Genomic DNA, 49,573 nt, shown 5'->3' on the forward strand with positions numbered 1-49,573 from the left:
CTGCTGCACCCGCCGCCCCGGCCGCAGCGCCAGGCCCGGCCAAGGAAACAGCGGCCATTTCGGGGCTGGCCAGCCTCGGCAACCCGCCACCGGAATACCCGTCCATCGCCTTGCGGCGTAACTGGGAAGGCTCGGTAGGGCTGCGGATCAAGGTGCTGCCTAACGGCCGCGCAGGCTCGGTAGAGGTCATCAAGTCCAGCGGCAAACAAGCGCTGGATGACGCCGCCGTCGCCGCTGTACGTAACTGGAAGTTTGTCCCGGCCAAACGCGGGGACACGCCCATAGAAGGGTTCGCCACCCAGACCATTGCTTTCAAATTGCCGGAATAACCCCGCCGGGTTCCGACACTTATTAATTAGCGCGTTATTTAACCGCAGTGCGAGGTATAGCCATGAACGAGTCTCTGTCTTCCATGATTGTCCCTGGGGTACTTTGGGCCTTGGTGCTTTTTTCGGTGGTGAGTTGGGCCTTGCTGCTCATCAAGTCATCGCAATACCTGCGTCAGAAAGCCCAGAACAACCAGTTCACCAAGGCCTTCTGGGCCGCCCCCGACCTGCTCACCGCCGCCGAACACGCCAGCCAGTACCCCGGCGCCCTGGCCCGCATCGCCAACAGCGGCTTTGAAGCCATGATTGTCGATGACACACCACGTACCACCCAGCAACTGGCCAACACCATCAACCGCGCCGATCGCCTGGAGCGCAACCTGCGCCAGCAAATCCAGAAAGAACGCCGCGCCCTGGAAAGCGGCCAGGCGATTCTCGCCAGTATCGGCAGCACCGCGCCCTTCATCGGCCTGTTCGGGACCGTCTGGGGGATTATGGAAGCTTTGCAAAGCATCGGCGCCAGCGGTTCCGCCAGCCTGGAAACCGTGGCCGGGCCCATCGGCCACGCCCTGATTGCCACCGGCGTGGGGATTGCCGTGGCCGTGCCTGCGGTGCTGATTTACAACTTCTTCCTGCGTCGCCTGAAAATGGCCTCGGCCACCATGGATGACTTTGCCCATGACTTCGACGCCCTCGCCCAGCGCAGCGCTTTCGCCATCGACCGCCAACCTATTTCCACCAAGCGCACCGCTGTGCGGGAGGCAAGCTGATGTCTTTCTCAACTCAAGACAGCGATGAAGTACTCAGTGAAATGAACGTCACCCCGCTGGTGGACGTGATGCTGGTACTGCTGGTGGTGTTCATCGTGACCACGCCGATGATGACCAATGCCATCAAGATCAACCTGCCCAAGACCGACGCCGTGGCCACCGAGAAAAAGAAAGACCCGGTGGTGGTCAGCGTGGATCAGGACGGCAAGTTCTTCCTGGCCAAGAACGAAGTGGCCCCCGAGCTGCTGGAAAAAAGCCTGCAGGACGTCAAGGCCCAGGACCCGGAAGTACGGGTTCAGCTCCAGGCTGACGAAGGCGTCAATTACGGGCAAGTGGCCAAGGCCATGGCCTCGATTGAGCGCTCGGGCATCACCAAGATTTCGGTGATGACTGCTCGGTAACGCTCACCTCTGCAGCCGCTGCTGAAGGTTGCGATAAGGGCCGAGGGACCTTCAAGCGGGTCGCTTCGCAACCCATCGCAGCCTGCGGCAGCGGCCACAGAGACCGACTTCCCGCTGTAACCATGCCGCGCGCGAACGCTGTCAGTCCGCGCAGGGGAGCGGCTTGCTTGAAAAAAGTGTTTTGCCACGGGTCGACACAACCCAACTGGAGTCATGAGGGCTCACAAGGCCATTCCAATAATCGTCTGAAAAAGTCGGAAATAACCATGCAGATGAAGAGTTCAGGTTTCACCCTCAAACCGCTCGTTGCAAGCTTGCAGCGCCATCGTTTTGTGCCGCTGTATCTGGTTGCTCTGGGGATGAGCGCAGGCCAGTTGCAGGCAGCAGAAGCCACCGTGTCCGACGATGCGGGCAGTGCCGTCAGCAGCGCCGCCGTGAGCGCCGATGCAACGGCCGCCCCCGCCCCTACCACGCAGCTGGACCGTGTTGAAGTGACCGGCTCGGCGATCCGCCGGGTTGACGCAGAAACCGCCGTGCCCATCACCATTCTGCGCGCCGATCAACTGCGCAACGAAGGTGTGACCACCACTGCAGAAGTCATGCAGCGGGTCACGGGCAACCAGTCCATTCGTAACTCGGCCAGTTCTGTAGGGGCAGGCACAGGCGGCTCAAGCTTTGCCGACATGCGCGGTATAGGTGCCAACAAAACCCTGGTGCTGCTTAACGGACGCCGTTTGGGCAACAACGCAATTGATGGCTCGGCCGTTGACCTGAACACCATCCCTTTCGCCGCGATTGACCGGGTTGAAGTCCTGCGTGACGGCGCATCGGCTTTGTACGGCACCGATGCGATTGGCGGGGTCATCAACTTCATCACTAAAAAATCCATGACCGACGGCACTCTCTCACTGGGCGGTGAAGGCGCTGACGCAAGCGGTGGCGGCACCTCAAAAGACATAAGCGCCAGTTGGGGCTATGGTGACCTGGACAAAGACCGATTCAACGTCATGGGTGTTGTCGGATACAACAAACAGGACGCTCTGCGGGCCAAGGACCGAACCTTCGCCACCAGCTACGCCCCGGGTCGTGGCCTGGATCAGACCTCGGGCACCTCCTACCCGTCCAACTACAGCCAGGGTGGCGTCAGCACTAACCCATTGTCAGCGGGTAACTGTAATGGTCCCGACCTGGTGGCACGCCAGGGCGTTTGCCGCTTTGATACACGTAATTACATCGACCTGCTGCCAGCGACTGAAAAGACCTCATTCTTTGGTAAAGCCACTGGCAAAATCACTGACGACGACAACGTCAATCTCGAATACTTCTTTGCACGCAACAATAACGCGACACAGGTCGGCCCTGCACCGCTGACGGGCATGACCATGGACCCGTCGTCCCCCTACTTCCCAGGTAATGGGATCACCCCGGCGTCAAGTAACCCCAACTTCGATCCGACCCAGCCAATCGACTTTAACTGGCGTGAAACCGCCGCCGGTGCGCGCGCCTCTAAAGACCAGAACACCAGCCAGCGTCTGGTGCTGAGCTTCGACGGCATCGCCAAGGGCTGGGATTACAACGTCGGCGCCTCGTACAACCAGAACAAGGTCATCTCCAGTGTCACTGGGGGATATGTCAGCGACGCCGCCATGATTGACGGCATCGCCGACGGCATCATCAACCCGTTCGGCCCGCAAAGTGCTGCTGGCCAGGCATTGATTGACGCCAATCGTTATCACGGCCAGTACTCGTCATCAGTAGGCCGGGTAACTGGAATTGACGGACGCATGAGCCGCGAAATCGGAGACTGGTTCGGTGCCGGTTCTTCAGGTCTGGCTATCGGTGGTGAATTCCGTCAGGAGAACTTCCATCAGAGCTATGAGCAATACGCAGCAGACATCTCCAGCCTGGGCGTCGACCCGGACGGCAGTGTCAAGGGTGATCGAACCGTGAAGGCGGTGTACACCGAGCTGAACGTACCGGTGCTGGACAGCCTTGAACTGTCGGCGGCCGTGCGTCACGACAAATACAGCGATTTTGGCAGCACCACCAACCCGAAATACTCGTTCCGTTATCAGCCGATCAAAGAACTGGTGGTGCGTGGCGCGTACAGCGAAGGTTTCCGCGCTCCGTCGCTGTATGAGCTGTACAACCCGCAATACACCACATTCACCCAGGGCTACTACAACGACCCGAAACTGTGTACCGGTGGCGTTGTACAACCTGGCGGCAATGCCGGTCGCGACTGCGGCCAGCAGTTCCATAACCGTACCGGTGGCAACACTGACCTGTCCCCAGAGAAGGCACGCAACCTCACCTTGGGTTTTGTCTACCAGCCGGTGCGCAACCTGTCGATGGGCCTGGATTTCTGGTGGATCCACATCGCCAACCAGATCGCCGAGTTCCCGGAATCCACCGTCTTTGATGACCCGAATGCGTATGCCGATCGCTATATCCGCAATGCTGACGGTTCGCTCAACTACGTTCAAACCGGCCTGGCCAACCTGGGCGCAGTAAAAACCAGCGGTGTTGACGTCACACTCGACTACAAGTTTCCGAACACTCCGTATGGCCAGTTCGGCCTGGGCCTGCAAGGCACCTACGTGTCGCGATATGACTACCAGACCACCATCGGCGGCGACTACACCGACAACGTCGGTGCATTTGAAGGTACTGGCATGATCGCGCGCTGGAAACACGTGCTGAGCGGTACCTGGAACCTGGGCCCTTACCGTGCTTCGTTGGTCAACCGCTTCACCAGCGGCTACAACGACTACGACACCGATACTCACTCGCGCGTAGCCTCTTACGCTCTGTGGGATATCTCGGGGGGCTACACCTTCAACAAAACCGTGGACCTGGATGTAGGGGTCAAAAACATGTTTGACCGCAACCCGCCGTTCTCCAATCAGGCTTACAACTTCCAGAGCGGTTACGACCCTCGTTACGCCGACCCGATGGGCCGTACCTTCTTCGCCCGTGCGACTTACCACTTCTAAGTGATAGCCCCCCTGTAGGAGCGAGCTTGCCTCGCGATCTTTTGACCTTCAATAAAGATCGCGAGACTCGCTCCTGCAGGGCTCCACACGCGGTACAAGGAAACCCCATCATGTCTTCACTCTTCCTGCCCCTGCTTCGCTCACTGCTGGTACCTGCGCTGTCATGCCTGTGCCTGAGTGTGAGCGCCGCGCCCAGCAAGGCGCTGACGGTGTACGGCGAAGCAGCCAAATACCCGGACAACTTCCAGCACTTCGATTACGTCAATCCCGGCGCGCCCAAAGGCGGCTCGCTGAGCCGGGCCTCGATGGAAATCGGCCAGTTCAACTACATCGTCCCTTACATCGACCAAGGCACCGGCGTTGCACAGGTCGATGACTGGTTGTACGCGCCCCTGGCGTTCCGTTCTCTGGACGAGCCTTACACGGTCTACGGCCTGATTGCGCAAAAGATGGAACGTGACCCGGACGGCCTCTGGGTGCGCTTTTACCTGAACCCCAAGGCCCGCTTTGCCGATGACACCCCCATCACCGCGCAAGACGTCGCCTTCACCTACAACACCCTGATGACCAAGGGCAGCCTGGGCTACCGCATGGTCTATGGCGAGGTCAAAGACGTGGTCATCGAAGGCCCGTTGCAAATCCGTTTCGACTTCAAGAACAACCAGAACCGTACTCTGGCCCTCGACCTGGCCAGCCTGCGGATCATGCCCGAACACTGGTGGAAGACCCGTGACTTCGCCACTGGCGGCGGCTTCGAACCCCCGCTGGGCAGCGGCCCGTATGCGGTGTCGCACGTCGACCCCGGCCGCAGCATCACCTTTGAGCGCAACAAAAACTGGTGGGCCAAAGACTTGCCGGTGAGCAAGGGCATGTACAACTTCGACCGCCTGACGGTGAACTTTTACAGCGACACCGACATCGCCCGGCAACTGCTCAAGGCCGGTGCGTTTGACTACAACCGCGAGTTCTCGGCCACCGGTTTCAGCATTGGCTACGACAGCCCGGCGCTGACCGACGGGCGCCTGCAACGCGGGGTGTTTGCCAAAGACAAACCGGGTGCTGCGCAAGGGTTTGCCTTCAACCTGCAAAACCCGTTTTTTCAGGACCGCCGCGTTCGTCAGGCGTTGAGCCTGCTGTGGGACTTTGAGTGGACCAACAAGCAGATGATGCGCAACTTCTATGTGCGCCAGCAGAGCTACTTCCCGAAGAGTGAAATGGCCGCCACCGCACTGCCCGATGCCCGCGAGCTGGAAATTCTCGAACCGCTGCGCGGCAAGATCCCCGACGAGGTGTTCACCCAGGTCTATCAGGCGCCGAAAACCGATGGCAGCGGCTACATCCGCGACAAACAGCTGCAAGCCCTGGCATTGCTCAAACAAGCCGGCTGGACACCCAAAGACAACAAACTGGTCAACGCCAAGGGAGAGCAACTGAGCTTCACCTTTCTCGACGGCCAGGGCGGCTTCGACCGCATGATCATGCCGTACAAGCGCACCCTGGCGCAGATCGGCATCAACATGGACATCCGCAAGATCGACTCTGCGCAGTACATCAACCGCCTCAACGCCCGTGACTACGACATGATCGTGGTGGGCTTCCCGCGCAGCGGCCAGCCCATCGTCTCGCCGGGCCGCGAAATGTACGACATGTACGGTTCCAGCAGCGCCACCCAGCCCGGCGCGTCCAACGCCTTTGTGCTGCGTGACCCGGCCGTCGACACCCTGCTGGACGGGCTGGTGCAAGCAAACAGCCGCGAGGAGATGGTGCATTACGCCCGCGCCCTCGATCGGGTCTTGCAGTGGGGTTATTACATGATCCCCAACTACTACTCCATCGGCACCCCGACCGTGTACCAGAACCGCTTCGGTCGCCCGGCGCTAGAGCCCAAGTACGACGAGGGCTTGAACACCTGGTGGGAAGTCAGCAAAACCGCGCAAAGCAACGCGCAGTTCAACAAGGCCAACGCGCCTGCTTCCAACACTCCGGCAGAGAATCATTAAGATGTGGCATTACATCAGTCGTCGCTTATTGCTCATCATCCCCACCCTGCTGTGCATTCTGGTGGTCAACTTTTTGATCGTGCAGGCCGCTCCCGGTGGCCCGGTGGATCAGGCCATTGCCCGCTTGCAGGGGTTCAGTGGTGCCTCCGTCGGCGGCGGTGGCGGCGAAATGGCCGCCCACAGCGCAGGCGCCAGCCGTAGCAGCCGCGGCCTTGACCCGGCCCTTATCGAAGAAATCACCAAACATTATGGCTTCGACAAACCGATGCACGAGCGCTTGTGGCTGATGCTCAAGAACTACGCGCAACTGGATTTCGGCAGCAGTTTTTTTCGCGGTTCCACGGTCACCGACCTGATCCTGCAAAAGCTCCCGGTGACGATTTCGCTGGGGTTCTGGGCCACGTTCATCACCTACCTGGTGTCGATCCCGCTGGGCATTCGCAAGGCCATTCACAACGGCAGTGCCTTTGACATGTGGACCAGCACCGCGATCATCGTCGGCTACGCCATGCCCGCGTTCCTGTTCGCCATTTTACTGATCGTGGTCTTCGCCGGGGGCAGTTACCTGAGCTGGTTCCCGATTCAGGGGCTGGTCTCGGACAACTTCGACAGCCTCAGCTTTTTCGGCAAGATCGCCGACTACCTGTGGCACATGGTGCTGCCGGTGAGCGCGCTGGTGATCGGCGGCTTTGCGACCCTGACCATCCTCACCAAAAACAGCTTTTTAAATGAAATCAGCCGCCAGTACGTGGTCACCGCACGGGCCAAGGGCTTGACCGAAAAACGCGTGCTCTACGGCCATGTGCTGCGCAACGCCATGTTGCTGGTGGTGGCCGGGATTCCCCAGGCGTTGATCGAGGTGTTTTTCGCCGGCTCCTTGCTGATCGAAACCATCTTCAACCTCGACGGCATTGGCCGTATGAGCTACGAAGCCGCGGTGTCACGCGACTATCCCGTGGTGTTCGGCACGCTGTTTTTGTTCACCCTGTTCGGGCTGCTGATCAAACTGATCGGCGATATTTGCTACACCCTGCTCGACCCCCGTATCGACTTCTCGGCGAGGAATGCCTGATGTTTACCCTCTCTCCTCTGGGCCGTCGACGCCTCGCCCACTTCAAGGCCAACCGCCGTGGCTGGTGGTCGCTGTGGTTATTTGTCGGCCTGTTTGTGCTGTGCCTGGGCGGCGAATTGATCGCCAACGACAAACCGCTGGCCGTGCACTACAAAGACCATTGGTACTTTCCGATTGTGTCGCACTACAGCGAAACCGACTTTGGCGGCGAGCTGCCTTTTGAGCCGGACTACAGCAGCGATTACGTACGCAAGTTGATCACCGACCAGGGCGGCTGGATGCTATTTGCGCCCATTCCGTTCAGCTACGACACGGTCAACTACGACCTCAAAGAACCGGCGCCCAGCCCCCCGAGCACCACCAACTGGCTAGGCACTGACGAACAGGCCCGTGACGTGCTGGCCCGGGTGATTTTTGGCGCACGAATTTCGATTCTGTTTGCCTTGATCCTCACCGCCGTCAGCGCCTTGATCGGCATTACCGCCGGTGCCTTGCAGGGCTTTTATGGCGGCCTGGTGGACCTCATCGGCCAGCGGCTGCAAGAAGTCTGGGCCGGGCTGCCGGTGCTGTACTTGCTGATCATTTTGTCGGGCTTTGTGGCACCGAGTTTTTGGTGGCTGCTGGGCATCATGGCGCTGTTCAGTTGGTTGGCCCTGGTCGACGTGGTACGCGCCGAATTTTTGCGCGGGCGCAACCTGGAATACGTCAAAGCCGCACGGGCGCTGGGGCTGACCAATGGCGCGCTGATGCGTCGGCACATTCTGCCCAACGCCATGACCTCGACCCTGACGTACATTCCGTTCATTTTGACCGGCGCGATTGCCACCCTCACCGCTCTGGATTTTCTCGGATTCGGCATGCCGCCCGGCACCGCCTCGCTGGGTGAACTGATCGGTCAGGCAAAGCGCAATCTGCAAGCCCCGTGGCTGGGCCTGACCGCGTTCTGCGTACTGGCACTGATTTTGTCGTTACTGGTGTTTATCGGTGAAGCCTGCCGTGACGCGTTTGATCCCCGGAGTTGAGATGAACGACACATTGATTGAAATACGTGACCTGCGCGTCGGCTTTGCCGGGCGTGAAGTGGTGCACGGCATCAACCTGGATATTCACCGGGGTGAGTGCCTGGCGCTGGTGGGCGAATCGGGCTCGGGCAAGTCGGTGACGGCGCACTCGATCCTGCGCCTGTTGCCGGGCAAGAGTGTGGAAACCCAAGGCAGCATCCGCTACAACGGCACCGACCTGGTAAACGCCAGCGACAGCCAGTTGCGCAGCCTGCGCGGCAATCGCATCGCGATGATTTTCCAGGAGCCGATGACCTCGCTCAACCCGCTGCACACGGTTGAAAAGCAAATCAGCGAAGTGCTGATCACCCACAAAGGCCTGAAAAAACGTGCCGCCCGTGAACGCACCCTGGAACTGCTGACCCTGGTGGGCATTCGCGACCCGCACAAACGCCTTAATGCGTATCCGCATCAGCTGTCTGGCGGCCAGCGCCAACGGGTGATGATCGCCATGGCGCTGGCCAACGAGCCTGAACTGTTGATCGCCGACGAGCCGACCACCGCACTGGACGTCACCGTGCAGCAGAAGATTCTGGAACTGCTGATCGACCTGCAACAGCGTCTGGGCATGTCGTTGCTGCTGATCAGCCACGACCTCAACCTGGTACGCAAAATCGCCCAGCGCGTGTGCGTGATGCGCGGCGGTGAAATTGTCGAGCAGGCCACCTGCGAGGATCTGTTTAAAGCCCCGCAACACCCTTACAGCCGCATGCTGATCGAGGCCGAACCCAGCGGCAGCCCGGTGCCCTGCGATTACCGGCACAACCTGCTGGAAGTCGACGACTTGAAAGTCTGGTTTCCCCTGCCCAAGCCCCTGTTCAGCCGCGAGCGGCATTACGTAAAGGCCGTGGACGGGGTCAGTTTTGAGCTGAAAAAAGGCAAGACCCTGGGCATTGTTGGTGAGTCCGGTTCGGGCAAATCCACCTTGGGCCAGGCGATCTTGCGGTTAGTGGAGTCCGAGGGCGACATCCGGTTTGGCAACAAACAGCTCAACCTGCTTAATCAGGACCTGCTTCGGCCGTTGCGTCGCCAAATGCAGGTGGTGTTCCAGGACCCCTTCGGCAGCTTGAGCCCGCGAATGTCGGTGCAGCAGATCATCAGCGAAGGCTTGCTGGCTCACGGCATCGGCACCGAACAAGAGCGTGAAGCCGCGGTGATTCGCGTGCTGCAAGAGGTGGGGCTCGACCCGGAGAGCCGCCACCGCTACCCGCATGAGTTCTCGGGCGGCCAGCGCCAGCGCATCTCTATCGCCCGGGCGCTGATCATGGAACCGGCCCTGATCCTGCTCGACGAACCGACCTCGGCACTGGACCGCACCGTGCAAAAACAAGTGGTGGATTTACTCCGTGACTTGCAGGCCCGGCACGGTCTGACCTACCTGTTTATCAGCCACGATCTGGCGGTGGTGCATGCCCTGGCCCACGACATGATCGTGATCAAGGACGGCAAAGTGGTGGAACAAGGTGACGCGCAAACCCTGTTCGGCAACCCGCAACACCCGTACACCCGTGAGCTGCTTCAAGCCAGCAGCGTGACGGTTTGAACCGGCTGTAGGAGCGAGCTTGCCTCGCGATCTTTTGATCTTTTAAAAGATCGCGAGGCAAACTTGCTCCTACAGACATATAAACAAATGGAATATTTAAATCGTTTTATATTCTTTTTTAAAAGCACATTTTCCTGCAAGACTCTCGTCATAAATCTTCTAACTCATGATGAGAACGAAATGAAAAAACTCACTGCCCTCACCGCGCTGACATTGGCTGTTTTGTCGGGCCTGGCCCACGCTGATCGTCTGGATGACATCAAAAAGTCCGGCGTACTGCGCGTGGCTTCGTTTGACAGCAACCCGCCATTCGGTTTTGTGGACGCTAAAAGCAAGCAAATCGAAGGTCTGGACGTGGACTACGCCAAGGCCATCGCCGACAAACTGGGCGTGAAACTGCAGCTGCAACCGACCAATCCGGCCAACCGCGTACCGCTGTTGCTCTCTAACAAGGTCGACCTGGTACTGGCCAACTTCACCATCACCCCTGAGCGCGCCGAACAGGTGAACTTCAGCATTCCGTACTTCGCCTCGGGCCAGCAATTTATCGTCAAAAAAGGCACCCTCAAATCCGAGCAAGACCTGAACAAATGGCGCGTTGGCGTCGACAAAGGCACGGTCAACGAAGGCGTGCTGCGCGAGAAATTCCCGGGCGCCAAAGTGATTGCCTACGATGACACCCCGTTCGCCTTCACCGCCCTGCGCAATGGCAACGTCCAGGCGATTACCCAGGACGGCCCAAAACTGATCGGCTTGCTGGCCAATGTGCCGGACAAAGACAAGTACGAAGTCCCGCCATTCACCATTTCCAATGACCTGATCGGCGTGGGCATTCCAAAAGGTGAACAGGCCCTGACCGACGTGGTCAACCAAACCCTGACCGAGCTTGAAGCCAAAGGCCAGGCGCAAAAAATTTATGACACCTGGTTCGGCCCGAACACCAAAACCCCGCTGACCCGCCTGTACAAAATCGGCGACAAGAGCTAAGTCGCGCTAGCAACACTGAATAACCCGTCACGGACAACCGGACGGGTTTGTTTGTTTCTGGATGGACGCTGTTTATGTTCGGTGAACTGCTTGCCCCGCAATACCTGCATTGGCTGTTCGATGGTTTTGTTCTCACCCTGATCCTATCGCTGTTGACCTGCCTGGTAGCCACCGGGCTGGGGTTTTTGCTGTGCCTGGCGAGGATCTCGCCCTCGCGCCTCTGGTCATGGCCCGCACGGGCATACCTGGCGCTATTTCGTAACACGCCGCTGCTGGTGCAGCTGTTTTTCTGGTACTTCGGGGTTACGGCGATGCTGCCCGAAGGCTTGGTGGTATGGCTAAACCAGCCGCGCAGTCTCGACCTGGGTCTGTTCGAGCTTGAATGGCCGTCCTTTGAGTTTCTCGCCGGTTTCTGGGGCCTGATGCTCTACACCGCGGCGTTTATTTGCGAGGAGTTCCGCGCAGGCGTCAGTTCGGTGCGCCTTGAGCAACGTGCCGCCGGGTTGGCGCTGGGCTTCAAACCGGCGCAAGTGTGGCGCTACATCGTCTTCCCGCAAGCTCTGCGCACCGCACTGGGGCCCCTGCTGGGGCAATACATGAATGCCCTGAAAAACTCGTCGCTGACCATGGCCATCGGCTTGGCGGAACTGTCTTATGCATCGCGTCAGGTCGAAACCGAAACCTTCAAGACCTTCCAGGCCTTCGGTTTCGCCACACTGCTGTATGTATTGAGCATCGCCCTGCTTGAAGTCATCGGGCAGTTGATTGCGCGCAGCAAGTGGTATCGGCAGGGAGTGCTCTAAGCCATGGACTTTTCGGTGATTAGCGACAACCTGTCGTACTTCTTGATCGGCGCCTACCCCAACGGCCCGCTGGGCGGGGCTGCATTGACGCTGGTGCTGAGCCTGTTTTCGGGAGTGATTTCGGCCATCTTGGGCCTGGTGCTGGGCATTGCCCTGGTGATGATTCGCTCCAGAGTGCGCTGGGTATTGCTCGGCGTATTGGGGTTTTTGCGAGCCATTCCGGTGCTGATGCTGATTTTCTGGAGCTACTTTCTGCTGCCGATTGTGTTCAATGTCGATGTACCGGCATTGGCCACCGTGGTCTGCGCCCTGTCGTTGATTGGCGGCGCCTACCTTGCGCATTCGGTGTACGCGGGCATCAGCAGTTTACCGGCGGGGCAATGGGCGGCGGGCAAAGCGTTGGGGCTGGGCACATGGCAAGTGTTGCGCTTGATCATCCTGCCGCAGGCATTGCCGATGATGCTGCCGTCGTTCCTCAACCAATGGATTTCACTGATCAAGGACACGTCGCTGGCGTACGTGATTGGCGTGGGTGAGTTGTCGTTTGTAGCGACCCAGGTCAGCAACCGGGTGATGGTGCACCCAACCGAGATCTACCTGTTTGTCGCGCTGGTGTACTTCGTGTTTTGCAGCAGCCTGGACCTGATTGCCAACCGGCTGATCAAGCCCAAGGCCCAGCCCCGATAACTGTTGTTACAACGTGCCATAACTATGTACCGCAGGCAAACGGCCAATAAGCGTTCCAATAGGTCATCGAAAGGTTTTGCCGGCCGAATTTCTCACAGCATGAAGCTGGATAGGCCGGCTGTAATAAAAGGAGTTTTACCTTGAACATGATCGACAACAACAATGACGCGCCAACGGTCGGTGGCAAAGCAGGCGCTGGCGCCTACAACGCTCAGGTGCGCGACTTTCTCAATGAACGACTCAAGCAGCACGGGACCGACTGCGAGCAACTCTACATCACCACGGTTCACAGTGCGAACGGGCCCAAAGTGACGTTCAGTCAAGACTTGCTTGCACTGGGCAATGACACCCTGGAGTGGGAGACCGTGCAAGCCTATGCCAAAGGTCTGGTGGGAATTTTCAGCAAGCAGTGGACATTCGAAGACGGGCACATATTCAGCAAACTGAGCGTCTCTGATGTTGAAGCGCTCATGCACGAATTGCTGGCAGAAGCCCGGAACAAATGGTTTGCCTGATCTAGACGCCTAGCGCTGCACAAATCCCTGTAGGAGCGAGCTTGCCTCGCGATCTTTTGATCGTTAAAAGATCGCGAGGCAAGCTCGCTCCTATCAAACATAAAATAAGTGATTGATTTTAAAGGCTTTGTAGGAGCGAGCTTGCTCGCGATCTTTTGATCTTGATCTAAAAGGCCCCATTAAACCACGCTGGCCGAACGCAGGTTTTGCGCAGTGGGTAACCCGGCAGGACGCCGGGTTAGCCGCGACACGGCCATGGATGGCCGATCGCGGCGGGCCTACGGAGCAAGGCCTGTGGTGAGGGCATGCCGAGCCAAAGCGAGGCACCGAGGGGTAGGGGCAAAAGCGTTTTGGTTACTTTGCCGCTTTTGCAAAGTGACGCGGCGTAAGGCCGGAACCCTAAGTGGCCGTTGCCGCAGCAACGGATATGTACTCAAGTCAAGAGCCCCCTCACCCTAGCCCTCTCCCGAAGGAGAGGGAACCGATTGGGGGATGCTGAAGATACTCGGCGGCCTGTTTGCTGCGCGACAGCGCGGCGTCGAAGACGGGGCGGCCCCTCCTGCAGCGTGATCTAATCGCACCACTCAGGTGCAAATGGGTGAGTGCGATAAAACTCACTCATTTTGAGCCGATCACGATTAAACCAGTCGTTGATCCAGTACTGGTATTGCTGCTGAATGCTAAGCACGTGCCAAGGGGTGCTCAGGGACTCAACCACAGCATGCGCGGCCATCATGCCCGTCATCAGTGCCTTAACTACGCCGTGCCCGGATGAAGGGTCCAGCACGAAAGCAGAATCACCCGCGATAAAAAAACCGTCGCCACAGGCCTGCTGGCAGAGACGCCACGTGACATCAGCACCGCGAACGGGGCCACTGGCACGCAACGGTTTGAAAACCGCTGGCGGGACAGCCTGATGGTGGCCCGCGTTGGTAAAACACAGGCGCGTCCAGTGGTAGAAATCGCTGCGAATCTTGGCCATCCAGTACCAGCCAAACGGATCAGCTTCTATCCCGCACACCTCAGCGCCTTCAGGCAAGTCGCCCGTTGCATAGCCATAGTGGGCGAGCAACCGGGGGGAATAGGTGCGCCAGGGCAAGCCCAGTTGGCGCGACAGCCAGCCATTGCCACCGCTGGCATCTATAACCCATGCCGCCAGCCTGTCACCTTGCGCCGTGCTGACGCCGCAAACCTGCTGCCGCTCACGAAGCACGCCCAGTACTCGACACGGCTGCACCACCTCAACGCCCAACCCGGCGGCACGGACCAGGAGCAAGCTGTCGAGTGTCTCGCGCGGGATTTGATACCCCAACGCCGGCCCGCTGGCGCTCTCACCAAACGCGCTAAACAACCGCTCGCCCGCCTATTTCACGGCATGGCCCGGGTGACGCAAAAAGCCGCCCTGGTTGATTGCTTGCGCGATGCCAAGTTGGTCCAGCACGGCTTCAACCCCGGGCGGCAACGTTTCTCCAGGACGAGTGCGAGGGAAAGCCGCTTGCTCCAGCAATGTCACCCGCAACCCGCGCTGCGCACATAAAATGGCGGCAGCCGTACCGGCCGGGCCGGCGCCAACAATGACCACATCCGGATCAGCCACGCGGTGTTATCAGCCACGGTTGGTCGTTGCGCTTTATCAGCAAGGACTCATCACCGATATAAAGCTCAACCAGTTCGAGTACCTCTATGTGCCGCTTGGTGTAATCGGCGGGGATCGATATGGTGCCGTAGCGGTAAATCCGAAAGAAAAACACCTGCTCCTGCAGCGTGGACCATGCTTTTAGATAGGCTCTTGGCAGCGACCAATCAACACTATTGACCGGCATGAAGGACAACACTGACCATTTGCCCTGCTCAAAACGGCTGCCACCCGCCCCTACTGCTGCGTAGGCTGACTGCATGGCCAGAATCCGCTGTTGATACTCAGCCTGGGAGGTCTGCCCTGTCAGGTGCAACGACAATTGCCCGTCCAGTGCATTGCGGGTGTAATCGCTGTACGCATACGCCGTGCATTCGACCACTTGACGCCCATCCACGATGATCAGGCGCGGCCCCGTCAGTCCATCCCACGAGGCTTGCCCCGATAACCCTATTTCGGTGTCCGTCAGTGGAATAATCGTCGGTTTTGGACCATAGGGTTCAAAGGTCCTTGCGCTGTCCGGGGTGACCGCAGGCCAATAGCCCCCTGCTGCCGAGCAGATCCGCACATCTTCTGTAAACGGGCTGCCCAGCAAATAAGCACACATGTATTTAGGCACCCATGCCTGACCATCACCGGCAATCTCCCAACCGGGGCTGAAGGTGCCCGCTGCCGTGTCGGCCAGACAGGACTGGCGTTTTGAGCTCGCCGAATCGCCAACGGCTTGCCCTTCATCCGAGGGTGATCCCTGGGTCAACACAGCGGTAATGCTTATGTCTTCGAGGACAAAATGCCCGCCCGCCAGGTCAGGATTGCCCGCAACTCGTCGCTCAGAAAGCGCCGCTAATGCGGCGTACCAGATCCGTTCGGGGAAGCCTTGCTGTTGTTCCCATTCACCCAATTGAGCTTGCCCGCAGGCCGGGTAGAAATCGGGCGCGGCCAGAATCGAATACGCCGCCACGTTTAGCCCGATAGCGGTACTCAAGGCTGGGCAATCGGCCTTGATCCAGCCCTCGGCGGTGAAGTCGATAAAGTGCAGCGCGCGATAGTTGCCTGCCTCGACAATCGCCTCGACGTCCGGTTCATTGTTTAAATCGCGAACCGTACCGTCGTCCAGCAGTTGAAAGCGTTTATTGATGATGTAGTTAAACCTGGCATTGGGCGGAACACTGAAAGAAACCGGCTGGCCCTGGTATTCAGCGGGCTCAACCAGTCGGGATTTCGCAACCGGCACGCATAAACCCGGCCCGAATAGCTGACTGTCCGCCCACTGTGCTAGCGCCTGAGTCTGTACGAAGGGTGGCTTCGAGAGATCGGGCTCGAACCAGTCCGCCTCCTGGCCTCTACGCAGATGAAACTGGCGCAGCTTTTCATTGACGTGAAAAGCCTCCAGGTCCACTTGAAGATCAAAACCGGCAATGCATTGCGTACCGTTGAACACTTTGTGCAAGGGTCGCCAAAAATCCAGTTTGTCATCCCCTTCGCCCCATCCCGGCCCCGTCTGCCCTTTTTCACGCACGGCCACATAGACACCAAAGCGCGCAGGGATAACCCGCATAGCCTGTGGCTGCGCCTCGACAAAAGGGGTGAATCCGCGCAATTGGGGGTCGTACAGGGCAGGCGCAGTGCCGACGCGGGCAATGCCTGTGCGTCAAAAGCACAGGTCGGCATGCTGGTGGTGAGGGGTATCGGCACGGGGACGATACTCGGTGGCAAACACCACCAGCCCCAAGGTCGCGTTGGCGCCTGCCTGGTCCTGTAGCGCTTCAAGGGTAGGCAGGGCAACACCATAGACGTAGTTGAGCAGTGTCTCGAGTTCTGCCGCAGTGGCAAAGTCGGTCAGTGCATCACCATTGGCGGCATACAGCACATTGGGCGAGGCCAAGGCGTGGTAGAGCAAACTGCGTGCAGGGTTGCCGGCTTCGATGGCCTGTGTGCCCTGCAACGAAAAGTCTTCAAAGCCTTTAACCGAACGGTCAACCGCCAACGCCTTGCTCAATTCTTCAGCCAGCGGGCGGGCCTGAATATCCAGACCGTGCAGCAACAACAGGTCATGCCAGCCCAAAGGCGCCAAGCGCTCGCACAGGCCTTGAACTTCATCAATCAGGGACATACTGAAGCACTCCGCGAAATGACCGAAAACTGAGTCTGTTTGACTCAAGAGATTCGGTCATTTGCGCGGGGCTGCCTACCTGTAAAAAATACCTAAACAGACCAACGGTAAAGGCTCAACATTTCGATTACCGCCCACAGTGGGACGAACCCTAGCGGTAACCACACCGCCAGCCGTGCGCGGTACGGCAACAACATCAGCAACGCAAAGCCACTGAGCGAGATCAGGCCAAACCAGCCAATGGGACCCATTGCCCAGCCCCAGGCCATGCCGCAAAAATAGAAGCTCAACGCCAGACTCAACCACCCTGCCCCGCGTAAAGTGCGACGCAGCCCGGCTGACGGCGGTTTGTTCCAGACTTGCTTGTAATGCCGCTCTAGCCCTTGGCACAGGGCAAGCATGCCGATATAGGCAAAAGCCCAGGCCGCAATGTAATTTGCCAGCATCTCAGTTCACCTCCGCCAGCACCGTTGCCTTTTTACGCGGCACCCGCTCGACTTGCGGTTGCGAGACTTTCCAGCACGCCCACAACAACACGCCGCCCAGAGCCATGGTGGTGAGTTCAACGCCCATGCGGCTGTGCAACGCCCACGAATGATCAACGGTCAGCAGGCTCACCAGCGGCAAGCTCAGGCACATCCCCCCCGCCAGCCCCAGTTGCTCACGCCAGGCATGCATGCGCGGGCGCAGCAAGGCATGCACCAGGGTCAATGCCCACACCCCAAAGAACACCGTCAACTCCGCATCCGGGCGCTCAGCCATGCCCACCGGCAGCAGGTGATTACCCCACAGGTAAGCGATACAGGCCAGGCTCAAGCCCGCCATCACCGTGACGTTAACGGCCTCGATCACCCGGTAAAGCACTTGGGCTACCCGGCCTTCGCTGGCGTATTTACGGCGCCGTTTTACGGTGAACAGCACCAGCCCGGTGGCGATCATGGCGCTGCTGATCAACCCGCAAATGAAGTACACCCAGCGCATCGGGTAACCGCCGAACTGCGCAAAGTGCATACCGGAAATCACTCGGTGCGTGAGCACCGAGGCGCGCATCTCGGTCGGCCCGGACAGTTGCTCGCCCGTGACCCCGTCAAACCGCATGCCGCCACCTTTGATCAGGGCAATGCGGTTGCCCAGAATCGGCCGGATCTGAATCTCGGCATTACTCATGCCAGGGTTGGTAATGCTCACTCCGCTCAGCGGCCCCATCACGTCGCGGGCTTTGGCCAGCAAAGGCCCGATAGCCACCAGCAGTGCCGGTTCGGCCTGCGCCGGGTGTTTGACATCGACCACCGCAGGCGCAGGATCCTGGGCCTTGAAAAACGCGTCGCGACTGCCATCAAACAGCGCGTCCATGGCCGCTGGCATGTAGATCACCAGAAAAATCGCCAACCCGCTGTAGGTAATCATCAAGTGAAACGGCAACAACAGCACGGCGCTGGCGTTGTGCGCGTCGAGCCACGAACGCTGGCCTTTGGCGGGGCGAAAGGTGAAGAACTCCTTGAAGAATTTTTTGTGGATCACGATGCCGCTGATCAACGCCGCCAGCATGCCCATAGCCAGCGCACCGACCACATAAATCCCGAGCATGCCGGGCATGAACAAGGTGAAGTGGAACAGAAAAAAGAAGCGCCCGCCCGCCGACTCGCGTACCGGCAAGACTTCACCGGTGTTGGGGTCCAGGGTTACCGATACGCCGTCGCGACGCCCGCCGGTCGAGGCGCGCAACTCGGGCGAGCGGTCATAGGGCAGGCTCACGCCCCATTGTTTGGCGTTGGGCTCATGCTCGCGCAAGTAGCTCAAGCCACGCTCCACGGCCTGTTCGTCCGTCAAGTGATGGGCGGGCAGCTCCGGGTGCATCCAGTTGTCGATCTCTTGATCGAACACCGCCAGGCTGCCGGTCAGAAAGATCGCAAACAACAACCAGCCTACGATCAGCCCACCCCAAGTGTGCAGCCAGGCCAGAGATTGGGTGATGGTCTGTTTCATCCGAGTCGCTCCAGCAGTTGCGGCCAAAAACCGATCGCGGCCAATGGCAGCGCCAGCACGGCCCCCATCCAGGCCGACCACTGATGACGCGCCATAAAGGCCCACAAAATGGCGCAGGTGTAGATGGCGAACGACAACAGGCTGGCAACCAGCATTGAGTCCACGTTGTCCATTGGCAACAGCCGCGCCAGCGCCGCCGTAAAAGCATAGGTAAACACATAGCCGCCCACCATGGCGGCCAGTGCGCGAGACAGAATCGGCAGCCATGCCGACGATGCAAGTTTCATCTGTTCAATCCTTCATCAGCCCAAGCCACGGTTTTGCCAGAGCCCAATGTGACAACGGCGCGACACCTGCAAAGGATGTCGCGCCTGTTATTGCCTGCACCCAAACAGCGGTCAGGCCAATGCTGTGATCAGAACGAAGTGGTCACCGACGCAAAGTAGGCACGGCCCGCTTCGTTGTAGGTCTGGGCGCCCGCCTCGTCAGCGTTGCCCTTGCGGTACAGCTGCTTGTCGAGCAGGTTGTTGATGCCCACCCGCACGCTCAGATTTTTGTTGAACTCATAGCCGCTGCTCAGCCCCACCAAGCCATACGGGTCAACCGACTGCTGCACCGATTTGTCCAGCGACTCGTTGGCGCGCATGTTGTATTTGGGCGCCTTCTGCTCGCCGTAGTACGTGCCGCTGACCTGGAACGAAAGCTGCTCGGTGGCGTACCAGTCCAGGGTGGTGTTGAGCGTGTACTTCGGAATGATACTCAATGGCTCGCCGGTTTTCTTGTCTTTGCTGTCGATCATGTAGGTCAGGTTGGTGTTCCAGTCCAGGTCCTTGCGCAGGTTGACGAACAGGTTGCCCTCAACCCCTTGCACGATGGCCTTGCCGCTGTTTTCCCACTGCAATACACGACGGCCGTTGGGCAGACGGAAAGCGGATTCGTTGCTGGCATTGATCTTGTTCTGGTAGTCGTTACGGAAGTACGTCGCGCTGGTGCGCCAGTTGCCTTTGTCGAATGCCAGACCGATCTCTTTGTTGATGCTGATTTCCGGTTTGAGATCCGGGTTACCCACCAGGTAGCAACCTCCCAGATTGACTTCTACCGAGCTGCAACCGTTACCACGGCTGTACAACAGATAGTTGGGGTTGGACTGGTACAAGTTCGGGGTTTTGTAGGCCCGGGCAATACCGCCTTTGAGGCTCAGTTCATCAGTGATCTGGTGCGAAGCGTTGAGGCTCGGGCTCCAGTTGCCGCCAAACTTGTCGTGGTGGTCGTAGCGCAGGCCCGGCGTCACGATGGTTTTGGACCCGGCTTCGAGGTTGTCCTCAACGTAGAACGCGTAGCTGTTGGCGGTGGACTTGGTCTGTGTGCGGTCAGTGCCCGGAATACCGGCAGTACCGTCAGCGCCCGGGTCCCAGCTTTGCGGACGCAACGAGCCCGGATCATTCAGCGACTCGTACAGGTATTCGCCGCCCAAGGTCAGTACCTGATGGGTGTAGAAGTCCAGCGGCAAGTTGGCTTCAGCCTTGGCCCGGGTGTTGCGCAGGCGCGACTGGAAGCTGCCGGCCGACTCAGACGGTGCGCCTTCACCGTAGCCCGCCAAGCCTTCGTTCAAACGCGAGTTGCGGGTCAGGTCATGGCTGAGCATGGCCATGGTGGTGCCCCAGTCAAACGAGCCATTGTGGGTGGCCGAAAACATGCTGCGTTGCAGCACCGAGGTTTCTTTGCCGTACAGGCTGTTAACGAAATCCCCCCCGCTGTTGAGCATGGTGTCGCCCGCGTAGATATTGCCCTGGCGGCTGTAGCTGGCCTCAAGGTCCAGGGACTGTTCCGGGGTGAACTGCCAGCTCAACAAGCCGTTGACGTCTTTATTGCGCACGCCTTCTCGGCCTGCCACCACGCTGTCTGCGTAGGCCTGCTCGCTGGTGTTGATGCGCGCGTCATCCGCGTCGGTTTTGCTCAAGCCGCCATACACGCGAAACACCAGGTCGTCGGTGATCGGGCCGCTGAGGTTGAAGTTGGTGCGCTTGCTGATGCCTTCTGCGCTGTCATCCGGTGACAGGTAGTAGGCCGTCAAAGAGCCACCGAGCTTGTCGGTCGGGCGCTTGGTGATGATGTTGACCACCCCGCCCATCGCCCCGGAACCGTAACGGGCAGCCGCCGGGCCGCGGAGGATTTCGATACGTTCCACTTCTTCGGCCGGTACCCAGTTGGTTTCGCCACGGGTATCGCGGTCGCCGCTCCAGCCGTAACGCTGGGCGTTGCGTGAAGAAGACGGCTTGCCGTCGATAAGGATCAAGGTGTTTTCCGGGCCCATACCACGCAAGTCAATCTGGCGGTTGTTACCGCGTGCGCCACTGGAACTGTTGCCGGTGAGGTTAACCCCGGGCTCACGACGAATGATGTCGGAGAGATCATTGGCCGGCGGACGTTTTTTAATGTCTTCAGCAGTAATGATCGACACGCCCGGCGCCTGCTTGAGTTCTTCAGCGGCGGTGCCCAACACGCGGGTTTCATCCAGTTGCAGTGCCTGCTTGCTGCCATCTACCGGCAGATCGCTGGCCTCCACGGGCACTTCATCGCGTTCACGCTCCAGCGCATCGGCAAGCAAGGTCGGTGAAGCCAGTGCGGCCACAATAGCCAGTGAAAATTGACTGCGTTTGAATCGAGACGACATGTCCAGTTGATCCCTTAACAATGGAGTGTGCTCAGCAGGCCAGGGCTGGAATGGCTGGGCACGATTCCCTCAAAGGATCTCGTCTTGCTTGGCTCACCCCGGCGCTGCCAGGGCGACAATAGTAACCATTCTCAATTGAGAGTAAAGCGCGAATGACAATTATCCTCATTTATAAGTTCCTCAAACCCTTTGTTTTAGAGCCTCACCCTGCAAAAAATAATTTAAAACTGATTGCCAAACGCGTCACATCCTGAGAAAAACCGCGCAATCTCAGCTCGCCTCGCGAAAGATCAAAAGATCGCGAGGCAAGCTCGCTCCTACACGGTTTACTTTCGAGTCCTGCACCATGAATAACGAACTACAGATCACCGACCTCGTACTTGGCGAAGGCAAAGCTGCCGTTAAAGGCGCCCTGATCACCACGCACTACACCGGCTGGCTCGCAGATGGCACGGTCTTCGACTCCTCCCATGAGCGCGGCAAGCCGTTCCAGTGCGTTATTGGCACAGGCCGCGTGATTAAGGGCTGGGACCAGGGCCTGATAGGGATGAAAGTGGGCGGCAAGCGCAAACTGCAAGTTCCGGCGCACTTGGCCTATGGTGAAAGAAGCATGGGCAAGCACATCACACCGAACTCGGACCTCACGTTTGAGATCGAACTGCTGGAAGTGCTGACACGAGACGATTGATACATCAACACATCGTTCTATTTTTTGGGGAGTTAAGCGTTAGTGAATCGATTTTTCATGCAGGTATTAACGCTTTCTTTGCCCATTGTGATCGCCGGGTGCAGCAGCCAAAGCACCCAGACGCTGCCCGGCCGCACGCCCGAACAGGCGCGTGCGCGGTTGCTTCAACTGCTGCCCGCCAACGTTGCGGATCGCCAGGGTTGGGCCAACGACATTTACACCGCTTTCGCCGCGCAAAAGCTTGAGCCCAACGACGAAAACCTGTGTTCGGTGCTGGCCGTGACTGAGCAGGAATCGACTTTTCAAGCTGACCCGCCGGTGCCCAACCTGGCAAAAATCGCCCGCAGCGAAATCAATCGGCGCGCGGGCAAGCTGCACATCCCGGAGTTCGTGGTGCGCAGCGCGCTGAATATCACCTCGCCAACGGGCAAAACCTATAACCAGCGCCTTGATGCGGCACGCACCGAAGGCCAGTTGAGCGCCATCTTCGATGACTTTATCGGCATGGTGCCGTTGGGCAAAAACCTGTTTGGCAGCCTCAACCCGGTGCATACCGGCGGGCCAATGCAGGTGAGCATCGCCTTTGCCGAGAAACACGCCCAGGATTACCCCTACCCGATACCCGGCACGATCCGCCAGGAAGTCTTTACCCGTCGCGGCGGCATGTACTTTGGTACCGCCCACTTGCTCGGCTACCCGGCCGACTACACGCAATCGCTGTATCGCTTTGCTGACTTCAATGCGGGCTGGTACGCCAGTCGCAATGCCGCGTTTCAGAATGCCGTGAGCCAGGTGTCTGGCATACAGCTGGCACTGGATGGCGACGTGACCATCCCCGGCTCTTACGCCGTAGGCTCCACCGAACGCGCCGTTCGCGTGCTGGGCAAGCAACTGGGTCTGAGCGATAACCAGATCCGCCAGCAGTTGCTCAAAGGCGCCCGCCTTGAATTTGAACAGACCGAGGTCTATCGCAAAATCTTTGCCTTGGCCGACCGCCAACAGTCCAAACCGCTGCCCCGCGCCGTGTTGCCGGGCATCACCCTGCAAAGCCCTAAAATCACCCGCAACCTCACCACCGCCTGGTTTGCCCAGCGTGTTGATGAACGCCGCCAGCGGTGTATGAACAAGGCCAAGTCGCTGCCCAACACATAAAGCAATGGATTACCCAGTTCATATGCGGATACATTCGTTGTAATTATCCAGATACGGTGTAGCCTCCAAGGTATCAACGCCTTGGAGGCCACCATGCATTTAGTCGCCCACAACACCCGGCCCGATATCACCAGCGGTGATGCGGGCCGTGTCGCCCTAACGTTCTTCTTCAATTTGATGGAGCACTGGGGTTGCAGCAAAGATCAGCAATGCACCCTGCTCGGCGCTATCGGCAACACCACGTACTTCAAGTACAAAAAACTGCCGAATGTCCGTCTGCCCCACGACACCCTTGAGCGTATCTCGTACCTGATGGGCGTGCACAAAGCGCTGCGCATCCTGTTCAGCAATCAGCCCGAGCGGGCTTACGAGTGGGTCCACAAAGCCAATAACACAGCGCCATTCAACGGCCAAAGTGCGTTGAGCTACATGCTCGGCGGTCAGGTCGTCGACCTCGCAGATGTGCGCCGCTATCTGGACGGGGTGCGGGGCTGATGCCAGACACTCCGTTGTTATGCGTGTTACCCGAGTGGAACAACGCTTATCGCATCATCAACAGTGCGTTCCCGCCCATTTCGGTGTTTGAGGACACCCTTGACCCGGCCGATCTGGACATCGCCTTTGCCCTCGAAAGCCTGACCAATGACCGCCTGCGCGACCAGGCCGGGGTCCTTAACCGCGTGCATCCACAAGACCGCCTGTGTGGTGAAGGCTCGACCCCGATCATGGCGGCTTTTACCCATATCGGTCGTGCCAGCCGCTTCACCGATGGCAGTTACGGGGTTTATTACTGCGCCAACAGCCTTGACGCCGCCATCGCCGAGACCCGCTTTCATCAGGAACAATTCTGGCGCGCCACCCAAGAGGCGAGCATCGAGATCACCCTGCGCACCTACATCAACACCGTGCTTGAGCCAATGATCGATGTACGCGCCGAACCTGGCTTGCACCACCCTTCTCTGTCCAGTTATGGCACGTCGCAAGCCTTTGCCAAACAACACCGCGAGGCCTCGGCCTGGGGGCTGCTGTACAACAGCGTGCGCCTTGCCGGCCATGAATGCGTAGCAGCCTTTCGCCCGCCTGCGCTTTCGATTCCACGCCAAGGCCCGCATTTTCGCTATGTGTGGGATGACAAAACTCAGACCATCACCTGGGTGCTGCAAGTGAGCGAAGTCACGTTCTGATCACGTCGCTGTAAAACTTGGTAACAGGGGGTTTATTTCACCCTCACAACTCGCCTATCGTCAGTGCATGGCCGAAGTGGATGAGCAGGACCGGCGCGGGCGCCACAGCCCCCTTTCTGCCTCACCCCTATAAGAAAGATAACGGAGCCACCATGTCTGAACGTTGCAACTCTTATTACACCGCCACCCTCACCCATGAAACCGATTACCCGACGCTGCAAGGCCAGCACCGGGTTGATGTGGTGATTATTGGCGGCGGTTTTACCGGCGTGGCGACCGCCGTCGAGCTGGCCGAAAAAGGCCTGAAAGTGGCCATTGTCGAGAGCAACAAAATCGGCTGGGGCGCCACCGGGCGTAATGGCGGGCAAGTGACGGGCAGCCTCTCGGGCGATGAGGCGATGCGCAAGCAGATGCGCCGTCGCCTTGGCAGCCAGGTCGATGACTTTATCTGGCACTTGCGTTGGCGCGGGCACGAGATTATCCAGCAGCGGGTCGAAAAATACGGCATCCGCTGTGACCTCAAGCACGGTCATTTGCATGCCGCTTACAAGCCCAGCCACATGGAAGGCTTGCGCAAGGACTACGACGAAGCGGTGCGCCGTGGCATGGGCAGTGAAGTGTCGTTGCTCGACCGCAGCCAGGTGCGCGACATTCTGCAAAGTGACCTGTATGACGGCGCGATCAAGAATATGCGCAACATGCACCTGCACCCGCTCAACCTGTGCATTGGCGAGGCCCGCGCAGCCGAAAGCCTCGGCGCGCTGATTTTCGAAAACAGCGAAGTGCTGGAAATCATCCACGGCGACACCCCCGGCGTGCGTACGGCCCACGGGCGCATCGACGCCAATCAGGTGCTGCTGGCTGGTGATGTGTATCACAAGCTGGAGCCGGGCAAGCTCAAGGGCAAGATCTTCCCGGCCATGGGCGGGATTGTCACCACCGAACCCCTGGGCGACCTGGCTCGCCAGTTGAACCCCCAAGACCTCGCGGTGTATGACTGCCGCTTCGTGCTCGACTACCACCGCATGACCGCCGATGGCCGCCTGCTGTTTGGCGGCGGTGCCAATTACAGCGGCAAAGACTCGCGCGACATCGCGGGGGAATTGCGCCCGTGCATCGAGCAGACCTTCCCGGCGCTCAAAGGGGTGAACATCGAGTACCAGTGGAGCTGCGCGATGGGCATTGTGATCAACCGCATCCCGCAACTGGGCAAACTCTCGAACAACGTCTGGTACTGCCAGGGCTACTCGGGGCACGGCATCGCCACCAGCCACATCATGGGCGAAATCATGGGCCGGGCGATCACCGGCCAGTTGGAGCAGTTCGACACCTTTGCCAGCTGCCAGCACATCCGCGTGCCCATGGGCGACCTCCTCGGCAACCCGATGCTGGCGGCGGGCATGTGGTACTACCAGATGCTTGAGCGGTTGCGCTGATTAAACCCACCCAACTGAACATAATCGCAAGCCCGCTCCCACAAAGGGCCGTGTAAACCGTGGTTACACGGTGTACTGCTTGAACAGTTCTTCTTTGATGATCAGCAACGCGTCTTCGTAGTAGCGCTCGCCCCGCGCTTCGCTGAGCAATACCGAACGTACGCTGCCTTCACCTTCGCTCGGGGTGTGCTCGCAGGTGAGGTAGAACTCGGCCGTTTCGGGCTTGAATTCCAGGTAGTAAAACAGCTCGCGACCTTCGCGGTGCCAGTAGCCTATTTCTCTGCGCATGGGGTTCCTTGGTCAATAAGCCGGGCAATACGCTCCAGCGCGACTTTCAAGCGTTGCGCACTCGATGCCGCTGTCAGGCTGATGCGTACCGCATTCAGGGTGCAGGATTTAACCGCAAACACCTCCGCCGACACCACCTCCACACCGACCTTTTGACAGACCTGGGCAAAGCTGACGTCAGCAGGTGCCAGTGTCAGCCAAATATGCGGCGATGGCGTGTCTGTCTGAGACATTACCGCGCCCAGTAATTTTTTTGCCAGGCGCCAGCGCCGGGTCACTTCTTCGGTTTGCCAGGCCAAGCGCTGCACTGCCGTGCCGTCACTGAGCCATTGATTGGCAATCGCCACGCACAGGGGCGAAATCCCCCAGTGCGCCGATTGCGCATGCGGGTCGATGCGCGCCAGCAACGCCGGGCTGGCAACAATCCAGCCCAGGCGCACCCCGGCAGCCACGGTCTTTGACAAGCTGCTGACGAGTATCCCCAAGTCCCCCAGGTAGTTGCACAACGGCGGGCTGTCGGTGAGCGCGCCATATACGTCGTCTTCAATGATCCACACACCATGGCGCCGGGCAATCCGGGCAATCGCCTGCTTGCGTTCGTCGCCCATCACCGCCGATGTCGGGTTGTGCAGGGTCGGAGTCAGCACCGCCATGCGCGCCCCGGTGGCGCGGATGATGCGGTCAAAGTCATCGGGCACGATGCCTTGCCCGTCCATGGCGATGCCATGCATCGGCAAACGCAGTTGCGCGCAGGCGGCTTTGATCCCCGGCGCGGTCAGCGCTTCAACCAGCACCGGCTCACCCGCCTGGCACAACGACAGCAACACCGTGAACAACCCTTGCTGCGCGCCGGTGCACAGCATGATGTTGTCCAGCGGCACAGGCAGGCCACGTGCCTTGAGCCAACTGGCACCGACAACCCGGGCCTGGAGCAGGTCGGCCGCGCTCAGGTAATGCTGCAACCGAATCGACTGATGGGTTTCCAGCAACCATTGCAGGGCCTGCGGATCGCTTTGGCTGGCGTGGTCTATCGCCGGGATGTTGGTGCGCAGATCAATTTGCCCGGTGTGCTCATCGACCTGTTGCAAACGGAACAACGTCGCCTCCTGGCTGCCCGACAGCACGTAGGTGCCGCGCCCGACTTCGCCTGACACAAGATGGCGCCGCGCCGCCTCGCGATAAGCCTGCATGGTGGTGCTGGGGTTCCAGCCCAATGCCCAGGCCAGCCGCCGTTGTGGCGGCAAACGCTCACCGGGTTTGAGTTCACCGCAGCTAATGGCGTGGGCAATTGCGTCTACCAGCGCCAGATAACGCGGTTGTGCTGAATCGCTTATGAGGGGAATCCACATTTATTGTCGGCCATGCAATATAAGTCTCGGCCCATACAATGCGGCGCCCCTAGAATCGAGTCAAATCCTCTGATGACGGTGTGCCATGTTTGACCTCACAGCTCTTCGACTCGCCGCGACCACGGTGTACCAAAGCATGCCCCCTACCCCGCAACTGGCCTGGCCCCTGCTGGCCGAACAACTGGACTGCACGGTCTGGGTCAAGCACGAAAACCATACCCCGACCGGCGCCTTTAAAGTGCGCGGCGGCATGTTGTACGTGCAGGGCTTGCTGACCCGAGAGCCCGACACTCGCGGCCTGGTCACCGCCACCCGTGGTAATCACGGCCAGAGCCTGGCATTGGCCGCGCGCGCCCATGGGCTGACAATCAGCATCGTGGTGCCCGAAGGCAATTCCCGAGAAAAGAACGCCGCGATGCGCGCACTGGGCGCCACAGTGATCGAGCACGGCAAAGACTTCGACGAAGCACGCAGCCATGCCGCTGCCTTGGCCGCCGAGCATGGCTTGCATCTGGTGCCGGCCTTTCACCCGGACCTGATTCGCGGGGTTGCCACCTATGCGCTGGAGTTGCTGGAGGCCGTGCCCGACCTGCACACCGTGTACGTGCCCATCGGCATGGGTTCGGGCATCTGCGGGCTGATCCAGGCCCGCGACCTGCTGGGGCTGCAGACCGAGATTGTCGGCGTGGTGTCCGAGCATGCCGATGCTTATGCGCAGAGTTTTGAACAGGGCCAAGTGGTGTGCACTGACACCGCCCACACCTTCGCCGACGGCCTGGCCTGTCGCCAGCCACAACCTGACGCGCTGGCAATCATCGCCAAGGGCGCCGCGCGGGTGATCCGCGTGTCAGACCGCGACATCGCCCACGCCATCCGCGTGTACCACGAAGCCACGCACAACACCGCTGAAGGCGCGGGTGCCGCCGCATTGGCCGGGCTGATCAAAGAACAGCCGCTACAGCAAGGCCGCCGCGTGGCCGTGATTTTGAGCGGGGCCAATATCGACCGTCAGTTGTACGCCGCACTTCTCGAAGAAGACCTCGTGTAGGCGCTGCCGCAGGCTGCGATCTTTTGATCTGATCGCAGCCTTCGTTCCTCGTCAGCGACTACGGTGGCCATGACCTCCCCCCATCCAAGGACGCAACCGCGTCCTTAAATAAAATTTCACCTCTGCGACAAATTGTCTTTATTTGTGACAAAAACAGGCTCAAAATAAAAACTGTACCGTACAGTACCATTCTAAAACCTACGCTAGCAGTGCATGTAAAGGCCTTGGCTGCCGGCTTCAGGGATACCGTAATGAAAAATGCTAAACAGGAGGCATCTGCCTCTAAAGGGAGACACCTGATACTGGGTGTCTTCGGGATTTTGCTTGGGCTAAGCGGCCTGTTCCTGGCAATCATGGGCGCTCAACTGGTCACACTGGGCGGCTCCTGGTACTACCTGCTGGCAGGTTTCGGCCTGCTGATAAGCGGTGTGTTGTATCTACGTAGAAAGCCCGCCGCCACGCTGGTGATAGGCGTTGTGTTTGTCGCGACCGTGATTTGGGCACTGTGGGAAGTGGGCTTTACGTTCTGGCCGATGGTGCCGCGTCTGGCCCCGTTCCTGGTCATCGGCCTGCTGGCCGCGTTGTTGCACCCATGGCTCACCCAAGGCCGTCACCGGGCAGCCAGCTACGGCGGCGCAGCGGTATTTGCCGGTGTCCTGGCCGTGGGCTTCAACGCCCTGTTCACTCCGCACGGAGTGATTGAAGGCGAGCCGGCTCTGGCCGTCCAGCCGCAAGCAAAAGGCACCGATAAAGCCGCCGACTGGAGCCATTACGGCAGCAACCCGGCCGGCACGCGCTTCTCGGCGCAGACGCAAATCAATAAAGACAACGTCGACAAACTGCAAGTGGCCTGGACCTACCGCACCGGCGAAATCGCCGAGGGCGCGTCGGAGTACCAGAACACCCCAATCCAGGTTGGCGATACCCTGTACACCTGCACCCCGACCAGCAAAGTGATTGCCCTGGACGCCGACACCGGCGAGCAACGCTGGACCTTCGATCCAAAAGCGCAAAACACCAAAACCTGGAACCGCTGCCGTGGCGTGAGCTACTACGAGCCGGCCAAGGTCGAACACCCCTTGGTGTTCGCGGATCTGAAGCCCGCCAAAGCGGCCCAGGGCAACAGCTGCGCCAAGCGCATCGTGCAAGTGACCATGGATGCGCGCCTGATCTCCATCGACGCAGAAACCGGCAAGCCCTGCGAAGACTTCGGTGACCACGGTTCAGTCGACCTGACCACGGGCCTGGGCCGGGTCATGGAAAACGTGCCCTACTACGCCTACACCTCGGCACCGACCATTTCGCGCAACTTGATCATCCTCGGCGGCTGGGTCTTTGATGGCCGCTCACTGGACGAACCCTCGGGCGTGATCCGTGCGTTCAGCGCCGACACCGGTGAGCTGGTCTGGGCCTGGGACCTGGGCAACCCGGACATCACCAAGCTGCCACCTGAAGGCGAAACCTACACCCGCAGTACGCCGAACATGTGGTCCACGCCTGCGTTCGACGATGAGCTGGGCCTGGTGTACCTGCCACTCGGTAACCAGCAGCCGGACTTCTGGGGCGGCACCCGCCCGGAGCTGACCGAGAAGTACTCCTCGGCCGTGGTCGCCCTGGACATGGCAACAGGCCGCGAGCGCTGGACCTTCCAGACCGTGCATCACGACCTGTGGGACTACGACATTGCCGCGCAACCGTCGCTGTATGACGTGCCGGACGGCAAAGGCGGGACTATCCCGGCGCTGATCCAGCTGACCAAGCGCGGGCAGATCTTCATGCTCGACCGTCGCACCGGCCAGCCGATTGCCGACGTGATCGAGAAGCCGGTGCCACAGGACGTCGCTGCCGGAGACTGGGTGGCCAAAACCCAACCGTACTCGGTGGGCATGCCGACGTTCGGTGCCGATCCACTGACCGAAAAAGACATGTGGGGCGCCACGTTCTTTGATCAGTTGATGTGCCGCATCAACTTCAAAAAGCTCAACTACAACGGTGAATTCACCGCCCCTAGCACCCAGGACACCCTGATTTACCCGGGCTACTACGGGGGCTTCAACTGGGGTGGCGGCGCGATCGATGAAAACACCGGCTACCTGTTCGTCAACGACATCCGCATCCCGCAGGTGGTCAAGCTGGTGCCGCGTGAAAACGTCGACCTGTCGCACCTCAAATCTGGCCACGGCGTCGGCAGCACCTACCCGATGGAAGGCACACCGTTCGTGATCGACCACAAGGGCTTCAACTCGCCGTTGGGCATTCCGTGCCAGAGCCCGCCTTGGGGCGTGTTTGCCGCCATGGACCTGAACACCCGCAAGAAAGTCTGGGAGCGCCCTGCCGGTACGGTTGAAGACGCCGTGATCAACGGTGTACGCGCCAATCTGCCAATCCCGCTGGGCATGCCGACCCTGGGCGGCGGTGCAACCACTGCTTCCGGCCTGGTGTTCTACGCCGGCACGCAAGACTACTACCTGCGGGCCATGGACATGGCCACCGGCAAGGAAGTCTGGAAAGGCCGCCTGCCGGTCGGCGGGCAAGCTACGCCCATGACCTACCTGTCGCCTAAAACCGGGCGCCAGTATGTGGTCATCGTCGCCGGTGGCGCACGTCAGTCTCCAGATCGCGGGGATTACGTGATAGCGTACGCGCTCCCTGAAAAAGAGTAGTTCCCATGTCACAGTTGCACCGCTCCAGCCCTTCAACCGCAACCCGGAGCGAGGAGAAGCGGCGCAACTTGCTGATCACAGCCAGTGAACTGTTTTTGCAGCACGGCTACGATGGCCTCAGCATGGACGCCATCGTAGCCGCTGCTGGCGGCTCCAAAGCCACGATTTACCGGTACTTCGGCAGCAAGGCCGACTTGCTGGTGGCGGTGGTCGAATACCTCTGCGAAGACTTCATCATCAACCTCAAGCAACTCGACACCTCGGGCATCGAACTGACCCGGGGCCTGGAGCTGATTCTTGAAGAACTCGTGGCGGTGGTCACCAGCCCGCGCCATGTCGACTTCTACCGGCTGGTGGTCAACGGCTCGGCGCACGTGCCGCAAGTGGGGCAAACCTGGTACGAACACGGCCCCAAAGTCTGGCACCAGTTGATCTTCAACCTGCTAGAACAGCAACGCCATCGCGGCCTCATCGCGGCCAACAGTTCGTTCTCCGAACTGCCGCCCATTCTCTTCGACGCGCTGTTTTCACACCTCACCACGCGCACCGTGATGCTGGGGCAAACCTGCACGGCCAAAGCCTTCGCACCGATGATCAACGAACTGATCGCCCTGGTGGTCCGGCGCCTCAAGGCTCCCTGATACGCGACAACTATGGGCCGATATGGCTATGCTCATGCCCATGAGCTCATCCAGTGTGGTCCGCCAACCCTGCCCTCCCGGCGCTTGCAATTGCGAGCGCGACCACCTGTTGACGCAACCTGCTCCCGACCTGCGCATTTTGGGCCTCACCCGCCAGGCCGAAAAAGTCATGATTGAGCACCTGGAAAATATTCAGAGCCTGGACGATCTGCAGCGCATGCAACGGCGCATGTACGAACAGCTAGGCATAAAGGTGCAGGTTGAACCCGGCTTCAATGAGGTACGGACCATGCGCGGGATCGAAATCCGCGTCGCCGACCAGCCTGGTTTGTGTCGCAAAACGCGCCAGTCGATTCCGGCGGCCATTCGTCGAGCCTTGGAAAAACGCCCGGAGATTGCCTACAAGCTGCTCGACAGTCACGACCTGCTGCGTGACACCTGAACCTTCTGTTAAGAGTAAACTTTGCGACATATCCGGCAATTATCAAGCCAAGGCGCTGGTTTTCCTTGCTTATACCTACTCAATCACTTATAAGCGCGTTTTTGAATAACGATAGAGCCACACCATGAGCACCGGATTCACCGAGGACGAAATGCGTATAGCGCTCGGCCTTGATCTGCCCGTAGCGACAAAGCCAGTTACGCCAACCGCTCCACCTGCAACTCCCGCCACACCCAAACCCGCTGCAACCCTCACTCCCAAGCCCGCACCGCGTGCACCGGTCAAGCGTCGAGGGCCGATGTTGCGGGTCACCCTGCACGTCAGCAAAGTCTATGACGGCGAAGAAACCGTGTTCATTCACGACTCCAAACTGCTGAGCCAGTTCGACGCCGAACAAGAGGCCAAAAAAGCCTTGGCCAAAGCCGGCTTTAAATATTTTGTGGTTGACTCGATTGTTCGGGTTGACTGACGCTGACACGTCTGACGTAACGTTGCCCCAGGACTACATGCCAAGGAACCTGCCATGCACAGCCAGCCTCTGAATGCCGCCGACTTCGACGACCTCGAAGACACCCTGCTCAAATACGGCGACGATCACACCATCCTCAACACCTGCGAGCTGGATGGCTTCTTTACTGCACTGGTTTCAAGCCCGACGCATGTCGACATCGCCGACTGGTTCCCCGCGATCTGGGGCGGCCAGAACCCGGACTGGGAAGACCCCGAAGAAGCCAAACACTTCATCGAGCTGAGCGTACGCCACTTCAACACCCTGGCCCGCCAACTGGCAGAAGACAGCAAAACCTTTGCGCCGCGCTTTGAAGAATCCGAACACCAGGGCCAAACCTTGACCCTGGCTGAAGAATGGTGCTTCGGCTACATCCGCGGCGTGACCCTGGCGCAATGGCCCGACATCCAGACCGGCCTGCTGAAAACCATCGTCGACCTGGCTGAGCAAGACAACTTTGAACTGCCAGAAGACTTCGACGTACCGGCCTACCAGCAACAAGTCGCCCTGGTAGCCCCGGCCGCCCGCGCCTTGCATGATTACTGGCTAAGCCAGCGCTAAACCATCCCCTTTGTAGGAGCGAGCTTGCCTCGCGATCTTTTTAAAAGATCAAAAGATCGCGAGGCAAGCTCGCTCCTACAACCGCAGTTTTTTCGCCTCGCAGGCCACGCTTATGACCACCCTCGCCCACTTCGACACGCCGATCAGCGAGCCGATCAACGCACAGATCATGCAACTGGTCGTTGACCATCTCAGTGACATCAGCGCCATGGAAATCGCGCCGAGCAACCTGCTCTACAGCATCTATCAGTACGCCATCGGCTTTGAAGTGCACCTGTACCTGCAAGCCCTCGACGGCTCAAAAGGCATTGCCGTAGAACTGATTGTCGCCACCGATGAACAAAACCCGGAGAAGGTCACCGGCTTCGTCCTGTACTTGCCGTACAAAGACGACCCGCAGGCCTGCGGTGTGGCCTATATGGCCGAGTTGGCCAGCCATCGCCATCTGGGCGTGATGCAGGCCATGCTGGAGGAAGTCACCCGCCGCTACCCGCACACCGAACTGAGCTGCAGCGTAAGCAAAGTCGCCGCCCTGCAACGTATGGGCTTTAAGGTCATCGGCACCCGTGGCCCGCAAGTGCTCATGAACACTCGCGATTACAGCTCGGACGGGCTCATGGGCGTGCTGGACGTGGCAGCGGTGTATCAGTCCACCGAGGTGCGGCAGATCCACACCTACCTGCTCAATCGCAACGGCAAAAAAGCCATGATGGACGCCGAAAAGAAACGCGACCGCCAGATCGACCAGCTCACCGCCAAAGCCAAGGCTTTCGTGGCCAGCCTGAAATAACGCATGATGGGCGCATTCCGATCCGAGGCAACGTTATGCGCCGTCACTTCACCCTCATCCGCCTTGCCGGGTTTAGCCTGGGCCTGATCTTCAGCGCCAGCGCACTGGCCAGCGAAGAATCGCAACTGGTTGACTCCATCAACGTGTATCGCAGCCAGGCGCAACCGTGCGGCGCCCAAGCGTCGCAAGAACTGCCCCCGCTGACCTCTGATATTCGTCTGGTACTGCCCGCCAACGGTTTTGGCGATTTGCAGGAGTCGCTCGCGCAAGCCGCCTACCCGATGGTCAACGTGCAAGCCATCAACCTCTCGGGCCCGCGTGACTCCGAAGCGGCGATGAAAGCCGTGCGCGAAAGCTTCTGCAAAGTGGTGCTCGACCCGCAGTTTGTCGACATCGGTGTCAGCCACACCGGGCAGGATTGGCGCATTGTGCTGGCACGCCCGCTGTTGACGGCACGCCTGGGCGACGCTCAGGCAGAGGGCCAAAAGGTTCTTGAACTGATCAACAGCGCCCGCACCCAGCCGCGCCAATGTGGCACCCAGGCCTTCGCACCTACCGGCCCATTGACCTGGAACGCCACCCTGGAGACCGCCGCCCAGACGCACACCCGCGACATGGCCAACAACAATTACTTTGACCACAAAGACCGCACCGGCGGCACGCCGGGAGATCGCGCAGAACTGGCTGGCTACATTGCCCAGCAAATCGGCGAGAACATCGCCGCCGGCCTGGACACGCCCCGCAAAGTCGTCGATGGCTGGCTGGCAAGCCCCGGGCACTGCGCCAATATCATGAACCCGCAATTTCGCGAGTTGGGCGCCGCCTATGCGACCGACCCTAAAAGTGATGCAGGCATCTACTGGACCGCGTTGTTCGGCACGCAGTAACACTTAAGCAGGAAGGGTTTTTGCGAGGAGTGTAGCGAGGGATGTTGCGGGGAAGGCGGCGAGGCTAAAAAAGAGCCCCGCCCAACGGTTGTTGGGCGGGGCTGCTTTTTTACAGCGCCATGTCGGCCGCCGGGTTGCTTGGAGCAGGCTTGGCCGGCTCAGCAGGTGCTGCTGGTGTACCGTTGGCTGCCGGGATGGCCGGCGGCGGAGTCAGTTGCAGCACATCGGCGGTGTACGCCCATTCCTGTGCAACGCGCTCAGGCGAACCGTTCAGCTTGGTGCCATAGCTTGGCACGATCTGGTGCAGCTTGGCTTGCCACTCAGGGGTCGCAACCTTGTCCTTAAACACGGTTTCAAGCACGTTGAGCATGATCGGCGCAGCGGTCGAAGCACCTGGCGAAGCGCCCAGCAAACCGGCAATGCTGCCGTCTTTTGCAGCAACGATCTCGGTGCCCAGTTTCAGCACGCCGCCTTTCTCTTCGTCACGCTTGATGATCTGCACACGCTGACCGGCTTGCCACAGACGCCAGTCTTCTTGCTTGGCGTTCGGGTAGTACTCTTTCAGCGCGTTGAAGCGGTCTTCGTCCGACAGCATCAGCTGGCCGGCCAGGTACTCAACCAGTGGGTATTGTTCGATACCGACTTTGGTCATTGGCCAGATGTTGTGCGCCGTGGTGCTGGTCAGCAGGTCGAAGTACGAGCCTTCTTTCAGGAACTTGGTCGAGAAGGTCGCGAACGGACCAAACAGGATGACGCGCTTGCCATCCAGCACGCGGGTGTCCAGGTGCGGAACCGACATCGGCGGAGCGCCAACCGAAGCTTTACCGTAAGCCTTGGCCAGGTGCTGCTCGGCAACCGTCGGGTTATCGGTCACCAGGAACGAACCGCCTACCGGGAAGCCAGCGTATTCCTTGGCTTCAGGGATACCGGATTTCTGCAGCAGGTGCAGAGCCCCACCGCCAGCGCCGATGAAGACAAACTTGGCGTCAGTTTCGCTGGTGGTGCCGTCCTTGAGGTTTTTGTACACCACACGCCACGAACCATCTTCGTTGCGCTTGATGTCTTTAACTTCGCTGGACAGGTTCAGCGTGAAACCAGGCTTGGTTTGCAGGTAGGACACGAACTGGCGTGTGATTTCGCCGAAGTTCACGTCAGTACCGATTGGCGTCCAGGTGGCCGCGACTTTCTGGTTCGGGTCACGCCCTTCCATCATCAGCGGTACCCACTTCTTGATCTGGTCCGCGTCTTCGGAGTACTGCATACCCGCGAACAGAGGGCTGGCCTGCAGCGCCTCGTAGCGTTTTTTCAAGAACTTGATGTTGTCATCGCCCCACACAAAGCTCATGTGCGGAGTGGAGTTGATGAACGAACGAGGGTTTTTCAGAACACCGTTCTTGACCTGCCAGGCCCAGAACTGACGCGAGACCTGGAAGGCTTCATTGATTTCAATGGCCTTTGGGATCTCAACGTTGCCGTTCTTGTCTTCAGGGGTGTAGTTCAGTTCAGCCAAAGCTGAGTGACCGGTACCCGCGTTGTTCCAGCCGTTGGAGCTTTCTTGAGCGACGCCATCGAGACGTTCGATCATCTCCATGGACAGGCCGGGTTCCAGCTCGTTGAGCCAGACACCCAAGGTAGCGCTCATGATGCCGCCGCCAATCAGCAGGACATCAACGTGCTTTGGCTCGGCAGCGTGCACGGACGTGATGCCCATGGTCAGCGCCAGGCCCAAAAGCCCTTTGTTCATCTTCTTTAACATGTTGTCGTACCTAAGATAAAACGCCATCTACCCGACACGGCGCGCTGAACAGAACTGGACAGGGTTACAGGACAGGCTTGCCTGCAACCGAGCCCCTCATCAGGCCTTGGATCGGGTAGATATATAAGGCCTATGCACACTATAGACCTCACTTTTATGTACCTTGGGCGCTGATCTTTTATTGCTTTTGGCTTCAGCTACTTGGGTGACATTTCGGGTAAGTGCCGGGCGCGGCCGATAACAGGTCTGCCCTGTCCAGCTCCTTCACTCCCGACACCTTCTTGCGACTCCATTGGTACTGACACCTCTTGCAACTCTTTCCAGAGAGCCTGCCCGGCTGCAAAAAACCGGCGGTGTCAGCCTTCAAACCGCGACATTCTACCTCAGGTGGCACTTTTGACGTAAACGCATCTTTTTAGCGATGTGAAGTAGATCAATGGCTAAGGGACAGTTCACGTACAATCGCGCTTTTGCCACCGCTGCCCACAGGATTCACCCATGTCTTTGAACAAACGTAACCAGGCACAGATCGAACGCCGTCTGGTTAAACACCTGACCGATGCCTGTGAAACCGCCAAAGGGCAAATTCCGGGCTTTGTCTGGCTCACCCATTCAGTCGACTTCGAAGCTTTCCCGGCCAGCCTGAAGGTGGTCTGGGTGTTCGACAACCAGGTCAACAAAGACTTCGCCCTGGCCGATGGCGAGGCGCGGTTCATGGTTGAACTCACCACCCGTGCCCTGGCCGACGCCAATATCAACGTGCGCCAGGTGGCCAACCACGTTTTTTATGACTCCGAAGACGAATGCCAGCGCGCCTGTGGCGGCGACTGGGTCAAACGTCTAGCCCAGAAAACCACCCGAAAATAGAGAGACTACACAGTGAGAATTGCACTTTTACTGCTGTTAAGCGCGCTGTCGATGCAAAGCTTCGCCGCCACGGTGGGTGAACACCTTACCCCCTGGACGCTGCAAGACCAGCACGACCAGCCTTACACCCTGGACGCCAACACCCACGTGCTGTTGGTGGCCCGCAACATGGACGGTTCCAAGCTGGTAAAAGCAGCCCTGGAAAACCAGCCTAAAGGCTACCTTGAGGCCCGCCATGTCGCCTTTTTGGCGGACGTGCATGCCATGCCGTCATTGATCGGCAAATTCATCGCCATCCCGAAAATGCGCGACTACAGCTACCGCGTCGTGCTGGATCGCGACGGCAAGATCGCCGCCCAATACCCCGGCGCAGACGACCAGGTGCTGTGGTTGCAACTGGACAACGGTACGCTGGTGTCGCAGCAAACCTTCGCCAACGCAGACGCCCTGCGCGCCGCCCTGGAAAAACTCCCCACCGAGTAATCCCCACGACACTTGTGTAGGAGCGAGCTCGCCTCGCGATCTTTTAAACGATCAAAAGATCGCGAGGCAAGCTCGCTCCTACAATGGGATTGCGCATCCATTCATGCATAAACCTCATGCAAAGGCTGCACGTTATACGTTTGCCTTGTGGCGCCAAGACCCTGAAAATCCTGCCAAATCAATTTCACCGCGCGAGCGCGTTAGCCAGCTCCATGCGCCGAGTGAATGTAGAACTGAATTTGCCTGCAGGAAATACCACCGATGATCGCCCGCCTCGCCCCCCTCCATCGTCTTGATGACGCTTATCAACGTTTTCTAAGCGCACTGACAACGGAAGGCTTCAAGGGTGAAATCGCCAGTGATTTCGGCCTCAGAACCGTGCTGGCCACCGACAACTCCATTTATCAGCGCTTGCCGCAGGCTGCGGTGTTCCCCAAGGATTACGCCGATGTCGAATGCCTGAGCACACTCGCCGCGCGGCCGGAATACCGCTCTATCGTGCTGACCGCGCGTGGCGGCGGCACGGGCACCAACGGCCAGTCGCTGACCGACGGGGTGGTGGTCGATCTGTCCCGCCACCTCAATAACATCCTCGAGATCAACGTTAAAGAACGCTGGGTGCGCGTGCAAAGCGGTGTGGTCAAAGACCAGCTCAACGCAGCACTGAAAGTCCACGGCCTGTTCTTTGCCCCCGAGCTGTCCACCTCGAATCGGGCCACCATCGGCGGCATGATCAACACCGACGCCAGCGGCCAGGGCAGTTGCACTTACGGCAAAACCCGCGACCACGTGCTCGAACTGTCGACCGTGCTGCTGGGCGGCAAACGCCTCGACAGCCAGGCGCTGGCAAACGAACTGGCGCACCGCCAGGCCGAGCGCAACGACGTGATCGGCGAGGTCTATCGCTGCGCGCAAGACATTGCCGACAACCAGCAGCAACTGATTAAAGAAATCTTCCCGCCGCTCAACCGCTCCCTCACCGGCTATGACCTCGCCCACCTGCGCGAAGCCGATGGGCGCTTCAACCTCAACAGCCTGTTGTGCGGCTCTGAGGGCTCGCTGGGTTTTATCATCGAAGCCAAGCTCAACGTGCTGCCCATCCCGCAGCATTCGATTCTGGTCAACGTGCGCTACGCCAGCTTCATGGACGCGCTGCGCGATGCCAAGGCGCTGATGGCCCTCAAACCGCTGTCGATCGAAACGGTGGACTCAAAAGTCCTGATGCTGGCGATGAAAGACATCGTTTGGCATGGCGTCGCCGAATACTTCCCCCAGGACCCGGCCACGCCCACCCTGGGCATCAACCTGATCGAGTTCAGCGACGATGACAACGAGCGCCTGGAGCAGCGCGTTCATGACTTTATCGAACACTTGAACACCGACACCGGCGTGCGCCGCCTGGGCCATACACTGGCGGTGGGCAGTGAAGCGGTGAAACGCGTCTACACCATGCGCAAACGCTCTGTGGGCTTACTCGGCAACGTGCAGGGCGAGGCCCGGCCGCAGCCCTTTGTAGAAGACACCGCCGTGCCGCCGGAAAACCTCGCGGACTACATCGCTGAGTTCCGCGCCCTGCTGGACAGTTACGCACTGGAGTACGGCATGTTCGGCCACGTCGATGCCGGGGTGTTGCACGTGCGCCCGATCCTCGACATGAAAGACCCGCGCCAGGCGGCGCTTATCCGCCCGATTTCCGATGGCGTGGCGGCCCTCACGCACAAATACGGCGGCTTGCTGTGGGGCGAGCACGGCAAAGGCCTGCGCTCTGAGTACGGGCCTAAATACTTTGGCGCGCTGTACCCGGCGTTGCAGGCAATCAAAGCCGCGTTCGACCCGTTCAACCAGCTCAACCCCGGCAAAATCGCCACGCCAGCGCAGCTCAGCACGGCCCGCTTGACCCGCGTCGACGAAGTGCCGCTGCGCGGTGATCTGGACCGGCAAATCGACGAGCGCGTGTGGCAAAGCTACCAAAGCGCCGTGCACTGCAACGGCAACGGCGCCTGCTACAACTTCGACCCGGATGACGCGATGTGCCCATCCTGGAAAGCCACCCGTGACCGTATCCATTCACCTAAAGGCCGCGCTTCGCTGATGCGTGAATGGTTGCGCCAGCAAGGGGCGCAAGGCGTGGACCTGCTGGGCAACTACTCCACCGGCGTGCTGCGCAGAACCCGCAACTCGCTGGCCAGATTGCTGGGCGAGAAAGACTTCTCCCACGAAGTGTATGACGCCATGGCCAGCTGCCTGGCGTGCAAATCGTGCGCGGGGCAGTGCCCGGTCAAGGTCAACGTGCCGGATTTTCGCGCGCGTTTTCTGGAGCTCTACCACAGCCGCTACCTGCGCCCGCTCAAGGACTATGCCGTGGGCTCGCTGGAATTCAGCATCCCGCACATCGCGCGCTTCCCGAAGCTGTACAACGCCTTGATGAGCGCTGCGCCGGTTAAATACCTGCTGGAACGCGTGGTCGGCATGGTCGACAGCCCGCTGCTGAGCCTGATGGATTTCCATGCCGTGTGCGCGCAATGGAACGTGCAAATGGCCACGCCGAAAACCCTTTCACGGTTGAGTGACGAGCAGCGTAAACGCAGCGTGATCCTGGTGCAGGACGCCTTCACCCGCTATTTCGAGACGCCATTGGCGGCACAATGGATCGAGTTGATTGCCCGGCTGGGCTATCAGGTTTACCTCGCGCCCTTCTCGCCCAACGGCAAACCGCTGCAAGTGCAGGGCTTTCTCGGGGCCTTTAAAAAGACTGCAGCCAACACCGCCAAAGGCTTGCTGGCACTGGAGCAAAGCGGCATACCGCTGGTGGGCCTCGACCCGGCCATGACCCTGGTTTACCGCCAGGAATACGCCAAAACCCTCGAACAAGGCAGCGCGCCGCAAGTAGCTCTGCCGCAAGAGTGGCTGGTGACGGCATTGCCCGATACGCTCAAGCACGGCGCCCCGCAGGTGTACCAGTTCTTGGCGCACTGCACCGAGCGCACCAACGAGCCCGGCAGCGTTGATCTGTGGAAGAAGGTTTTCGAAGGCTTTGGCCTTACGTTGCAGGTACTGCCCAGCGGCTGCTGCGGCATGTCCGGGACTTACGGCCATGAAGCCCGCAACGCCAAGACCTCGGCGGTTATTTATTCGCAGTCCTGGCAGCCATTGGTCGAACGGCACATGCCGAGCGGCAACCTGATTGCCGATGGCTATTCCTGCCGCAGCCAGGTCAAGCGCCATGAAGGCAAAGCGTTGCAGCATCCATTGCAGGCATTGCTGGGCCACCTTCGCCAGTGAGGCGAGTTGTTTGAGTGGGTGATTGATGGCAGGCTGCTCGCATTCGTTGCGATGAGAATAAAAATGGATAATTTTTCCCAGATGCAAGCCTTTCTGTGGGCGCACGAACACGGCAATTTCTCGGTGGCCGCCAGGGCGAACGGAATCACCCCGTCCACCGTCAGCAAGCTGATCAGCCGCCTCGAAAACCGCCTGCAAGTGCGTCTGTTCCAGCGCGGCAACCGCAGCCTCACGCTCACAGAAGAAGGCTCGGCCTACCTGATGAGCGCACGCAAAGTCATGAACGCCATGGCCGAAGCCGACTCGTTGGCCGAGGCCTTCCCGACCCAGGTCAGCGGCGCGTTGCGCATCCACACCATGACCACCTTCGCCAAACACCAGATCGTGCCCTGGCTGCCGGAGTTCATGGCGACCTACCCCGGCCTCACGGTTGATTTGCAGGTCGGCCCACAGTATGTCGACCACTTTGACCAGGGCCTGGACATCGCCATTCACAGTGGCGTGTTGCCGGACTCATCTCGCGTTGCGCGCAAAATCGGTGAAAGCGCGTGGATCATCTGCGCCTCCCCCGAATACCTCGCCCGTAAAGGCACGCCCAATCATCCGGAAGACCTGCTCAACCACGACTGCTTCAACTTTGCCTTTATCAGTGCCTGGAACAACTGGCAGTTCAGGGTCGACGGCGAAACCGTCACGGTAGCCATCAAGCCCAAGGCGGTCTTTGCCCAAGGGGATTTACAGCGCGACATCGCCTTGAACGGCGGCGGAATCGTCAAGCTTGCGCAGTTCCATATAGGCGCGGACCTCAAGGCAGGCAGGCTGGTGCCCTTGCTGCAGGCCTACGACATCCCGTCCAAAGAGCCCATTTACTTGATCTACACCCACCGCAAGCATTTGAGCCCACGCATACGCGTGTTCAGGGATTTTCTGGAACAGAAACTTAAGGCATCGCCTTGGGACTAAACCACTTAACCCTGTAGGAGCGAGCTTGCCTCGCGAGCTTTTAAAAAGATCAAAAGATCGCGAGACAAGCTCGCTCCTACAGTTTTGACCGGCGGCTGCGCATCAAAAGGTCGGCGGTGAGACCGCGCTGACGACGATGCACACTTCATCAAACGGGTTGCGCATGCGGTGTGGCAAACGGCTGTCAAAGTAGTAGGCATCCCCCGGCGACAACACGCGGATCTCATCACCTACGGTCATTTCCAAACGCCCTTCAATGACGATGCCGCCCTCTTCGGCGTCGTGGGAATACAGCTCTTCACCTTCTTCACCGGTGTCTGCACCCGGTTCGTAACGTTCATGGAGGATCATCATCGAACTATTTTCGAGATTCGCTCCCACTTGTCTGTATGATAGCTTCTTGCCATCAGCGAGTTCGACCAGCTCATTGGCTTTGTAAAACACGGCGCGGTCAACCACCGCCGAGTCGGAGAAAAACACGCTGAGGGTGACGTTCAAGGGCCGCAGCAAACGCTTGAGGATGCTCACAGACGGGCTGGATTTATCCCGCTCGATAATCGAAAGCGTGGCATGTGGCACACCGGCCAGCTCTGCCAGGCCCCTGATCGAGAGACCTCGACTTTGTCGTAACGCCTTGAGCCTTGCGCCTACGGTGGCGGTCTCCAAAACCTCTGGTGGGCTTTCAGGGAGCTCTTCCCGGATATGCGGGCTTCGCCCTGTCGCCGATGTTTCTGTCACGGTGAATTCCTTAGCTAAACGGCACCCGAGCGGGCCAAAGTTTAATGTGGACCTTGAACTGCCGAATTTTCTTACACGGTAAAGGCAACTTAAACGCACCAGGCCGGGTAATCCCGTATCCTGTTGCACACTCCAGGCGCAGCAAAGTAGCACGGTTTCAAACAGGCTCACCCCTGAAGAAAACGTTTATTACTCTAGCTAAAAAAAACACCGACAGTTGGGTTTGTCAGTCTTTTTTAAATTTTAGACGTGAGAAAACAATCGCTTACCGTTTATCGGGCGATTCAGGGTTTTAATCGTCAGCGAAAATAAAGCTTGCCTGGAGACATCACCAGTGGTAAAAATTTTTACCACTGAATCACAACATCTGCGTAGAGGCTAATAATGCATAAATCACGCCACGCTGTTGCAGCATATGGACTTGCCCTCATTGGTTTAGCAGCTTCCCAAGTTGCCACTGCCCGTGATCTAACGATTGTCTCCTGGGGAGGCAACTTTCAGGACGCACAGCGCGAGCTGTTTTTTGCACCTTTTGCCAAACAAACCGGCAAAAAAGTACTCGACCAGAGCTGGGATGGCGGAGTGGGCGTGCTCGACGCCAAAGTCAAAGCTGGCAACCCTAACTGGGACGTAGTCGAAGTAGAAGGTGAAGACCTTGTACTGGGCTGCGAGTCCGGGCTCTATGAAAAAATTGACTGGGCCAAAATCGGCAACAAAGCTGATTTTATTCCCGAAGCGGTGAGCGAGTGCGGTGTTGGCAACATCGTCTGGAATACCGGCCTGTCGTGGGACGGTGACAAGCTCAAGACCGAGCCGACCTCGTGGGCCGACTTCTTTGACCTGGAAAAAATCCCGGGCAAACGCGGCCTGCGCAAAGGCCCTAAATACGCACTTGAGTTCGCGCTGATTGCTGATGGGGTCAAACCTGCCGACGTGTACAAAGTGTTGCGCACCCCGGAAGGCGTCGATCGTGCCTTTAACAAACTGGGCACCATCAAGTCGGACATCGTGTGGTGGGAAGCCGCAGCACAACCGCTGCAAATGCTGTCTGCCGGCGACATCGTGATGAGCTCGTCGTATAACGGCCGCATCACCGGTTTTAACACCAACGAAGGCAAAAACTTCAAGTTCCTGTGGAACGGCAGCGTCTCGGCCATCGACTCCTGGGCTGTGCTCAAAGGCAGCGAGAACAAAGCCGAAGCCATGGACTTCATCGCCTTCGCGAGCAAGCCAGAAGCACAGGCCAAGCTGCCCAAGTACATTGCTTACGGCCTGACCAACAAGAACGCCAACGAGTTCGTTCCGGCAGACTTGAAGCACACCCTGCCCACCACCCCGGAAAACCTCGCGCAGTCGATCCCTATCGATGTCGAGTTCTGGGTTGAGAACATCGAACCGCTGACCGAGCGTTTCAACGCCTGGGTCGCCCAGAAGTAAACCCCCGCCTCTTGGTCACCCTGCCACCGGTTCCCCGGTGGCAGGTCCACGACGTTATCTGCGCGCCGGTGCCTCTCATCATGATGAGCGTGCATGCCCCGGCGAAGATGCTGTGCGCCTGCTCTCAAGTGAGGATGGTTACGTGAAACACTTGGTCAGTTTTAAAAATATTCAGAAGACCTACGACGGCATACGTCCCGTGGTCAAGGATTTGAACCTCGATATCAAAGAAGGCGAATTTGTCACCCTGCTGGGCCCGTCCGGGTCGGGCAAAACCACCAGCTTGATGATGCTGGCCGGCTTCGAAACGCCGACCCATGGCGAGATTTACCTGAACGAAAAGCCGCTGCACAACCTTGCGCCGCACAAGCGCAACATCGGCATGGTGTTCCAGAACTACGCGCTCTTCCCGCACATGACCATTGAGCAAAACCTGGCCTTTCCGCTTTCTGTCCGCAAAATGAACAGCGTCGACAAAAAGCACAAAGTCAGCCGCGCTCTGGACATGGTGAAACTCACCGATTTCGCAAAACGCTACCCCGCGCAACTGTCGGGTGGCCAGCAGCAACGTGTCGCCCTGGCCCGTGCGCTCGTGTTTGACCCCAAATTGGTGCTGATGGACGAACCGCTGGGCGCCCTCGACAAGCAATTGCGTGAACACATGCAACTGGAAATCAAGCACCTGCACCAGCAGTTGGGCCTGACCGTGGTGTACGTGACCCACGACCAGAGCGAAGCCCTGACCATGTCGGACCGCGTGGCGGTGTTCAACGACGGCGTGATCCAGCAGATCGACACCCCGACCGCCATTTACGAGACCCCGAACAAAAGCTTCGTGGCGCAATTTATCGGCGAGAACAACACCCTGCTCGGCACCTTTATGTATTGCGACGAGCACTATGCCGTGGCGCGCCTGGATGACGGCAGCCTGATCCGCGCCGTGCCAGTGGCCGAGTGCCAGCCGGGCGACCAGGTGGCCCTGTGCATCCGCCCCGAGCGAGTAGTGGTCGGCCCGGCGGGCAGCACGCCGCTGACCGCGCGCATTCAGGAATACATCTACCTGGGCGACCACGTGCGCATGATCACCGAAATTGCCGGGCAGCCGAGCTTCATGGTCAAGCTGCCTGCCTCGCACATGAACATCAGTTGGACGGTAGGCAGTTCGATTTCACTTTCCTGGTCACCAGAGCACATCCGCGCTCTGGACGTGACTAAGCACTGAGATGTCGATCATGAGTCAGTCCGCCGCCAGTCACTCCGGCCAGACCCAGGAGCAGACGCCCACTCTCAGGGCCAAGCTCAGAAAGTCCGAACGTTCTTACACGTTCAAATCCCTGCTGCTGATCGCACCGCTGTTTCTGTTTGTGCTGGTGTGCTTTGCCTTTCCCATCGGCACCCTGCTCTCGCGCAGCGTCGACAACCCCGATGTGAACACCGCGCTGCCGGCCACCGTTGAGGCGCTGGCTTTATGGAAAGGTAAATCGCTGCCGAACGAACACACCTTCGAGGCACTGGTCAGCGACCTGACCAACGCCAAAGAGAACGGCCAAATCGGCCCATTGGCCAAGCGCCTGAGCTATGAAATCCCGGCTTACCGGACCCTCATCACTAAAACCCTGCGCAACCTGCCGGCCAGCGACGTGGCGTCCAAACGCGACGCGCTGCTTGCCATCGACAGTTCGTGGGGCGAGCTTAATTACTGGAAGGCCCTGAAGCAGGCATCGGCGCCGCTGACGCCTTACTTCTTGCTGGCCGCCCTCGACCACCGTATCGACTCTGCCACCGGCAACATCGTCAAGGCCGACCCAAACCAGTCGATCTACGTGGACATTTTTGCCCGCACCTTCGCCATCGGCGCCGTGGTTACCCTGCTTTGCCTGGTGCTGGGGTTCCCGGTGGCGTACTGGCTGGCCACCTTGCCAGAGGGCAAAAGCAACCTGCTGATGATCTGCGTGCTACTGCCGTTCTGGACCTCGCTGATCGTGCGCACCGCCGCCTGGGTGGTGCTGTTGCAGTCCGATGGCCTGATCAACCGTTCGTTGATGTTTCTGGGCCTTATCGACGCGCCGGTGCAACTGGTGTTCAACCGTACCGGGGTGATCATCGCGATGACCCATGTGCTGCTGCCGTTCATGATCCTGCCGCTGTACAGCGTGATGAAAAACATCCCTGGCAACTATGTGCGGGCGGCGATTTCGCTGGGCGCGCACCCGTTCGTGGCGTTCTGGCGGGTGTACGTGCCGCAGACCTTCGCGGGCCTGGCGGCCGGTGCACTGCTGACCTTCATCCTTGCCATTGGTTACTACGTGACCCCGGCCCTGGTGGGCGGTGCTGCGGACCAGATGGTCAGCTACTTCGTCGCGTTCTACACCAACAAAACCGTTAACTGGGGCATGGCGTCTGCACTCGGCAGCCTGCTGCTGATTGCCACCCTGTTGTTGTATGGGGTGTACGGCAAACTTACCCACCCTAACCAGGCGAGGTCATGACCATGCTGCCGCCTTATGCCTCCAAAGCCGAAAAACTGGCCCGCTTCGGTCTGGTGACGGTCTGCCTGTTGGTGCTGCTGTTTTTGATTATCCCGGTGTTGGTGATCATTCCGCTGTCGTTCAACTCGTCATCGTTCCTGACCTACCCCATGGACGGGTTTTCGTTGCGCTGGTACGAAGAGCTGATGTCGTCCCAGGAGTGGCGTCAGGCTTTTAAAAACAGCTTTATCATCGCCCCCGCCGCCACGGCACTGGCCATGATCTTCGGCACCCTGGCGTCTGTGGGGCTGTGCCGGGGCAACTTCCGCTTCAAGGGCGTGATCATGGCGTTTCTGATTTCGCCCATGATCGTGCCGCTGGTGATCGTTGCGGTCGGCCTGTACTTCTTCTTTGCCAAGCTGCAATTGCTCAACAGCTACACCGGTCTGGTGCTGGCCCATGCCATGCTCGGCGTGCCGTTTGTGGTCATCACCGTCAACGCGACGTTGCAGGGTTTTGACAACAACCTCAGCCGGGCTGCCGCCAGCCTTGGTGCACCGCCGCTGACGGTGTTTTTCAAAGTGATCCTGCCGCTGATTGCCCCCGGCGTGATCTCGGGCGGGCTGTTCGCGTTTGCCACCTCGTTTGATGAAGTCGTGGTCACGCTGTTTCTGTCCAGCCCGTCACAGCGCACCTTGCCCTTGCAGATGTTCTCGGGCATTCGAGAAAACATCAGCCCCAACATTGCCGCAGTCGCCACCATCATGGTCATTTTGTCGGTATTGATGCTGCTGACCCTCGAAGTCCTGCGACGACGCAACGAAAAACTGAAAATCAAACAACAATAACTCATGCCGTACACCTTCCCGGGCTTAACAGCCCGGGGCGGGTAACTCTTGTCCAAATTCAGAGGTTTTTATGCCGAATCTAGTGGGTGATGTTTCCAGCGCAGCCCGCATCCTGCCTGATCTCAAGGGTGAAAAACTGTTTATCCGCAACGGCAAAGGCGCCTACCTGTGGGATGACCAGGGCCGCCAATACATCGACACCGCGCTGGGCTTTGGGGCGGTGTTGCTGGGCCATTCCAATGACGCCGTCAATGCGGCGGTCGTGCAGGCACTGAGCGACAGCGCGGCGCCCTCCTGGGCCCATGTGCGTGAGCATGGCGCGGCGACGGCGCTGGCCAACCACACCGGCGAACTGAGCAAAGTCATCTTCACCAACTCGGGCAGCGAAGCCGTGCACCTGGCCTGCCGCGCAGCGCGGGCCTACACCGGTCGCGGCAGAATCGCCAAAATGGCGGCGGGTTTTGATGGCTGGTTCGATGACATCAGCTACGGCAACGTCACCTCCAAAGAAGCGAGCTTTAGCGACGGCAAGCGCCCGTCTACAGAGCGCACCACCCTGCTGCGCTTCAACGACTTTGACGATGTTGAGCGCCTGTTTGCCGAAGACAGCAACATTGCTGCGGTGATTCTGGAGCCAATGCTGGCCAATGCGGGCTGCATCATGGCCTTGCCGGGCTACCTCAAACACGTGCAAGACGTGGCCCACCGCCACGGCGCACTGGTAATCAGCGACGAAGTGCTGATGGGCTTTCGCCTGTATCCGGGCCTCGCGGCCCTGCAAGAAGGCCTGGACCCGGACATCGCCAGCGTTGGCAAAGCCATTGGCAACGGCGTACCGGTGTCGGCGGTCGTCGCCAAACCGCACATCCTCGCAGGGTTTGAAGAAGGCCGGGTCATCCGCGGCGGCACCTTCAGCGGCAACCCCATGGCCTGCGCGGCCGTGACCACCACCCTGGCGCAACTGGACAGCGTTGACTACCCGCAACTCATCGCCCGTGGCGACGCCTTGCGTGGCGCCATTGAAAGCATCTTTAAAAGCCACGGCATCACCGTGAGCACCAGCGGCTACGGCAACGTATTTGGTATCTGGTTGGGCGCCGTAGTCCCGAGCACCTACGAACAGGCTGCGCAAATCGCCAACTCCTCGTTTACCAAAGCCCTGCACCTGGCATTGCGCGAAGCGGGCGTACTGATCATGCCGTCGCCGTACGGCCGGTTGTACATCTCCTTCGACCACAGCGACCACGTGATCGAAGAAATCAAAACCGCGTTCGAACACGCGGCGGTTGAATTGAGTGCCGCGTATAGCGGTTGAGCGTGCGGGCGTACGCAATACACCTGTAGGAGCGAGCTTGTCTCGCGATCTTTTGATCCTGGCTCTTTTTACGGCCGCTGCGCGCCCGATCGCAGCCTCGTACCTCGTCAGCGGCTACAGGTGCGTAATACACCTGTAGGAGGGGCCGCCCCGTCTTCGACGCCGCGCTGTCGCGCAGCAAACAGGACAGCGAGTATCTTCAGCATCCC

The 49,573-nt window shown here is 59.2% G+C and carries 46 protein-coding genes; 34 read left to right on the forward strand and 12 right to left on the reverse strand.

The features are described 5' to 3' along the window. The 12 genes from GHO32_RS22130 to GHO32_RS22185 form a co-directional block, all read left to right on the forward strand. Positions 1–329: energy transducer TonB (locus tag GHO32_RS22130; RefSeq protein ID WP_153330804.1), on the forward strand; the 329-nt coding region annotated here is incomplete at its 5' end. A 62-nt stretch (positions 330–391) separates the two neighbouring features. Beyond that, positions 392–1,096 (forward strand): MotA/TolQ/ExbB proton channel family protein, encoded by a 705-nt coding sequence (locus GHO32_RS22135; protein WP_153335769.1) that lies wholly within the window; start codon positions 392–394, stop codon positions 1,094–1,096. Continuing rightward, on the forward strand, positions 1,096–1,497 hold the full coding sequence (locus GHO32_RS22140) for a biopolymer transporter ExbD (RefSeq protein WP_048369966.1): 402 nt from the start codon (positions 1,096–1,098) through the stop codon (positions 1,495–1,497). The genes GHO32_RS22135 and GHO32_RS22140 overlap by 1 nt, the downstream gene beginning before the upstream one ends. A gap of 266 nt (positions 1,498–1,763) precedes the next feature. Beyond that, positions 1,764–4,493, forward strand: coding sequence for a TonB-dependent receptor (locus GHO32_RS22145; protein WP_153335770.1), 2,730 nt, complete (start codon positions 1,764–1,766; stop codon positions 4,491–4,493). 110 nt (positions 4,494–4,603) lie between these two features. Continuing rightward, positions 4,604–6,493, forward strand: a complete 1,890-nt coding sequence (locus GHO32_RS22150) for an extracellular solute-binding protein (RefSeq protein WP_153335771.1) — start codon at positions 4,604–4,606, stop codon at positions 6,491–6,493. A 1-nt stretch (position 6,494) separates the two neighbouring features. Then, positions 6,495–7,565, forward strand: a complete 1,071-nt coding sequence (locus GHO32_RS22155; RefSeq protein WP_048369962.1) for a microcin C ABC transporter permease YejB — start codon at positions 6,495–6,497, stop codon at positions 7,563–7,565. Then, positions 7,565–8,587 carry an ABC transporter permease gene (locus tag GHO32_RS22160; protein WP_123748842.1) on the forward strand — a complete coding sequence of 341 codons (1,023 nt, stop codon included), beginning with the start codon at positions 7,565–7,567 and terminating at the stop codon, positions 8,585–8,587. The genes GHO32_RS22155 and GHO32_RS22160 overlap by 1 nt, the downstream gene beginning before the upstream one ends. A 1-nt stretch (position 8,588) precedes the next feature. Further along, positions 8,589–10,169 (forward strand): ABC transporter ATP-binding protein, encoded by a 1,581-nt coding sequence (locus GHO32_RS22165; protein ID WP_153335772.1) that lies wholly within the window; start codon positions 8,589–8,591, stop codon positions 10,167–10,169. Positions 10,170–10,349: 180 nt separating this feature from the next. After that, positions 10,350–11,156, forward strand: a complete 807-nt coding sequence (locus GHO32_RS22170; protein WP_153335773.1) for an ABC transporter substrate-binding protein — start codon at positions 10,350–10,352, stop codon at positions 11,154–11,156. A 74-nt stretch (positions 11,157–11,230) separates the two neighbouring features. Further along, on the forward strand, positions 11,231–11,959 hold the full coding sequence (locus GHO32_RS22175; protein WP_048369957.1) for an amino acid ABC transporter permease: 729 nt from the start codon (positions 11,231–11,233) through the stop codon (positions 11,957–11,959). Positions 11,960–11,962: 3 nt separating this feature from the next. Beyond that, positions 11,963–12,646, forward strand: coding sequence for an amino acid ABC transporter permease (locus GHO32_RS22180; RefSeq protein WP_153335774.1), 684 nt, complete (start codon positions 11,963–11,965; stop codon positions 12,644–12,646). Positions 12,647–12,786: 140 nt separating this feature from the next. Beyond that, positions 12,787–13,161, forward strand: coding sequence for a hypothetical protein (locus tag GHO32_RS22185; protein WP_153335775.1), 375 nt, complete (start codon positions 12,787–12,789; stop codon positions 13,159–13,161). A 571-nt stretch (positions 13,162–13,732) separates the two neighbouring features. Here the strand turns inward: GHO32_RS22185 and GHO32_RS22190 are convergent. From GHO32_RS22190 to GHO32_RS22225, 8 genes are all read right to left on the reverse strand, one after another. Then, positions 13,733–14,512 (reverse strand): NAD(P)/FAD-dependent oxidoreductase, encoded by a 780-nt coding sequence (locus GHO32_RS22190; protein WP_153335776.1) that lies wholly within the window; start codon positions 14,510–14,512, stop codon positions 13,733–13,735. A gap of 12 nt (positions 14,513–14,524) precedes the next feature. Next, complete coding sequence (locus GHO32_RS22195; RefSeq protein WP_153335777.1) at positions 14,525–14,758, reverse strand: FAD-dependent oxidoreductase; 234 nt, start codon at positions 14,756–14,758, stop codon at positions 14,525–14,527. Then, positions 14,751–16,355, reverse strand: a complete 1,605-nt coding sequence (locus tag GHO32_RS22200; RefSeq protein WP_153335778.1) for a hypothetical protein — start codon at positions 16,353–16,355, stop codon at positions 14,751–14,753. Before GHO32_RS22200 ends, GHO32_RS22195 begins: the two co-directional genes overlap by 8 nt. A 93-nt stretch (positions 16,356–16,448) precedes the next feature. After that, positions 16,449–16,910, reverse strand: coding sequence for a hypothetical protein (locus tag GHO32_RS22205; RefSeq protein ID WP_153335779.1), 462 nt, complete (start codon positions 16,908–16,910; stop codon positions 16,449–16,451). A gap of 92 nt (positions 16,911–17,002) precedes the next feature. After that, the gene (locus GHO32_RS22210; RefSeq protein WP_153335780.1) at positions 17,003–17,356 is read right to left on the reverse strand and encodes a DUF3325 domain-containing protein; all 354 of its coding nucleotides are present in this window, start codon (positions 17,354–17,356) and stop codon (positions 17,003–17,005) included. Between the two features lies 1 nt (position 17,357). Beyond that, on the reverse strand, positions 17,358–18,896 hold the full coding sequence (locus GHO32_RS22215) for a PepSY domain-containing protein (RefSeq protein WP_153335781.1): 1,539 nt from the start codon (positions 18,894–18,896) through the stop codon (positions 17,358–17,360). Continuing rightward, positions 18,893–19,183, reverse strand: coding sequence for a hypothetical protein (locus GHO32_RS22220; protein WP_048369950.1), 291 nt, complete (start codon positions 19,181–19,183; stop codon positions 18,893–18,895). Before GHO32_RS22220 ends, GHO32_RS22215 begins: the two co-directional genes overlap by 4 nt. A gap of 128 nt (positions 19,184–19,311) precedes the next feature. Continuing rightward, positions 19,312–21,570 (reverse strand): TonB-dependent siderophore receptor, encoded by a 2,259-nt coding sequence (locus GHO32_RS22225; protein WP_153335782.1) that lies wholly within the window; start codon positions 21,568–21,570, stop codon positions 19,312–19,314. A gap of 346 nt (positions 21,571–21,916) precedes the next feature. On the opposite strand from GHO32_RS22225, the gene GHO32_RS22230 reads away from it, so the two are divergent. The 5 genes from GHO32_RS22230 (at position 21,917) to GHO32_RS22250 (ending at position 26,030) form a co-directional block, all read left to right on the forward strand. Further along, a complete protein-coding gene (locus GHO32_RS22230; RefSeq protein WP_153335783.1) occupies positions 21,917–22,258 on the forward strand; it encodes an FKBP-type peptidyl-prolyl cis-trans isomerase in 342 nt (113 codons plus the stop codon). Positions 22,259–22,315: 57 nt separating this feature from the next. Beyond that, positions 22,316–23,410: a DUF1615 domain-containing protein gene (locus tag GHO32_RS22235; protein WP_153335795.1), complete on the forward strand. Its 1,095-nt coding sequence runs from the start codon at positions 22,316–22,318 to the stop codon at positions 23,408–23,410. A gap of 93 nt (positions 23,411–23,503) precedes the next feature. After that, positions 23,504–23,905, forward strand: coding sequence for an MbcA/ParS/Xre antitoxin family protein (locus GHO32_RS22240; protein WP_048369946.1), 402 nt, complete (start codon positions 23,504–23,506; stop codon positions 23,903–23,905). Further along, positions 23,905–24,594 (forward strand): RES family NAD+ phosphorylase, encoded by a 690-nt coding sequence (locus GHO32_RS22245; RefSeq protein WP_178113925.1) that lies wholly within the window; start codon positions 23,905–23,907, stop codon positions 24,592–24,594. Before GHO32_RS22240 ends, GHO32_RS22245 begins: the two co-directional genes overlap by 1 nt. 152 nt (positions 24,595–24,746) lie before the next feature. Next, positions 24,747–26,030: an FAD-binding oxidoreductase gene (locus GHO32_RS22250; protein WP_153442995.1), complete on the forward strand. Its 1,284-nt coding sequence runs from the start codon at positions 24,747–24,749 to the stop codon at positions 26,028–26,030. A 63-nt stretch (positions 26,031–26,093) separates the two neighbouring features. On the opposite strand, the gene GHO32_RS22255 is transcribed toward GHO32_RS22250, so the two are convergent. Continuing rightward, entirely contained in the window at positions 26,094–26,318 is a 225-nt protein-coding gene (locus tag GHO32_RS22255) for a hypothetical protein (protein ID WP_047275647.1), read from the reverse strand. Further along, positions 26,303–27,667, reverse strand: coding sequence for a PLP-dependent aminotransferase family protein (locus GHO32_RS22260; RefSeq protein ID WP_153335785.1), 1,365 nt, complete (start codon positions 27,665–27,667; stop codon positions 26,303–26,305). The genes GHO32_RS22255 and GHO32_RS22260 overlap by 16 nt, the downstream gene beginning before the upstream one ends. Positions 27,668–27,752: 85 nt before the next feature. On the opposite strand from GHO32_RS22260, the gene GHO32_RS22265 reads away from it, so the two are divergent. The 8 genes from GHO32_RS22265 to GHO32_RS22300 all read left to right on the forward strand — a co-directional run bounded on the left by GHO32_RS22265 (position 27,753) and on the right by GHO32_RS22300 (position 35,207). After that, positions 27,753–28,715 (forward strand): threonine dehydratase, encoded by a 963-nt coding sequence (locus tag GHO32_RS22265; protein WP_153335786.1) that lies wholly within the window; start codon positions 27,753–27,755, stop codon positions 28,713–28,715. Between the two features lie 251 nt (positions 28,716–28,966). Then, complete coding sequence (locus GHO32_RS22270) at positions 28,967–31,378, forward strand: membrane-bound PQQ-dependent dehydrogenase, glucose/quinate/shikimate family (RefSeq protein WP_153335787.1); 2,412 nt, start codon at positions 28,967–28,969, stop codon at positions 31,376–31,378. 5 nt (positions 31,379–31,383) lie between these two features. After that, the gene (locus GHO32_RS22275; RefSeq protein ID WP_153335788.1) at positions 31,384–32,019 is read left to right on the forward strand and encodes a TetR/AcrR family transcriptional regulator; all 636 of its coding nucleotides are present in this window, start codon (positions 31,384–31,386) and stop codon (positions 32,017–32,019) included. Positions 32,020–32,059: 40 nt separating this feature from the next. Then, positions 32,060–32,461: a hypothetical protein gene (locus GHO32_RS22280; protein WP_153335789.1), complete on the forward strand. Its 402-nt coding sequence runs from the start codon at positions 32,060–32,062 to the stop codon at positions 32,459–32,461. Positions 32,462–32,585: 124 nt separating this feature from the next. Beyond that, positions 32,586–32,930 (forward strand): hypothetical protein, encoded by a 345-nt coding sequence (locus GHO32_RS22285; protein ID WP_153335790.1) that lies wholly within the window; start codon positions 32,586–32,588, stop codon positions 32,928–32,930. Between the two features lie 54 nt (positions 32,931–32,984). Continuing rightward, positions 32,985–33,530, forward strand: coding sequence for a UPF0149 family protein (locus tag GHO32_RS22290; protein ID WP_153335791.1), 546 nt, complete (start codon positions 32,985–32,987; stop codon positions 33,528–33,530). A gap of 112 nt (positions 33,531–33,642) precedes the next feature. Beyond that, positions 33,643–34,320 (forward strand): GNAT family N-acetyltransferase, encoded by a 678-nt coding sequence (locus GHO32_RS22295; protein ID WP_153335792.1) that lies wholly within the window; start codon positions 33,643–33,645, stop codon positions 34,318–34,320. 35 nt (positions 34,321–34,355) lie between these two features. Continuing rightward, a complete protein-coding gene (locus GHO32_RS22300) occupies positions 34,356–35,207 on the forward strand; it encodes a CAP domain-containing protein (protein WP_153335793.1) in 852 nt (283 codons plus the stop codon). A 109-nt stretch (positions 35,208–35,316) separates the two neighbouring features. On the opposite strand, the gene mqo is transcribed toward GHO32_RS22300, so the two are convergent. Beyond that, entirely contained in the window at positions 35,317–36,963 is a 1,647-nt protein-coding gene (gene mqo / locus GHO32_RS22305) for a malate dehydrogenase (quinone) (RefSeq protein ID WP_153335794.1), read from the reverse strand. A 498-nt stretch (positions 36,964–37,461) separates the two neighbouring features. Here mqo and GHO32_RS22310 point away from each other — a divergent pair, with 498 nt between their 5' ends. From GHO32_RS22310 to GHO32_RS22325, 4 genes are all read left to right on the forward strand, one after another. Beyond that, positions 37,462–37,830: a hypothetical protein gene (locus GHO32_RS22310; protein ID WP_048369924.1), complete on the forward strand. Its 369-nt coding sequence runs from the start codon at positions 37,462–37,464 to the stop codon at positions 37,828–37,830. A 12-nt stretch (positions 37,831–37,842) separates the two neighbouring features. Beyond that, a complete protein-coding gene (locus tag GHO32_RS22315) occupies positions 37,843–38,313 on the forward strand; it encodes an FAD/FMN-containing dehydrogenase (RefSeq protein WP_368668490.1) in 471 nt (156 codons plus the stop codon). A gap of 261 nt (positions 38,314–38,574) precedes the next feature. Beyond that, positions 38,575–41,595: an FAD-binding and (Fe-S)-binding domain-containing protein gene (locus GHO32_RS22320; RefSeq protein ID WP_153442998.1), complete on the forward strand. Its 3,021-nt coding sequence runs from the start codon at positions 38,575–38,577 to the stop codon at positions 41,593–41,595. A 63-nt stretch (positions 41,596–41,658) separates the two neighbouring features. Further along, positions 41,659–42,558, forward strand: coding sequence for a LysR family transcriptional regulator (locus tag GHO32_RS22325; protein WP_153443000.1), 900 nt, complete (start codon positions 41,659–41,661; stop codon positions 42,556–42,558). 102 nt (positions 42,559–42,660) lie between these two features. Here the strand turns inward: GHO32_RS22325 and GHO32_RS22330 are convergent, their stop codons facing one another. Next, positions 42,661–43,467: a cupin domain-containing protein gene (locus GHO32_RS22330; protein ID WP_227024728.1), complete on the reverse strand. Its 807-nt coding sequence runs from the start codon at positions 43,465–43,467 to the stop codon at positions 42,661–42,663. Between the two features lie 213 nt (positions 43,468–43,680). Here GHO32_RS22330 and GHO32_RS22335 point away from each other — a divergent pair, with 213 nt between their 5' ends. The 5 genes from GHO32_RS22335 (at position 43,681) to GHO32_RS22355 (ending at position 49,364) form a co-directional block, all read left to right on the forward strand. Then, positions 43,681–44,733: an ABC transporter substrate-binding protein gene (locus tag GHO32_RS22335; protein ID WP_153336757.1), complete on the forward strand. Its 1,053-nt coding sequence runs from the start codon at positions 43,681–43,683 to the stop codon at positions 44,731–44,733. Between the two features lie 118 nt (positions 44,734–44,851). Continuing rightward, positions 44,852–45,955: an ABC transporter ATP-binding protein gene (locus tag GHO32_RS22340; RefSeq protein ID WP_153336761.1), complete on the forward strand. Its 1,104-nt coding sequence runs from the start codon at positions 44,852–44,854 to the stop codon at positions 45,953–45,955. Positions 45,956–45,965: 10 nt separating this feature from the next. After that, on the forward strand, positions 45,966–47,222 hold the full coding sequence (locus GHO32_RS22345; RefSeq protein ID WP_153336756.1) for an ABC transporter permease: 1,257 nt from the start codon (positions 45,966–45,968) through the stop codon (positions 47,220–47,222). A 2-nt stretch (positions 47,223–47,224) separates the two neighbouring features. Then, complete coding sequence (locus GHO32_RS22350) at positions 47,225–48,049, forward strand: ABC transporter permease (protein ID WP_153336760.1); 825 nt, start codon at positions 47,225–47,227, stop codon at positions 48,047–48,049. 70 nt (positions 48,050–48,119) lie between these two features. Further along, positions 48,120–49,364 carry an aspartate aminotransferase family protein gene (locus GHO32_RS22355; protein WP_153336755.1) on the forward strand — a complete coding sequence of 415 codons (1,245 nt, stop codon included), beginning with the start codon at positions 48,120–48,122 and terminating at the stop codon, positions 49,362–49,364. Positions 49,365–49,573 lie beyond the last annotated feature (209 nt).

This window comes from Pseudomonas sp. FSL R10-2189 (assembly GCF_009600325.1).
GTDB lineage: Bacteria > Pseudomonadota > Gammaproteobacteria > Pseudomonadales > Pseudomonadaceae > Aquipseudomonas > Aquipseudomonas helleri.

Bases quoted from the DNA above. Each gene is read 5' to 3' on its own strand.
- GHO32_RS22135 (WP_153335769.1), top strand. From the start codon at position 392: ATGAACGAGTCTCTGTCTTCCATGATTGTCCCTGGGGTACTTTGGGCC.
- GHO32_RS22140 (WP_048369966.1), top strand. From the start codon at position 1,096: ATGTCTTTCTCAACTCAAGACAGCGATGAAGTACTCAGTGAAATGAAC.
- GHO32_RS22145 (WP_153335770.1), top strand. From the start codon at position 1,764: ATGCAGATGAAGAGTTCAGGTTTCACCCTCAAACCGCTCGTTGCAAGC.
- GHO32_RS22150 (WP_153335771.1), top strand. From the start codon at position 4,604: ATGTCTTCACTCTTCCTGCCCCTGCTTCGCTCACTGCTGGTACCTGCG.
- GHO32_RS22155 (WP_048369962.1), top strand. From the start codon at position 6,495: ATGTGGCATTACATCAGTCGTCGCTTATTGCTCATCATCCCCACCCTG.
- GHO32_RS22160 (WP_123748842.1), top strand. From the start codon at position 7,565: ATGTTTACCCTCTCTCCTCTGGGCCGTCGACGCCTCGCCCACTTCAAG.
- GHO32_RS22165 (WP_153335772.1), top strand. From the start codon at position 8,589: ATGAACGACACATTGATTGAAATACGTGACCTGCGCGTCGGCTTTGCC.
- GHO32_RS22170 (WP_153335773.1), top strand. From the start codon at position 10,350: ATGAAAAAACTCACTGCCCTCACCGCGCTGACATTGGCTGTTTTGTCG.
- GHO32_RS22175 (WP_048369957.1), top strand. From the start codon at position 11,231: ATGTTCGGTGAACTGCTTGCCCCGCAATACCTGCATTGGCTGTTCGAT.
- GHO32_RS22180 (WP_153335774.1), top strand. From the start codon at position 11,963: ATGGACTTTTCGGTGATTAGCGACAACCTGTCGTACTTCTTGATCGGC.
- GHO32_RS22200 (WP_153335778.1), bottom strand. From the start codon at position 16,355: ATGCGGGTTATCCCTGCGCGCTTTGGTGTCTATGTGGCCGTGCGTGAA.
- GHO32_RS22205 (WP_153335779.1), bottom strand. From the start codon at position 16,910: ATGTCCCTGATTGATGAAGTTCAAGGCCTGTGCGAGCGCTTGGCGCCT.
- GHO32_RS22210 (WP_153335780.1), bottom strand. From the start codon at position 17,356: ATGCTGGCAAATTACATTGCGGCCTGGGCTTTTGCCTATATCGGCATG.
- GHO32_RS22215 (WP_153335781.1), bottom strand. From the start codon at position 18,896: ATGAAACAGACCATCACCCAATCTCTGGCCTGGCTGCACACTTGGGGT.
- GHO32_RS22220 (WP_048369950.1), bottom strand. From the start codon at position 19,183: ATGAAACTTGCATCGTCGGCATGGCTGCCGATTCTGTCTCGCGCACTG.
- GHO32_RS22225 (WP_153335782.1), bottom strand. From the start codon at position 21,570: ATGTCGTCTCGATTCAAACGCAGTCAATTTTCACTGGCTATTGTGGCC.
- GHO32_RS22230 (WP_153335783.1), top strand. From the start codon at position 21,917: ATGAATAACGAACTACAGATCACCGACCTCGTACTTGGCGAAGGCAAA.
- GHO32_RS22235 (WP_153335795.1), top strand. From the start codon at position 22,316: ATGCAGGTATTAACGCTTTCTTTGCCCATTGTGATCGCCGGGTGCAGC.
- GHO32_RS22240 (WP_048369946.1), top strand. From the start codon at position 23,504: ATGCATTTAGTCGCCCACAACACCCGGCCCGATATCACCAGCGGTGAT.
- GHO32_RS22245 (WP_178113925.1), top strand. From the start codon at position 23,905: ATGCCAGACACTCCGTTGTTATGCGTGTTACCCGAGTGGAACAACGCT.
- GHO32_RS22250 (WP_153442995.1), top strand. From the start codon at position 24,747: ATGTCTGAACGTTGCAACTCTTATTACACCGCCACCCTCACCCATGAA.
- GHO32_RS22255 (WP_047275647.1), bottom strand. From the start codon at position 26,318: ATGCGCAGAGAAATAGGCTACTGGCACCGCGAAGGTCGCGAGCTGTTT.
- GHO32_RS22260 (WP_153335785.1), bottom strand. From the start codon at position 27,667: ATGTGGATTCCCCTCATAAGCGATTCAGCACAACCGCGTTATCTGGCG.
- GHO32_RS22265 (WP_153335786.1), top strand. From the start codon at position 27,753: ATGTTTGACCTCACAGCTCTTCGACTCGCCGCGACCACGGTGTACCAA.
- GHO32_RS22270 (WP_153335787.1), top strand. From the start codon at position 28,967: ATGAAAAATGCTAAACAGGAGGCATCTGCCTCTAAAGGGAGACACCTG.
- GHO32_RS22275 (WP_153335788.1), top strand. From the start codon at position 31,384: ATGTCACAGTTGCACCGCTCCAGCCCTTCAACCGCAACCCGGAGCGAG.
- GHO32_RS22280 (WP_153335789.1), top strand. From the start codon at position 32,060: ATGAGCTCATCCAGTGTGGTCCGCCAACCCTGCCCTCCCGGCGCTTGC.
- GHO32_RS22285 (WP_153335790.1), top strand. From the start codon at position 32,586: ATGAGCACCGGATTCACCGAGGACGAAATGCGTATAGCGCTCGGCCTT.
- GHO32_RS22290 (WP_153335791.1), top strand. From the start codon at position 32,985: ATGCACAGCCAGCCTCTGAATGCCGCCGACTTCGACGACCTCGAAGAC.
- GHO32_RS22295 (WP_153335792.1), top strand. From the start codon at position 33,643: ATGACCACCCTCGCCCACTTCGACACGCCGATCAGCGAGCCGATCAAC.
- GHO32_RS22300 (WP_153335793.1), top strand. From the start codon at position 34,356: ATGCGCCGTCACTTCACCCTCATCCGCCTTGCCGGGTTTAGCCTGGGC.
- mqo (WP_153335794.1), bottom strand. From the start codon at position 36,963: ATGTTAAAGAAGATGAACAAAGGGCTTTTGGGCCTGGCGCTGACCATG.
- GHO32_RS22310 (WP_048369924.1), top strand. From the start codon at position 37,462: ATGTCTTTGAACAAACGTAACCAGGCACAGATCGAACGCCGTCTGGTT.
- GHO32_RS22320 (WP_153442998.1), top strand. From the start codon at position 38,575: ATGATCGCCCGCCTCGCCCCCCTCCATCGTCTTGATGACGCTTATCAA.
- GHO32_RS22325 (WP_153443000.1), top strand. From the start codon at position 41,659: ATGGATAATTTTTCCCAGATGCAAGCCTTTCTGTGGGCGCACGAACAC.
- GHO32_RS22335 (WP_153336757.1), top strand. From the start codon at position 43,681: ATGCATAAATCACGCCACGCTGTTGCAGCATATGGACTTGCCCTCATT.
- GHO32_RS22345 (WP_153336756.1), top strand. From the start codon at position 45,966: ATGAGTCAGTCCGCCGCCAGTCACTCCGGCCAGACCCAGGAGCAGACG.
- GHO32_RS22350 (WP_153336760.1), top strand. From the start codon at position 47,225: ATGCTGCCGCCTTATGCCTCCAAAGCCGAAAAACTGGCCCGCTTCGGT.
- GHO32_RS22355 (WP_153336755.1), top strand. From the start codon at position 48,120: ATGCCGAATCTAGTGGGTGATGTTTCCAGCGCAGCCCGCATCCTGCCT.